The organism is Aquibium sp. A9E412, assembly GCF_030398335.1.
Classification (GTDB): domain Bacteria; phylum Pseudomonadota; class Alphaproteobacteria; order Rhizobiales; family Rhizobiaceae; genus A9E412.
Genome location: NZ_JAOAOP010000001.1, coordinates 224,330 through 272,706 on the forward strand (window position 1 = coordinate 224,330; position 48,377 = coordinate 272,706).

Annotated in this window: 43 protein-coding genes and 2 tRNA genes (1 of these 45 cut by a window edge); 12 read left to right on the forward strand and 33 right to left on the reverse strand. The window is 71.7% G+C overall.

Translation table 11 applies throughout. The features are described from left to right. The 6 genes from N1F89_RS01070 to yajC all read right to left on the reverse strand — a co-directional run. Positions 1-700: the 5' portion of a sterol desaturase family protein gene (locus tag N1F89_RS01070; protein WP_290080622.1), read on the reverse strand. Its footprint begins 272 nt before the window's first position; only the first 700 of its 972 coding nucleotides appear in the window; the start codon lies at positions 698-700; its stop codon lies off the left edge, out of view. Next, a complete protein-coding gene (locus tag N1F89_RS01075; RefSeq protein WP_290080624.1) occupies positions 700-1,131 on the reverse strand; it encodes a hypothetical protein in 432 nt (143 codons plus the stop codon). The genes N1F89_RS01070 and N1F89_RS01075 overlap by 1 nt, the downstream gene beginning before the upstream one ends. 145 nt (positions 1,132-1,276) lie before the next feature. Further along, a complete protein-coding gene (locus tag N1F89_RS01080) occupies positions 1,277-2,134 on the reverse strand; it encodes a phytoene/squalene synthase family protein (RefSeq protein WP_290080625.1) in 858 nt (285 codons plus the stop codon). A gap of 1 nt (position 2,135) precedes the next feature. Beyond that, positions 2,136-2,528: an Mth938-like domain-containing protein gene (locus N1F89_RS01085; RefSeq protein ID WP_290080627.1), complete on the reverse strand. Its 393-nt coding sequence runs from the start codon at positions 2,526-2,528 to the stop codon at positions 2,136-2,138. Further along, positions 2,525-5,089: a protein translocase subunit SecDF gene (gene secDF / locus N1F89_RS01090; RefSeq protein ID WP_290080629.1), complete on the reverse strand. Its 2,565-nt coding sequence runs from the start codon at positions 5,087-5,089 to the stop codon at positions 2,525-2,527. The genes N1F89_RS01085 and secDF overlap by 4 nt, the downstream gene beginning before the upstream one ends. 78 nt (positions 5,090-5,167) lie before the next feature. Then, on the reverse strand, positions 5,168-5,509 hold the full coding sequence (gene yajC, locus N1F89_RS01095; protein WP_290080630.1) for a preprotein translocase subunit YajC: 342 nt from the start codon (positions 5,507-5,509) through the stop codon (positions 5,168-5,170). Between the two features lie 185 nt (positions 5,510-5,694). Here yajC and N1F89_RS01100 point away from each other — a divergent pair, with 185 nt between their 5' ends. Then, positions 5,695-6,573 (forward strand): ATP-binding protein, encoded by an 879-nt coding sequence (locus N1F89_RS01100; protein ID WP_290080631.1) that lies wholly within the window; start codon positions 5,695-5,697, stop codon positions 6,571-6,573. A 155-nt stretch (positions 6,574-6,728) separates the two neighbouring features. On the opposite strand, the gene N1F89_RS01105 is transcribed toward N1F89_RS01100, so the two are convergent. From N1F89_RS01105 to N1F89_RS01170, 14 genes are all read right to left on the reverse strand, one after another. Continuing rightward, positions 6,729-8,342 (reverse strand): peptidoglycan DD-metalloendopeptidase family protein, encoded by a 1,614-nt coding sequence (locus N1F89_RS01105; protein ID WP_354670301.1) that lies wholly within the window; start codon positions 8,340-8,342, stop codon positions 6,729-6,731. Between the two features lie 109 nt (positions 8,343-8,451). Next, positions 8,452-9,111: a protein-L-isoaspartate(D-aspartate) O-methyltransferase gene (locus N1F89_RS01110; RefSeq protein ID WP_290080635.1), complete on the reverse strand. Its 660-nt coding sequence runs from the start codon at positions 9,109-9,111 to the stop codon at positions 8,452-8,454. Between the two features lie 13 nt (positions 9,112-9,124). Then, positions 9,125-9,883, reverse strand: a complete 759-nt coding sequence (gene surE / locus N1F89_RS01115) for a 5'/3'-nucleotidase SurE (RefSeq protein ID WP_290080636.1) — start codon at positions 9,881-9,883, stop codon at positions 9,125-9,127. Between the two features lie 4 nt (positions 9,884-9,887). Then, positions 9,888-11,171 carry a serine--tRNA ligase gene (gene serS, locus N1F89_RS01120; RefSeq protein WP_290080637.1) on the reverse strand — a complete coding sequence of 428 codons (1,284 nt, stop codon included), beginning with the start codon at positions 11,169-11,171 and terminating at the stop codon, positions 9,888-9,890. Between the two features lie 101 nt (positions 11,172-11,272). After that, entirely contained in the window at positions 11,273-12,109 is an 837-nt protein-coding gene (gene tatC, locus N1F89_RS01125) for a twin-arginine translocase subunit TatC (protein WP_290080640.1), read from the reverse strand. Then, positions 12,106-12,774: a Sec-independent protein translocase protein TatB gene (tatB, locus tag N1F89_RS01130; protein WP_290080642.1), complete on the reverse strand. Its 669-nt coding sequence runs from the start codon at positions 12,772-12,774 to the stop codon at positions 12,106-12,108. Before tatB ends, tatC begins: the two co-directional genes overlap by 4 nt. Before the next feature lie 65 nt (positions 12,775-12,839). After that, the gene (locus N1F89_RS01135; protein WP_290080644.1) at positions 12,840-13,064 is read right to left on the reverse strand and encodes a twin-arginine translocase TatA/TatE family subunit; all 225 of its coding nucleotides are present in this window, start codon (positions 13,062-13,064) and stop codon (positions 12,840-12,842) included. A gap of 37 nt (positions 13,065-13,101) precedes the next feature. Then, positions 13,102-14,193, reverse strand: a complete 1,092-nt coding sequence (locus N1F89_RS01140) for an ABC transporter ATP-binding protein (RefSeq protein WP_290080647.1) — start codon at positions 14,191-14,193, stop codon at positions 13,102-13,104. Positions 14,194-14,270: 77 nt separating this feature from the next. Further along, a complete protein-coding gene (scpB, locus tag N1F89_RS01145) occupies positions 14,271-15,011 on the reverse strand; it encodes an SMC-Scp complex subunit ScpB (protein WP_290080648.1) in 741 nt (246 codons plus the stop codon). Continuing rightward, on the reverse strand, positions 15,011-15,799 hold the full coding sequence (locus N1F89_RS01150; protein WP_290080710.1) for a ScpA family protein: 789 nt from the start codon (positions 15,797-15,799) through the stop codon (positions 15,011-15,013). The genes scpB and N1F89_RS01150 overlap by 1 nt, the downstream gene beginning before the upstream one ends. A gap of 74 nt (positions 15,800-15,873) precedes the next feature. Then, complete coding sequence (gene nagZ, locus N1F89_RS01155) at positions 15,874-16,893, reverse strand: beta-N-acetylhexosaminidase (protein ID WP_290080649.1); 1,020 nt, start codon at positions 16,891-16,893, stop codon at positions 15,874-15,876. Between the two features lie 67 nt (positions 16,894-16,960). Then, positions 16,961-19,429 (reverse strand): SPOR domain-containing protein, encoded by a 2,469-nt coding sequence (locus N1F89_RS01160; RefSeq protein ID WP_290080650.1) that lies wholly within the window; start codon positions 19,427-19,429, stop codon positions 16,961-16,963. A gap of 107 nt (positions 19,430-19,536) precedes the next feature. After that, entirely contained in the window at positions 19,537-21,294 is a 1,758-nt protein-coding gene (gene argS / locus N1F89_RS01165; protein ID WP_290080651.1) for an arginine--tRNA ligase, read from the reverse strand. Between the two features lie 60 nt (positions 21,295-21,354). Then, entirely contained in the window at positions 21,355-22,566 is a 1,212-nt protein-coding gene (locus N1F89_RS01170) for a deoxyguanosinetriphosphate triphosphohydrolase (RefSeq protein WP_290080653.1), read from the reverse strand. A gap of 88 nt (positions 22,567-22,654) precedes the next feature. Here N1F89_RS01170 and erpA point away from each other — a divergent pair, with 88 nt between their 5' ends. Together erpA and N1F89_RS01180 are read left to right on the forward strand one after the other, a co-directional pair. Then, positions 22,655-23,005, forward strand: coding sequence for an iron-sulfur cluster insertion protein ErpA (gene erpA / locus N1F89_RS01175; RefSeq protein ID WP_290080711.1), 351 nt, complete (start codon positions 22,655-22,657; stop codon positions 23,003-23,005). A gap of 118 nt (positions 23,006-23,123) precedes the next feature. Next, positions 23,124-23,738, forward strand: coding sequence for an SH3 domain-containing protein (locus N1F89_RS01180; protein ID WP_290080654.1), 615 nt, complete (start codon positions 23,124-23,126; stop codon positions 23,736-23,738). A 75-nt stretch (positions 23,739-23,813) separates the two neighbouring features. Here the strand turns inward: N1F89_RS01180 and N1F89_RS01185 are convergent, their stop codons facing one another. After that, positions 23,814-25,187 carry a nucleobase:cation symporter-2 family protein gene (locus N1F89_RS01185; protein WP_290080656.1) on the reverse strand — a complete coding sequence of 458 codons (1,374 nt, stop codon included), beginning with the start codon at positions 25,185-25,187 and terminating at the stop codon, positions 23,814-23,816. A gap of 172 nt (positions 25,188-25,359) precedes the next feature. On the opposite strand from N1F89_RS01185, the gene xth reads away from it, so the two are divergent. Together xth and N1F89_RS01195 are read left to right on the forward strand one after the other, a co-directional pair. After that, positions 25,360-26,169: an exodeoxyribonuclease III gene (xth, locus tag N1F89_RS01190; protein WP_290080658.1), complete on the forward strand. Its 810-nt coding sequence runs from the start codon at positions 25,360-25,362 to the stop codon at positions 26,167-26,169. A gap of 55 nt (positions 26,170-26,224) precedes the next feature. Then, entirely contained in the window at positions 26,225-26,497 is a 273-nt protein-coding gene (locus N1F89_RS01195; RefSeq protein ID WP_290080659.1) for a hypothetical protein, read from the forward strand. 92 nt (positions 26,498-26,589) lie between these two features. On the opposite strand, the gene N1F89_RS01200 is transcribed toward N1F89_RS01195, so the two are convergent. The 8 genes from N1F89_RS01200 to N1F89_RS01235 form a co-directional block, all read right to left on the reverse strand. Continuing rightward, positions 26,590-27,390, reverse strand: a complete 801-nt coding sequence (locus N1F89_RS01200) for a tetratricopeptide repeat protein (protein WP_290080661.1) — start codon at positions 27,388-27,390, stop codon at positions 26,590-26,592. Continuing rightward, positions 27,377-29,101, reverse strand: coding sequence for a dihydroxy-acid dehydratase (gene ilvD / locus N1F89_RS01205; RefSeq protein WP_290080663.1), 1,725 nt, complete (start codon positions 29,099-29,101; stop codon positions 27,377-27,379). The genes N1F89_RS01200 and ilvD overlap by 14 nt, the downstream gene beginning before the upstream one ends. 306 nt (positions 29,102-29,407) lie before the next feature. Then, positions 29,408-32,188, reverse strand: coding sequence for a valine--tRNA ligase (locus tag N1F89_RS01210; RefSeq protein ID WP_290080665.1), 2,781 nt, complete (start codon positions 32,186-32,188; stop codon positions 29,408-29,410). Positions 32,189-32,346: 158 nt separating this feature from the next. Next, positions 32,347-33,174, reverse strand: coding sequence for a DUF2497 domain-containing protein (locus N1F89_RS01215; protein ID WP_290080667.1), 828 nt, complete (start codon positions 33,172-33,174; stop codon positions 32,347-32,349). 201 nt (positions 33,175-33,375) lie between these two features. Beyond that, positions 33,376-34,734 (reverse strand): TolC family outer membrane protein, encoded by a 1,359-nt coding sequence (locus tag N1F89_RS01220; protein ID WP_290080714.1) that lies wholly within the window; start codon positions 34,732-34,734, stop codon positions 33,376-33,378. Positions 34,735-34,882: 148 nt separating this feature from the next. Beyond that, positions 34,883-35,557, reverse strand: a complete 675-nt coding sequence (locus N1F89_RS01225) for a protein-L-isoaspartate O-methyltransferase (protein ID WP_290080671.1) — start codon at positions 35,555-35,557, stop codon at positions 34,883-34,885. A 99-nt stretch (positions 35,558-35,656) separates the two neighbouring features. Beyond that, a tRNA-Cys gene (locus tag N1F89_RS01230) sits at positions 35,657-35,730 on the reverse strand. Positions 35,731-35,820: 90 nt separating this feature from the next. Then, positions 35,821-36,111 carry a hypothetical protein gene (locus N1F89_RS01235; protein WP_290080715.1) on the reverse strand — a complete coding sequence of 97 codons (291 nt, stop codon included), beginning with the start codon at positions 36,109-36,111 and terminating at the stop codon, positions 35,821-35,823. Between the two features lie 416 nt (positions 36,112-36,527). On the opposite strand from N1F89_RS01235, the gene N1F89_RS01240 reads away from it, so the two are divergent. Further along, positions 36,528-36,602: transfer RNA gene (locus tag N1F89_RS01240), tRNA-Asn, on the forward strand. Positions 36,603-36,675: 73 nt separating this feature from the next. On the opposite strand, the gene N1F89_RS01245 is transcribed toward N1F89_RS01240, so the two are convergent. Next, complete coding sequence (locus tag N1F89_RS01245) at positions 36,676-38,772, reverse strand: ATP-binding protein (RefSeq protein ID WP_290080674.1); 2,097 nt, start codon at positions 38,770-38,772, stop codon at positions 36,676-36,678. Between the two features lie 139 nt (positions 38,773-38,911). Continuing rightward, positions 38,912-39,190 (reverse strand): hypothetical protein, encoded by a 279-nt coding sequence (locus N1F89_RS01250; RefSeq protein ID WP_290080676.1) that lies wholly within the window; start codon positions 39,188-39,190, stop codon positions 38,912-38,914. Between the two features lie 328 nt (positions 39,191-39,518). On the opposite strand from N1F89_RS01250, the gene N1F89_RS01255 reads away from it, so the two are divergent. Continuing rightward, on the forward strand, positions 39,519-40,646 hold the full coding sequence (locus tag N1F89_RS01255) for an EAL domain-containing protein (RefSeq protein ID WP_290080677.1): 1,128 nt from the start codon (positions 39,519-39,521) through the stop codon (positions 40,644-40,646). Positions 40,647-40,818: 172 nt separating this feature from the next. Here N1F89_RS01255 and N1F89_RS01260 read toward each other — a convergent pair whose 3' ends face one another. Continuing rightward, positions 40,819-41,556, reverse strand: a complete 738-nt coding sequence (locus tag N1F89_RS01260) for a response regulator transcription factor (RefSeq protein ID WP_290080678.1) — start codon at positions 41,554-41,556, stop codon at positions 40,819-40,821. A 6-nt stretch (positions 41,557-41,562) separates the two neighbouring features. Next, entirely contained in the window at positions 41,563-42,042 is a 480-nt protein-coding gene (locus N1F89_RS01265; RefSeq protein WP_290080680.1) for a hypothetical protein, read from the reverse strand. Between the two features lie 254 nt (positions 42,043-42,296). Between N1F89_RS01265 and N1F89_RS01270 the strand changes: the two genes are divergently transcribed. The 5 genes from N1F89_RS01270 to N1F89_RS01290 are packed head-to-tail and all read left to right on the forward strand — an operon-like array spanning position 42,297 to position 48,377. Then, positions 42,297-42,953, forward strand: coding sequence for a cytochrome c3 family protein (locus N1F89_RS01270; RefSeq protein ID WP_290080683.1), 657 nt, complete (start codon positions 42,297-42,299; stop codon positions 42,951-42,953). After that, entirely contained in the window at positions 42,937-45,918 is a 2,982-nt protein-coding gene (locus N1F89_RS01275) for a Fe-S-cluster-containing hydrogenase (RefSeq protein ID WP_290080684.1), read from the forward strand. Before N1F89_RS01270 ends, N1F89_RS01275 begins: the two co-directional genes overlap by 17 nt. Next, complete coding sequence (nrfD, locus tag N1F89_RS01280; protein ID WP_290080686.1) at positions 45,911-47,302, forward strand: NrfD/PsrC family molybdoenzyme membrane anchor subunit; 1,392 nt, start codon at positions 45,911-45,913, stop codon at positions 47,300-47,302. Before N1F89_RS01275 ends, nrfD begins: the two co-directional genes overlap by 8 nt. After that, positions 47,299-47,826 (forward strand): DUF3341 domain-containing protein, encoded by a 528-nt coding sequence (locus N1F89_RS01285; protein ID WP_290080689.1) that lies wholly within the window; start codon positions 47,299-47,301, stop codon positions 47,824-47,826. The genes nrfD and N1F89_RS01285 overlap by 4 nt, the downstream gene beginning before the upstream one ends. Next, positions 47,823-48,377 carry a cytochrome c gene (locus N1F89_RS01290; protein ID WP_290080691.1) on the forward strand — a complete coding sequence of 185 codons (555 nt, stop codon included), beginning with the start codon at positions 47,823-47,825 and terminating at the stop codon, positions 48,375-48,377. The genes N1F89_RS01285 and N1F89_RS01290 overlap by 4 nt, the downstream gene beginning before the upstream one ends.

Genomic DNA, 48,377 nt, shown 5'->3' on the forward strand with positions numbered 1-48,377 from the left:
TGCCGTAGCGCGGCCGGTCCTCATCGAGCTCGGCGACGAAGGTGCCGAACATGCGGTCCCAGACGATCAGCGTGCCGGCGTAGTTGGCGTCGAGATAGCGCGGGTTGGTGGCGTGATGCACGCGGTGGTGCGAGGGCGTGTTGAAGACGAGCTCGATCGGCCACCACATCCGGCCGATCGTCTCGGTGTGGATCCAGAACTGCCAGACCAGGTTGAAGCCGAACACGAAGATGATGACGGCGGGATGGATGCCGAGCAGCACGAGCGGCGCCTGCAAGACGAACATGCCGGTGAACAGGCCCGTCCAGGACTGCCGCAGCGCCGTCGACAGATTGTAGTGCTGGCTCGAATGATGGTTGACGTGCTCGGCCCATACCCAGCGGCAGCGATGCGCGATGCGGTGGTACCAGTAGTAGCGCAGGTCGTCGGCCAGGAAGGCGGCGACGAACACCCACCAGGCGAGGCCGAGGTCGAACAGCCGGAACTGCCAGACCCACAGGAGCGCGCTATAGGAGACGACGCCGAGCAGGATGCCGGCCGTCACGTTGCCGGCGCCCATCAAAAGGCTGGTCAGCGTGTCGCGCGTCTCGAAGGCGCCGGCCGCCCGGCCGCTGCGCACCAGCCACAACTCGAGCAGGATCGCCAGGACGAAGAACGGAATCGCGAGCTGCGTGATCGAGGGAAAGTCGTGCGCGTCCATCATGCGGTCCTCATCTCGGCGCTGCGCAACCCGTCGAGCGCGGCGGAAACGGCATCGGCTTCGGCCGGATCGGCGAAGCGGAAGCGGCCGCCGGTCCACGTGAAATCACGCAATCGGACCGAAACCGTGACGGCGTCCGGCTTTTCCAGCCCGGCGATGTCGCGCGCGGCGAGCACGCGGGTGAGAAACCGGTCGCCGAAGGCCTGGACGATGCCGGTGCGGCCGTCGCCGAGCGCCAGGAAGGCGGTCTCGCCGTCGCCGGCAAGCCGCACCGCGCGCACCGCGTGGTCGGGAAAGTCCTCGGCGAAGCGGGCGCGCGCCTGCGCCGCGTCGGCCAGCCGCGCGGTGCGGCTGCCGCCCGTCAGATGCACGGCCAGCACGATGGCGGCGATGCCGCCGACGACGAGAATCACGAGCAGCGTGAGACCCATGCCCCTGCCCTTTCAGACCATCCGGCGCCCGGCACCGCCCGCCGGCACGGCGCGGCCGCCGGGCGCGATGCGCCGGCTTCGTCTGACGCCGGCCTCCTCCGCGCATCCGGCGGTTGCACGACAGTGCCGCCGCTTGACGTTTACGTCAACGGCGGGCGGACGGCCAGCCCCGCATGGCGGCGCGCAGCACCAGCCAGTGGCGCGCGAGCGGCGCGATGCCGGCCGGCCGGACCAGCGCGCCGGCCGGATCGGCCGCGATGCGCCGCAGATAGGCGCCGACCGGGGCGAGCGGCAGGAAGGCCGGGCGCAGGCTTTGCGGCAGGTCTGCCGCAGCGCGCTCGAAGGCGGTCAGATGCTCGCGCCCCAGCGCGGCCATGGCGGCGACCGCCCGCGCCGGCCCATCGGCCGTGCCCGCCACCAGCGCGTCGCGGTCGGTGCCGACGGCGGCCAGGATGTCGGCCGGCACGTAGCACTGGCCGCGCGCGCGGTGCAGCGGCAGAAGCCGCAGCAGCCCGGCGATCGCCTGGGCACAGCCGGCATGGCCGGCGAGCGCGCCGCTGTCGCGCGCCGCCTCGGCGTCGAGCACGAGCGCCGAGAGCTGGATCAGCGCCCCGGCGGTCTCGCCGCAATAGCCCTCGAGCGCGGTGCGGTCGGGCATCGGGTCGTCGTAGAGGTCGAAGATGCGCGCCTCGAGATGATCGAGCAGCGCCTTGCGCGGCAGCCGGCAGGCCTGCACCGTCTCGAGCAGCGCGCGTGCCGTCGGGTGCCCCTGCGCGGCCTCCGGACCGGATTCCGCCTCGATGACGTCGCGCCACCACTGCAGGCGCATCTCGCCGGGCAGCGGCTCGCTGACACGGTCGCGCACGGCCGCCACCTCGGCGTTGAAGGCGTAGAGCGCCAGCAGATGCGCGCGCGCCTCGCGCGGCGCGTAGAGGGCGGCGAGATAGCGGTCCGGATCGGCCTGGCGGACGAGCTCGGCCGTGGCGTCGCCGGCGGCGGCCATGTCAGTCGACCGCCAGCAGCGCGGCGGCGACCGCCCGGTCCTCGGCCAGAAGCACGTTGAAGGTGCGCACCGCCGCGCCCGTCGCCATCGGCTCGGCGGCGATGCCGGCGGCGCGCAGGGCCTGCTTCAGCGCGCCCGGCAGCGGATCGAGCCGCACCCCGGTGCCGACCAGCAGGATCTCGATCTCGCCGGCCTCGGCCATCAGCCGGGCGAAATCGTCCTCGCGCAGCGCCGCGCGGCTTTGCGGCTCCCAGCCATAGATGCCGGACGGCAGGCACAGCAGCGACCCGCGATGCGACATCTCGGCGAAGCGGAAGCCGCCATTGCCGTAGGCGTCGATCGGCGCCCGGCCCGGGAAGTGGGCCTGGCGGAACTGCAGGCCGTAGCCGCTCACTTGGCCGCCAGTCGCCCGGCCTCCTCCTCGCCGGCCGCCTCGTCCTCGCCCTCGCGGCTCATCTGGCTCGCCCGCATGCGGAACAGGATGAGCAGCGGCGCGGCGATGAAGACCGACGAGTAGGTGCCGATCACCACGCCGAAGATCATCGCCGCGGTGAAGGAGCGGATGACCTCGCCGCCGAAGACGAACAGCGCCAGCAGCGCCAGCAGCGTCGTCACCGACGTCATCATGGTGCGCGACAGCATCTGGTTCATCGACATGTCGAGAAGCTGCGGCAACGGCATCTTCTTGTAGCGCCGCAAGTTCTCGCGCACGCGGTCGTACACCACCACCGTGTCGTTCAGCGAGTAGCCGACGATGGTGAGGATGGCCGCGATGCTCGACAGGTTGAACTCGATGCCGGTGATGACGAAGAAGCCGATGGTCATGATGACGTCGTGCATCGTCGCCAGGATCGCGCCGATGGCGAACTGCCACTCGAAGCGCAGCCAGATGTAGACCAGGATGGCGAACAGCGACACGAGCACGGCGATGGTGCCGGCGCGCGCCAGCTCGCCCGAGACGGTCGGCCCGACCACCTCGACGCGGCGGAACTCGTAGTCCGCCTCCAGTTCGCCGCGCACCTTGGCGATCACCGACTGCTCGGCGTTCTCGCCGCCGCCCTGCGCCTGGACGCGGATCAGCACCTCGCTCGGATCGCCGAACTCCTGCACCTGCACGTCGCCGAGATTGAGCCCCGACAGCCGGCCGCGGATGTCGGCGAGATCGGCGTCGCCCTCGACCGCCTTGACCTCGATGAGCGAGCCGCCCTTGAAGTCGATGCCGTAGTTCATGTCGACGGTGACGAACAGCGCCAGCGTCGCGATCGAGGCGGCCGCCGACAGCGTGAAGGCGAAGCGGCGCAGCCACATGAAGCGGATCGCGGTGTCCTGCGGCACCAGCCGCAGCGGCGCGCGGGCGAGCTCCTTGGGCCGCTGGCGGCGCACCCACTCGGCGATCAGCCAGCGCGTCAGCGTGTAGGCGGTGAAGACCGTCGTCACGATGCCGATGGCCAGCGTCACCGCGAAGCCGCGGATCGGGCCGGAGCCGAGATAGAACAGGATGACGGCGGCGATCAGCGTCGTCACGTTGGCGTCGACGATGGTCGCCAGCGCCTTGGAAAAGCCGGTGTCGACGGCCTGCACGACGGAGCGGCCGTTGCGTCTTTCCTCGCGTATGCGCTCGAAGATCAGCACGCTGGAATCGACCGCCATGCCGACCGTCAGCACGATGCCGGCGATGCCCGGCAGCGTCAGCGTGGCGCCGAGCAGCGACAGGATGGCGATGATCATCGTGATGTTGGCCGCCAGCGCAATGACCGAGAAGACGCCGAGCAGGCCGTAGGCGGCGATCATGAAGACGACGACGAGTACCGAGCCGATCGCCGCGGCGACCTGGCCGGCGTCGATGGAATCCTGGCCGAGGCCGGGGCCGACCGTGCGCTCCTCGATGATGGTCAGCGTCGCCGGCAGCGCGCCGGCGCGCAGCAGCACCGCCAGGTCGTTCGCCGTCTGGGTGGTGAAGTTGCCGGAAATCTGGCCGCTGCCGCCGAGGATGGGCTCGCGGATCTGCGGTGCCGAGATCACCTGGTCGTCGAGGATGATGGCGAACAGCCGGCCGACATTCTGCTGCGTGGCCTGGCCGAAGCGGGTCGCGCCCTTGGTGTCGAAGCGGAAGGAGACGACCGGCTCGTTGGTGCGCTGGTCGAAGGTGGCCTGCGCGTCGACCAGGTTCTCGCCCGACACGATCACCCGGTTCTCGATCAGATAGGGCACCGGCGGATCGTCGGTCGAGTAGAGCACCTCGGTGCCGGCCGGCGGGCGGCCCTCGATCGCCTCTTCCACCGGCATCGACTGGTCGACCATGCGGAAGGTCAGCTTGGCGGTCTGGCCGAGGATGTCCTTCAGCCGCTCGGGGTCCTGCAGGCCGGGCACCTGGACGAGGATGCGGTCGTTGCCCTGGCGCTGGATCACCGGCTCGGTGGTGCCGAGCTCGTTGACGCGCCGGCTGACGACCTCGATCGACTGGCTGAGCGCGGAGGCGAGCCGGTAGTCGACGCCCTCGTCGGTGAGCGTGAAGCGCAGCAGGCCCGGCTCGGGCTCGCTCAGCGACAGCTCGACCAGCGTGCCGCCGCCGAACAGGCCGGAGGTGACCGGCTGGGTGAGCTCGTCGAGCGCCTGCCTGGCGGCGTCGATCTGCCCGGCGTCGCGGATGCGCACCTGCACCGTGCGGCCGGAGGCCGACAGGCCGGTGTAGCCGATGCGCTCGTCGCGCAGCAGGCGGCGGATGTCGTCGCGCGTCGTCTCGACCCGCTCCTCGACCAGCTCCTGCTGCTCGATCTGCAGCAGGATGTGCGAGCCGCCCTGCAGGTCGAGGCCCAGCGTCATCGGCTTGCTCGGCGCCCAGGCGGGCAGCGACTGGAACAGCGACGGCGGCAGGACGTTGGGCGCCGCGTAGGCGATGCCGAACACGACGGCGAGCCAGATCAGAACCGTCTGCCAGCGCGAGAAATAAAGCATGGTGCCTCGTCGGTTGCGCTCGCGCAGGCAATCGGGCGCGAATGCGGCTTTCTGTTGACGGCTTCGTCCTGTCGGCGGCTACTTCTTCGCGTTCTGGTTCGCCACGGGCTCGCTCTTCACGCGCACGTCGGCGACCATGCTGCGCACCGCCGTCACCTTGGTGCCGCCGCCGAGATCGACCTCGAGCTCCGTGTCGTTGATCACCTTGGTGACCTTGCCGACCAGGCCGCCGCCGGTGACCACGGTATCGCCGCGGCGGATCGCGGCCAGCATCTCGTTGCGCCGCTTGAGCTGCTGGCGCTGCGGCCGGATGATGAGAAAATACATGATCACGAAAATCAGCACAAACGGCAGAATGCTGATGAACAGATCCGGCGCCGAGCCTGTGCCCGCCTGTGCGAAAGCCGGTGTCACGAACATGGAGAACTCCCGAGGGGTGGGCGACGCGGGCCGTCCCTCGCCGGCCCCGTCAAGGGTGGCCGGAATATAGTCGCTCAAGCCGCCTTTGCAACTGCGCGGGGCGCCGCCCAGGCCGCTTTCCCCTGCCCTGCGGCCATGTTAGAGGCGTTCGCGCAAACGGCGCTCCAACGAAACGGGACACGGGCATGAACGATGCGACGCGGATCGGCCTCGGTGCCAGGATCGACCGGCTGATCGCCGCGCTGGAACGGCTGGCGCCGCCGCCGCCGGAGGCGCCCGATCTCGCCGCGGCCGACTGCTTCGTGTGGGAGGCCGAGACGGGCCGGCTGCAGCCCGTGCAGCGCGTCAACCGCATCGACATCGGCCTGATCCGCGGCGTCGACCGGGTGCGCGACATCCTGCTCGACAACACCGGCCGCTTCGCCGACGGCCTGCCGGCCAACAACGTGCTCCTGTGGGGCGCGCGCGGCATGGGCAAGTCGTCGCTGGTCAAGGCCGCGCATGCCAGCGTCAACGCCGCACGGGCGGACACCGGGACGCCGCTCAAGCTGATCGAGATCCACCGCGAGGACATCCACTCGCTGCCGGCGCTGATGACGCTGGTCAAGGCGGCGCCGTACCGCTTCCTGCTGTTCTGCGACGATCTGTCCTTCGACCAGAGCGACACCTCCTACAAGTCGCTGAAGGCCGCGCTCGAGGGCGGCGTCGAGGGGCGGCCGGACAACGTGCTGTTCTACGCCACCTCCAACCGGCGCCACCTGCTGCCGCGCGACATGATCGAGAACGAGCGCTCGACGGCGATCAACCCGTCCGAGGCGGTCGAGGAGAAGGTGTCGCTGTCCGACCGCTTCGGCCTGTGGCTCGGCTTCCACAAGTGCTCGCAGGACGAGTATCTCGCCATGATCGACGGCTATGTGCGCCACTATCGCCTGGAGGCCGATCCCGAGACGCTGCGCGCGGAGGCGCTGGAATGGGCGACGACGCGCGGCAGCCGGTCGGGCCGCGTCGCCTGGCAGTTCATCCAGGACCTCGCCGGCCGGCTCGGCCGGCGGCTCGACGGCTGAGCGCATTGGCCGCGCCCGGCGGGCGTGCCGCCCCGCCGGCTCTCCTCATGCAAGAAGGCCCGCCAATGGGCGGGCAGGAAGGCCGGTCCGGACTGGAGGTCATGCGGACCGGCCTGTCTTTTCTTGCTTGATCGGCCGGCGCGCGGCGCGCCGCATCACTCCAGGAAGCCGAGCGGATCGACCGGGGTGGAGTTCTCGCGCACCTCGAAATGCAGCTTGGGGCGGTCGGCGCTGCCGCTCATGCCCGACAGGGCGAGCTCCTGGCCGCGCTTGACCTCCTGGCCGCGCTTGACCTTGATCTGGCTGGTGTGGCCGTAGACCGTCACCAGCCCGTCCTCGTGGCGCACCAGCACGGTGTTGCCGAACTCCTTCAGGCCGTCGCCGGCATAGATCACGACGCCGTTCTCGGCCGCCTTGACCGGCGTGCCGGAGGGCACGGCGATGTCGATGCCGTCATTGCCGCCGCCGCCGCTGCGGCTGCCGAAGCCCTCGACCACACGGCCGCGCACGGGCCAGCGCATGCGGCCGATGCCGGTGGCGTCCGGCGCGGCTGCGGCGGTCTGCCGCTCGACCGTCTCGACGGTCTCGTCGGCCGCCGCCGCAGCGGGCGGCGTCTCGCTGGCCGGCGCGGGCTTGGCGGCCGCCGCGGAGGCGGACTGCGTGCGCTCGGTGCCGCCGGTCGCCATCGTGTCGACCGCGGGCTTGGCGGCGGCCACCGCGGTGCCGGCCTCGGGCAGGGTCAGCTTCTGGCCGATCTGCAGATAGCCGTCCGACAGGCCGTTGGCCGCCTTGAGGCGGGCGACCGGAATGCCGGTCTTCTTGGCAATGCCGTAGAGCGTGTCGCCGGAGGCCACGGTGTAGACGCCGCCGGCGGCGGCCGGCGCGCGGCCGGCGGCATCGCTGCGCGCCTGTGCCTCGGGCGCCGATTCGGCGCGGTTTTCCGGCGGCAGCACGGCGACCGGCTCGCGCGATGCGGGCCCGGGCGCCGGGGCCGGCGCGTCGGACCGCCCGCGGCCGGCGTCGGCCGCGGCCACGCGCGGATCGTTGTCGGGCGCGGAAACCGGCGCGCGCGTCGAATAGACATAGGTCGGAATGATGAGCTTCTGGCCGGCCTTGAGCTCGCCGGCGCTGGCCATGCCGTTGGCGCGCAGGATGGCGTCGGCCGGCACGCCGAAGCGGCGCGACAGGTTGTACAAGGTCTCGCCCTCGCGCACGGTGAGCGCGGTGCCGCCTGCGCGGTTCCAGCCCGGCTCCTCGGGCTCGGGCGCCGGGGCGCGCTGGGTGACCGGCTGCGCCGCCTGCTGCGCGGCCGGGCGCGGCGTCGTGCCGGTCGCCATGCCGTCGAGCTGGGCGGGGCGTGCGGCCGCCGTCTGCGTCGGGACGGGCGCGAGCGCCGGCGCGGTCTCGCCCGGCGCCTGGCTGCGGCCGAGCGGCGCGCGCTGCACGCCGCCGGCGGGCGCGGCAGCCTGCCGGACGGCCGGCGCGGTGCCCTGCCCGGCCGGCCCGCCGCCGACCAGCGCCTCGGGCCGCACGGCGCGGCGCCGGTTCACCGAGCCGGTATAGGTGGCGTCGAGACTGCCGGACTGCGCCTGGACGTCGCCGGGGAACGGCTGATCGACCGGCGCCTGCGCGACCTGCCGATTCGGATAGGCCGATCCGGTGAAGAGGCTTTCCTCGAAGCGCGAGACGTCGGAACTGCAGCCCGCCGCGACGCCGCCGACCAGCAGCACCGCCGCTGTGCGCGAAAGCTCGCGCCCGATCGTCCCCAACCTGCTCGCTCGCATGAGATTAACCCGCACATACCCGTTACTAACCGGCATGATTAAAGCGCGTTAATCTTACTGTGCGGTTAAGCGAAACGAAGAAAAATGCCTGATTCTACAAGGCTTCCGGCAGCCCTTGCGCGAGCGGCTGCAGGCGCACCGCTCCGATGTCCTCGCGCTCGAAGCGGCTGCCCGTCTTGACCAGCCGGGCGAGCGCCTGCGGGGCGTCGCCCGGGCCGATCGGCGCCACCATCACGCCGCCGCTGGACAGCTGGTCGGCGAAGCTGCGCGGCATCTCGGCGAAGGCCGCCCACACGACGATGCGGTCGAACGGGCCGGCGGCGGCGGCACCCGACAGCCCGTCCTCGCGCTCGACCAGCACGTTGGCAAGCCCCAGCGCCGCGAACCGCTGGCGCGCCTCGTCGGCCAGCGTGCGGAAGCGCTCGAGCGTCAGCACGCGCGCCGCCAGGCGGGCCATGACGGCCGCCGTGTAGCCGGATCCGGTGCCGATCTCCAGCACGCGGTGGCCGGGTTCGAGCGCCAGCGCGTCGATCACGCGCGCCTGCAGGTCGGCGCCCTCGACCGCCTCGCCGCAGCCGATCGGCACCATGCGCGGCGACCAGGCGGCCGCCTGCCACTCGACCGGCAGGAAGCTCGAGCGCGGCTGCGCCTCCATGGCGGAGAACAGCGGCTTGCCGCCGATGCCGGCGGCGCGCATGCGCAGCATGAAGGCGGCGAAGCCCTCGCGCTCGTCGAACGGGGCGGTGGCCGTCATCGGGCCGGGCGGCTCATTCCAGCACCTCGGCCAGGCGGTCGCGCACCTCGTGCGCGGTCAGGTCGAGATGCAGCGGCGTGACGGAGACGCAGTTGTCGCGCAGCGCCGCCTGGTCGGTGCCGCGGCGGATGTTCGGCTTCTGGCGGCCGAAGCGCAGCCAGTAGTACGGCATGCCGCGGCCGTCCTTGCGCTCCTCGATCCACAGGCCGTGCGAGAGCTTGCCCTGGCGGGTGACGACCGTGCCGGCGACGCCGCCGGGCTCGACGGCGGGAAAGTTGACGTTGAGAAACACGCCTTCGGGCAGCGGCGTGTCGATCAGCTTGCGCAGCAGGTCCGGCGCCAGCGCCTCGGCGGTCTCCCACGGCACCACGCGGCCCTCCTCGGACACCTGGTAGGCCTGGCTCAGCGCGACGGCACGGATGCCGAGCAGCGTCGCCTCCATGGCGCCGGCCACCGTGCCCGAATAGGTCACGTCGTCGGCGATGTTGGAGCCGGAATTGACGCCCGACAGGATGAGGTCCGGCGGCGTGTCGAGGATGCGGCGCACGCCCATGATGACGCAGTCGGTCGGCGTGCCGCGCACGGCGTAGCGGCGCGCCTCGATCTTGCGCATGCGCAGCGGCTCCGACAGCGACAGCGAATGGGCGAAGCCCGACTGGTCGGTCTCCGGCGCCACCACCCACACGTCGTCGCTGAGCCGGCCGGCGATGCGTTCGAGCACCGCCAGCCCCTCGGCGTTGATGCCGTCGTCGTTGGTCAGCAGGATCCGCACGGCCTCAGCGCTCCGTCGTCTCGATGCGCTCCAGACCGCCCATGTAGGGGCGCAGCACCTCCGGCACAACGATCGCGCCGTCCGGCTCCTGGTAGTTCTCCATCACCGCGATCAGCGCCCGGCCGACCGCCGTGCCCGAGCCGTTGAGCGTGTGCACGAAGCGCGGCTGCTTCTCGCCCTCGGGCCGGTAGCGCGCGTTCATGCGGCGCGCCTGGAAGTCGCCGCACACCGAGCAGGACGAGATCTCGCGATAGGCCTTCTGGCCGGGCAGCCACACCTCGATGTCGTAGGTCCGGCGCGCGCTGAAGCCCATGTCGCCGGTCGACAGGACGACGGTGCGGAACGGCAGGTCGAGCTTCCTAAGCACGGTCTCCGCGCAGTCGGTCATGCGCTCGTGCTCGTCGAGCGCGGAAGCGGCGTCGGTGATCGAGACGAGCTCGACCTTGTCGAACTGGTGCTGGCGCAGCATGCCGCGCGTGTCCTTGCCGGCCGCGCCGGCCTCGGAGCGGAAGCACGGCGTCAGCGCGGTGAAGCGCAGCGGCAGGTCGGCCGCCTCGACGATCTCCTCGCGCACCAGGTTGGTCAGCGGCACCTCGGCGGTGGGGATCAGCCAGAAGCCGTCGTCCGTGCGGAACTGGTCCTCGCCGAACTTGGGAAGCTGGCCGGTGCCGAACAGCGCCTCGTCGCGCACCAGCAGCGGCGGCTGCACCTCGGTGTAGCCGTGCTCGGTGGTGTGCAGGTCGAGCATGAACTGGCCGAGCGCACGCTCCAGCCGGGCGAGCCCGCCCTTGAGCACCGTGAAGCGCGCGCCCGACAGCTTCGCCGCGCGCTCGAAATCCATCAGGCCGAGCGCCTCGCCGAGCTCGTAGTGCTGGCGCGCGGCCGCGGGCTCGCGCCGCTTGCCGACACGGCGCAGCTCGACATTGGCGCTCTCGTCGGCGCCGACCGGCACGTCGTCGAGCGGCAGGTTGGGCAGCGCGGCGAGCGCGTCGGCGAGCGCCTTGTCGAGCGCGCGCTCGGTCGCCTCGCCCTGCTGCACGAAGGCCTTGATGTCGGCGACCTCCTGCTTGAGCGCCTCGGCCCTGGCCGCGTCGCCGGCGCGCATGGCGTTGCCGATCTCGCGCGAGGCGGCGTTGCGGCGCTCCTGCGCCTCCTGCAGGCGGGTGAGATGGGCGCGGCGCGCCTCGTCATGCGCCAGAACCGCCTCGGCGGCAGGCGCCGCGCCGCGCTTTGCGAGCGCCGCGTCGAGCGCTTCCGGGTTCTCGCGAATCCATTTGATGTCGAGCATGTGTCAGGCTTCCGCTTGCGGGACCGCAGAAAAGGGCCGCGCGCGGCAGGCGGAAGCAAACAGGGAGAATTGCGGCGCGGGGCGCACCGGCCCGGCCGGCGTCAGGCCTCCGTGCCGGCTTCGGCGGCGGCCTCGCCGCTCTCGGCCTCGGCCTTCGCTTGCTCGCGTTTGCGCTCCACCATCCGGGCGGCCCAGATGGCAATCTCGTAGAGAAGGATGGTGGGAAGCGCAAGGCCGATCTGGCTGACCGGATCGGGCGGCGTCAGCACCGCGGCGACGACGAAGGCGCCGACGATGGCGTATTTGCGCTTGTCGGCCAGCGACGCCGAGGTGAGCAGCCCGACGCGCGCCATCAGCGTGGTCACGACGGGAAGCTGGAAGACGAGCCCGAACGACAGGATCAGCGTCATGATGAGGCCGAGATACTCCGACACGCGCGGCAGCAGCGAGATCTGGATCTCGTTGTCGGGCCCGACCTGCTGCATCGACAGGAAGAACCACATCACCATCGGCGTGAAGAAGAAATAGACCAGCGCGCCACCGATCAAAAACAGGATCGGCGAGGCGACCAGGAACGGCAGGAAGGCGCGGCGCTCGTTGCGGTAGAGACCCGGCGCCACGAACTTGTAGACCTGCGTGGCGATCACCGGAAAGGCGATCACCAGCCCGCCGAACATGGCGAGCTTGATCTGGGTGAAGAAGAACTCCTGCGGCGCGGTGTAGATCAGGTCGACCTTGTCGCTGTCGAGACCGGCCCAGGCGGTCGCCCACTGGAAGGGAATGACCAACAGGTTGAAGATCTGCTTGGCGAAGAAGAAGCAGACCAGGAAGGCGACGAAGAAGCCGGCGATCGCCCAGATGAGCCGCGAGCGCAGCTCGATCAGATGGTCGAGCAGCGGTGCCGAGGACTTGTCGATCTCGTCGTCTTCGGCGCTCACGTCTTTGCCCCGGATGATGTCTTGCGCGCCGCCGGCGTCTTGCGCCCGGCCGGCGTCTTGCCGCCGCTCGTCGGGGCCTTGCCGGCCGGCGCCTTGCCCGACGCGCTCTTCGGAGCCGCCTTCGCCTTCGCCGGCGCGGACTTGGCGGCCGTGGCGGCCTTGCCGGTCGCGGCGCTCGCCGCCGAAGTCCGGGCCGGGGTCTTTGCCCTGGCCGCGGTCTTGCGTCCGCCCTTCGCCGGCGCGGCGGCGGCGCCCTTCGGCGCGGCCTTCTTCGCCTCGCCCGGCATCGCGTCGGGCCCGGCCTTGAGCGGCGCGGCCTCGTGCGGCTTGTCGTCGGCGGCCTCCGGCGCGTCGGGCTTCGGCTTCATCGCCCGGTCGAGCCCCTCGCGCACGTCCTTGCCGGCCTTTTCGAGCGGGCTCAGATGCTTCTTGATCTCGTTGCGCGGATCAAGCTTGCGCGCCTGGTCGGCCAGCCCCTTCACCTCGTCGAGCTCGGCTTCCTTGAGCGCGTCGTCGAACTGCCGGCGGAAATCGCCGGCCATGCTGCGCAGCTTGCTGGTGGTGCGGCCAAAGGTGCGCAGCATGCGCGGCAGGTCCTTCGGGCCGACCACGACGATCAGCACGATGGCGACGACCAGGAGTTCGGGCCAGCCGAGGTCTAGCATGGATCAACGATTCCGAAGGCGCGGCGGAAGGCTCCGCCACGCGCAGGGACGGCGGAAGGCCGGTGTCAGGACTTCGAAGCCTTTTCGCTGGCCGGCTTCACGGTCTCGTCGGAGCGGTGCTCGACGGTCCTGGACTTTTCGGCGTCCTCGTCTTCCTCGGACATGCCTTTCTTGAAGCTCTTGATGCCCTTGGCCATGTCGCCCATCAGCTCGGGGATCTTGCCCCGTCCGAACAGCAGAAGCACGACCACGAGCACGATGAGCCAGTGCCAAATCGAGAAGGAGCCCATGATGCGTCTCTCAAGAAGGTTTCAATCCAAGTCTGATTTATGCGCTTTCGCCGCGTCTTTCAAACACAAGCACATCAGACTTTCTGACCGAGAGCCAGATATCGCGCGCCTTCGTCGGCAGAGCGCCGAAACGCACGCGCGCCCGGATCGGCTCCTCGGCGCCGGGAATCGCCATTTCGACCAGTTCCACCACGCCGAGGAAGCGGCGTGATAGCACCCGCGCGGGCACTTCGCCAGTGCGTTCGGCGACCTCGATGTCGGACAGCCGCACGGCGACCGTGGCGGGCGCCCCCTCCTCCAGCGCCGGCGCGACGAAGCGGCCGACCGGCGTCTCCACCCAGCCGCCGGCGACGCGCGCCTCGAACACGTTGAGCTCGGAGAAGAAGCCGGCGACGAACAGGTCGCGCGGCGCCTGGTAGAGCTCCTGCGCGGGACCGGCCTGTACCAGCCGCCCGTCCTTGAGCAGCGCGATGCGGTCGGCCATGCGCATCGCCTCCTCCGCATCGTGGGTGACGATGATGGCGGTGGCGCGGCTCTGGCGCAGGATGGCCAGCGTCTCGGCGCGGACCGCGTCCTTGAGGCGCGAATCGAGGCCGGAGAACGGCTCGTCCATCAGCAGCACGGCCGGGCGCGGCGCCAACGCGCGGGCGAGCGCCACGCGCTGCTGCTCGCCGCCCGACAGGACGTGCGGATAGGCGCCGGCATAGCCCTCCAGACCGACGCGCGACAGCGCCACCATCGCCTCGCGGCGCGCCTCCTCGCGCGACAGCGCGGTCAGCCCGAAACGCACGTTGTCGAGGATCGTGAGATGCGGAAACAGCGCGAAATCCTGGAACACCAGGCCGATGGAGCGCTGCTCGGGCGGCAGGAACACCGAGGGGCCGGCGATCTCGCGGTTGTTGAGCAGGACGCGGCCGGCGCTCTGCACCTCGATGCCGGCGGCGATGCGCAGCAGCGTCGTCTTGCCCGAACCGGAGGGGCCGAGCAGGCACAGTACCTCGCCCGGCTCGGCGGCCAGGCTGACGCGGTCGAGTGCTGCCGTCTCGCCGGTGAAGCGGTGGCTGACATCCTCGAAGGCAAGCCGTGCGGCGAAGCTGACGCCGGTTCTCGCCCGAGCCGGGCTTCGCACTGGGCTGGGCGCTGATGGGCTGCTCATGCGCGGCGGTCCGGATCCCTCACACGCGCGGCAGGCCGCGCCGGCAAGGGTCAATCATCGTCGACCCGCGGTGTCAACAGACCGAGATCCTCCAGGTCGAGGTCGGTCAGCGGGTCCTCGTCCTCGGCCAGCGCGTCGGGATTGGCCGGCGGCTGCGGCACGGCGAAGTTGGCCGGCATGCGCGCCGACAGGAGCCCGGCCCCCTTGAGCTCGTCGAGGCCCGGCAGGTCGCGCAGCTCCTCGAGGCCGAAATGGTCGAGGAAGGCGTCGGTGGTGCCGTAGGTGACCGGCCGGCCCGGCGAGCGGCGGCGGCCGCGCATGCGCACCCAGCCGGTCTCCATCAGCGTGTCGAGCGTGCCCTTGGAGGTCTCGACGCCGCGGATCTCCTCGATCTCGGCGCGCGTGACCGGCTGGTGGTAGGCGATGACGGCGAGCATCTCCAGCGCGGCGCGCGACAGCTTCTTCTGCTCGACCGCCTGGCGCGTCATCAGGAAGGCGAGATCGCCGGCCGTGCGGAAGGCCCAGGCGCCGTTGACGCACACCAGGTTGACGCCGCGGCGCTCGTAGTCGGCCCTGAGCGCGGCCATCACCGCCGGCATGTCGACGCCTTCGGGCAGGCGGCCGGCCAGCGCCTTCTCCGACACCGGCTCGGCGCTGGCGAAGACGATCGCCTCGGCCATGCGCTTGGTCTCGGCCAGGTGCAGCCGCTCGGCCGGGTTGTCCCCGTGCCGGTCGTCGCCCGCCTCAGCCTCGTCGGGCCGGAACGGCACCACGTTGCCGCTTTCGCTCATCAGTCGACCTCCGCGGGGTTCTGTCGTCCGCGCATGTAGAGCGGCGCAAAGGGCTGGTCCTGACGGATCTCGATGGCGCCCTCGCGCACCAGCTCCAGGCTGGCGGCGAACGAGCTCGCCAGCACCGTCGAGCGCCGCCCCTCCTCGGCCAGGTAGCGCAGCAGGAAGCGGTCGAGCGCCGTCCAGTCGTCGAGCGCGCCGACCAGCCGCACCAGAATGTCGCGCGCCTCCTTGAGCGACCACACGCCGCGCTTCTCGATGCGCACATTGGTCACCGCGCGGCGCTGGCGCTGCGCGGCATAGGCGGTCAGGAGGTCGTACAGGCTGGCGGTATAGTCCTGGCGCCGGTCGACCGCCACCGTCTCCGGCATGCCACGGGCGAAGACGTCGCGGCCGAGCCGGTTGCGGTTGACCAGCCTGGCGGCCGCGTCGCGCATCGCCTCGAGCCGCTTGAGGCGGAACTGCAGCACCGCCGCCATCTCCTCGCCGGACTGGCCGTCGTCCTGCGGCTGCTTGGGAATGAGCAGCTTGGACTTGAGATAGGCGAGCCAGGCGGCCATCACCAGATAGTCCGCGGCCAGCTCGAGACGCATGGCGCGCAGCCGCTCGATGAAGCCGAGATACTGCTCGGCCAGCGCCAGCACCGAGATGCGCGCCAGATCGACCTTCTGGGTGCGCGCCAGGTGCAGCAGCAGGTCGAGCGGTCCCTCGAAGCCGTCGACGTCGACCGTCAGCGCCGGGTCGGACGCCGTGCGCGTCTCGGCCTCGGCGGACCAGAGCTGGTCCATCGGGATCGGCTTGCCGCTGCGCTGTTCGCCCGTCTGTGCCACCGTGCCGTTCCGTTTCGCTGTCCGCCCCCCGCTCAGGCCGCCGCCGCGACGCAGCGGGCGAACTCCGCTCGCGCCGCGTCCTCCGCGGTCGCGTCGCAGGCGCGGCGGAAGGCGAGCGCCCGCTCGGCCCGCGCCAGCGCGGCACCGGCCAGCGGCGCCACCGCCTCGGCCACCGCGCGCATCTCCTGCATGACGCCGTTGCAGTGAAGGACCACATCGCAGCCGGCCGCAAGCACCGCGGCCGCCCGCTCGCCGAAATCCCCAGAAAGTGCGTGCATCGACAGGTCGTCGCTCATCAGCAGACCGTCGAAGCCGATCTCGCCGCGCACGATGTCGGCGATGACGCGCGGCGACACGGTGGCAGGCCGCGCCGCATCGACCGCCTCGTAGACGAGATGCGCGGTCATCGCCATCGGCAGGTCGGCGAGCGCGCGGAAGGGCACGAAGTCGCACGCGCGCAGCGCCGCGAGCGCGGCGGCGACGCGCGGCAGCTCGCGATGGCTGTCGGCCGTCGCGCGGCCGTGGCCCGGCACGTGCTTCATCACCGGCAGGATGCCGCCGGCGACGAGGCCGTCGGCCGCGGCGCGGCCGAGCGCGGCGACCGCCGCGGCATCCTCGCCATAGGACCGGTTGCCGATCACGTCGTGCGTGCCGGGCTGGCGCACGTCGAGCACCGGCAGGCAGTCGGCGGAAATCCCGAGGCGGGCGAGATCGAAGGCGTGCAGCCGCGACATCAGCCAGGCGGCGCGCAGGCCGAGTTCGGCATCGGCGCGGTAGAGCGCGCCGAGCGCGGCGGCCGGCGGATAGTCTGCGGCGAGCGGCGGGCGCAGGCGCTGCACGCGGCCGCCCTCCTGGTCGACGAGGACCGGCGCGTCGGGCCGGCCGACGCTGTCGCGCATCGCCGCGACGAGGTCGCGCACCTGGCCCGCCTCGGCGATGTTGCGGGCAAACAGGATGAAGCCCCACGGGCGATGCTCGCGATAGAACGCGATCTCGTCGGCGCCGAGCCGCAGGCCGGCGGCGCCCAGAATCATGGCCTTTGATTCGCTCATGCCCGGCAGCATAGCGCGCCGGCGCGCCGCTGGCACGCCGGCGGTCGGGGGCGTGGCGGCAGCCGGCCTATTTGGAGACGAAGCAGCTTCCGCCGGCCGCCTTGAGCCGTTCGCACAGCGCCACCGCGTCGCTCTTCGAGGCGGACGGGATGCGCACCCGGTAGTAGGTGCCCTTGCCGGTGATGTCGGCGCGCACGATGTTGACGCCGCGGCCCGACAGGAGATCGCCATAGCGCCGCGCGAGATCCTGGTAGGACTGCTGCGCGGCAGCCGAGGTCGGCTGCGAGGCGATCTGCACCGACCACTCGCTGCCGCCGCCGCCCGATGCCGGCGCGGCCGGGGCGGCGGGTGCGGCGGTGCGGGCGGGCTCGGCCGCACGCGGCGTCGCGGCGGCGACCTGCTGGCGCGGCTCTGCCGCGCGGGCCGGCGGCTGGAAGGCCGGCCGGGCCGAGGGCACCGGCACGGTCTCGTCGATGGCGGCGGTGGTCTCGGCCGGCGCGCCCTCGCTCGCGGTCTCGACGTCCGCGGTTGCGGCGGCGGGCGTCGCCGCATCCGGCGTCGCGGCGGCCGGGCCTGCCGTGTCGGCTGTCTCGCCGGCCGGCGCGTCGACGATGCGCACCGGCGTGTCGGCCGGAGCGGCAGCGACAACCGTGCCGGCGGCGGCGCCGTCGGCCTGCGGCGCGGCGGCCGGCGCCGCGGCCACCTGCTCGGGCTCGGGCGCGACCGGCTCGCGCGGCACCAGCGTGCCGTCCGGCCGCACGATCAGCGTGCGCACGCGGCGCGGCGCGACGGCGGCCATCTCGTCGGCGGCGCCGGCGGCGGCCTCGTCCTCGACCGGTGCCAGCCGATCCTCGGCCTTGAGCGGCGGCGCGCTGGCGGCCGGCTCGGTGGCCACGGCGCGCGGCTCGGCGCGCGCGGCCACGTCGATCGGCTCCTCGGTGGTGGTCACCAGGCTCTGCTGCGCCGGCGCGGCGTCGGCGCCCTCGCCGGCGACGCGCTGATAGACCGGGTTCTCCTGGTTGGGCACCTGGGTGCCGCCGGGGTTTTCCGGCTTGACCTTGACCGGACCGTCGTCGGCCTTGACCATCACCGGCGCGCCCGGCTCGTCACCGCCGAAGGACAGCGCGAAGGCGCCGATGCCGCCGATCACGGCGACGCCGGCCACGACGGCGGCGATCATCAGGCCGCGGCTGCGGCCGGCCGGCCGGTCGGCGCGCTCGGCGGCCGGCGCATCGACGTCGGCGTCGGCATCGGTGTCGCGGGCCGCGCCGAAGGCCATCGGTGCGGCCGCCAGCTCGTCGGCGTCGTCGCGGCGCGCGTCGAAGGGGCTCGGCATGTCGCGGTGCTCGTCGCCGCGCTCCGGCTCGAGGGAAAAGTCGCTCTCGGCCCAGAAATCGTCGGCGCCGGCGGCGGCCGACGGCATCGCCGCCTCCGCGGCGGCCGGCGGCGCGGCGGCCGGCTCGTCCGGCTGGCCGAGATCGCCGAACGCCTCGGCGAGCTCGCTTTCCAGATCGTCGAAGGCGGCCGCCTGCAGCGCCTCGTCCTCGAAGCGGATCTCCGGGATGTCGAGATCGTCGGGCTGCGCCTGCGGGAACTCCTCGATCTCGAGCGTCTCGATCTGCGGCGCCCCGGCGTGCGGCGATGCCGCGGCGGCCTCGGACGGATCGGCCGCGACCGGCTCCTCGTCGGCCAGCGCCGCGTGGCGCGCACCCGCCGCGCGGGCATAGTCGAAGGGCACGGCCTCGGCCGGCCCGGCGTCGCCGTGGTCCTCGACGGCGACCGGCATCGCGCCGTGCGGCGCGGCGCGAACCGGATCGGCGGGCGCGGCGCTCTCGGCAAGCTCCTGATGGCCGAAGATCGCCTCGAGCTCGCTTTCCAGGCTGAGCTCCGGCGCTTCCGGCTCTATCTCTTCCGGCTCCATCTCTTCCGGCTGCGGCGCTTGCGGCTGCGGCGCCGGAGCGGCGACGGCGCGCAGCGTGTGCGGCAGGATGACGAGCGGCGCGGCCGCCGCATGCTCCGGCTCCGGGGCGCTTTCGGCCGGCGCGGCCTCCTCGAAGCGCGCGGTGAAGGCGGCGTCGAGCTCGCTTTCCAGGTCGATCGCGTCATCCAGCGGCAAGTCGGCGGTCGCGCCGCGGTCGTCCCAAGCCGTGGCGGGGGCGGCCGGCGCGGCCTCGGCCGGCGTCGCGCGCGACGCCGGCGCCATGTCCGGGCGGTTGTCCTGCGCCGGCCGGGCTTCGCCCGCCGGCTCATCGTCCCACGCCGGTCGGGCGTCGCCCGCCGGCTCATCATCCCACGCCGGTCGGGCTTCGCCCGCCGGCTCGTCGTCCCACGCCGGTCGGGCGTCGCCCGCCGGCTCGAGGGCGATATCGAGGTCGCCCATCAGCTCGCTCTCGAGATCGAGCGCCAGCTCGTCTTCGGCCGCCGACGGTTCGCTGCCCGCGGCCGAGCGCGGGTCGTGGCCCATGATCCGGGTCAGCTCGGCGAACGGATCGTCGTCCGCCAGCTCGACATACCGGTCCTGTTTCGCCTGATTCATGTCTGCCATGCTTTTCCCCGCATCACGCCCGGACGCCGGCGACGTCATATTTTGGCTCGGGCCGTATCAGCGCATTGTGGGCAAAAGGTGACAGGAAACGCCCGCTCCTAGCGCATCTCGACCGGCGCCTCGGCACCGATCAGCCCCAGCCCCGACGTCAGGACGTCGGAAACGGCCTGCACCAGACCGAGTCTGGCATGGGTCAACTCTGCGTCGTTAACTTTAACAAACCGTAAGCCCGATGTCTCGCTGCCGCGATTCCAGTGTGCGTGGAACTGGCTGGCGAGATCGTGCAGGTAGAAGGCGAGCCGGTGCGGCTCGAGCGCCTGGGCGGCGCTTTCGACGATGCGCGGATACTCGGCCAGCTTGCGCACCAGGGCGATCTCGCCCTCGTCCTCGAGGCGGGCGAGCGCGGCGCGCATCGCCTGCGGCTCGAAGCGGGCGACGCCGAGCTGCTCGCTGGCCTGGCGGAAGACGGAGTGGCAGCGCGCCGAGGCATACTGCACGTAGAACACCGGGTTGTCCTTCGACTGCTCGGTCACCTTGGCGAAGTCGAAGTCGAGCGGCGCGTCGCTCTTGCGGTAGAGCATCATGAAGCGGATCGGGTCGCGGCCGACCTCTTCGACCACCTCGCGCAGCGTGACGAAGTCGCCGGAGCGCTTGGACATGCGCACCGGCTCGCCGCCGCGGTAGAGCTTGACGAGCTGGCACAGCACGACGCTGAGCGCCAGATCGCCGCCCGAGATCGCCTTGGCGAGCGCCTCCAGCCGCTTGACGTAGCCGCCGTGGTCGGCGCCGAGCACGAAGATCAGATGCTCGAAGCCGCGCGCATACTTGTCCTTCATGTAGCCGACGTCGGCGGCGAAATAGGTGAAGCTGCCGTCCGACTTCATCAGCGGCCGGTCGATGTCGTCGCCCACGCCGGTGGAGCGGAACAGCGTCTGCTCGCGGTCCTCCCAGTCCTCCGGCTTCTGGCCCTTGGGCGGCGGCAGCTTGCCCTTGTAGACGTAGCCCTTCATCGTCAGGTCGTTGATCGCCGAGCGGATGGCGCGCGCGTTGTCGGCGTGCAGCGAGCGCTCGGAGAAGAAGACGTCGTGATGCACGTTGAGCGCGGCGAGGTCCTCGCGGATCATCGCCATCATCGCCGTGATGGCGCGCTCGCGGGCGATCGCCAGCGCCTCGTCGCCGGGCATCTCGAGCAGCCGGTGGCCGAACTCCTCGGCCAGCGCCGCGCCGACCGGCACCAGGTAGTCGCCGGGATAGAGCCCTTCGGGAATCGTGCCGACCGCCTCGCCGAGCGCCTCGCGGTAGCGCAGAAGCACCGAGCGGGCGAGCACGTCGACCTGCGCGCCGGCGTCGTTGATGTAGTACTCCTTGGTCACCGCGTAGCCGGCGAAGGCGAGCAGGTTGGCGAGCGCGTCGCCGACCACCGCGCCGCGGCAGTGGCCGACATGCATCGGGCCGGTCGGGTTGGCCGAGACGTACTCGACGTTGACCGGCCGGCCGGCGCCGAGCGTCGAGCGGCCGTAGTCGGTGCCGGCCGCCAGCATCTCGCCGAGCCTGGCCTGCCAGAAGCCGTTGCCGAGGCGCAGATTGACGAAGCCCGGGCCGGCGATGGTCGCCTCGGCGACGTCGGGGTCGGCGGCGAGCCGCTCGGCGATGCGCTCGGCCAGCGCGCGCGGCTTCTCGCCGGCCGCCTTGGCCAGCACCATCGCGGCGTTGGTCGCCAGGTCGCCGTGCGAGGCGTCGCGCGGCGGCTCGACCGAAACGCGCGTGAGCGCCAGAGGCCGGCCTTCGGCATCGGTCAGGCCCAGCGCGTCAACGGCCCTGACGACCCGATCGGTGAAATCGGCGAAGATGTTCATGGAAAGGGTGTCCCAGGTGGAAGGCCCTTCGGCGGCTCTCGGCGCGCCGAAAGCCGGCCCCTAACCCAATTGCGGCGTACGGTCAAACAGCCGCCGGTGCTCCTTGACGGCGTAGGTGTCGGTCATGCCGGCGAGAAAATCGGCGACGTGCCGCGCCCGGACCGCCTCGGGCGCGCGATCGAGCCCGTCGCGCCAGCCCTCGGGCATCTGCCTGAGGTCGGCCCGATAGGCGTCGAACAGCTCGCGCACGATGCGCTCGGCCTCCGCCCGCACCGCCATCACCTGCGGATGGCGGTACAGATTGGCATAGAGAAAGCGCTTCAGCTCCTTCTCCAGTTCGGCCATGCGCGGCGAGAAGGCGACCACCGGCCGGCCGGCCGCGCGGACGGCGTCGGCGTCGGCGGGCGCCAGCGCGGCAAGGTTCTCCTGGGCGGTGGCGATGACGTCCTCGACCATGACGGTGATCTGCCGGCGCATCAGCTCGTGGCCGGTGCGCACGGGATCGAGCCGCGGGTAGAGCCCCCTCACCTCGGCCAGGATCGCCGCCGGCAGCTCGGCCGCCTCCAGCATGTCGAGCGTCAGCAGGCCCGAGCGCAGCCCGTCGTCGATGTCGTGCGCGTTGTAGGCGATGTCGTCGGCGATCGCCGCGCACTGCGCCTCGAGACCGGCGTGGCGGTCGAGCTCGAGGTCGTGCAGCGCGCTGTAGTCGAGGATGGCGCGCGGCACCGGCGCAGCGCAGGGCGTGCCGTCGGGCCGGGTCAGCGGGCCGTTGTGCTTGACAAGGCCCTCGAGCGTCTCCCAGGTCAGGTTGAGGCCGTCGAACTCCGCGTAGCGCCGCTCCAGCCGGGTGACGACGCGCAGCGACTGGGCGTTGTGGTCGAAGCCGCCCCAGGCGGCCATCCGCTCGGCCAGCGCGTCCTCGCCGGTGTGGCCGAACGGGGTGTGGCCGAAATCGTGCACCAGGGCGACCGCCTCGGCCAGGTCCTCGTCGCCGCGCAGCGCGCGGGCGAGCGCGCGGGCGATCTGCGCCACCTCGATCGAGTGCGTCAAGCGGGTGCGGTAGTGGTCGCCCTCGTGCGCGATGAAGACCTGCGTCTTGTGCTTGAGCCGGCGGAAGGCGGTGGAATGGATGATGCGGTCGCGGTCGCGCTGGAAAGGCGTGCGGGTGCGGCTTTCGCCCTCGGCATAGAAGCGTCCGCGCGAGGCGGCCGGGTCGCAGGCGTAGCGGGCGCGCGGCCGATAGCCGAAACCGAGGTCTGCGAGCTCGCCCACCGGGCCGTCCTCCGCACCGGTCCGGCTTGTTGACTCGCCGGACGGCGCTTCATACCTATGGAAAGAGCCGTAACGCAAGGTGAGCGCGATGGGCGTCGATGCCAAGAGCGACATGAAGGGCGTTGAGATGACCGAGGCGGCAGCCCGCCGCATCGCCACCATCCTCGCTGCCGAACCGGACAAGATCGCCCTTCGGGTGGCGGTCGAGGGCGGCGGCTGCTCGGGCTTCTCCTACACGTTCGACCTGGTCGACACGCGCGGCGACGACGATACCGCGATCGAGCGCGACGGCGCCACCGTGCTGATCGACGACCTGTCGCTCGTCTACATGGGCGGCTCGGTGATCGACTTCGTCGACGACCTGATCGGCCAGTCCTTCCAGATCCGCAATCCCAACGCGGTCGCCTCCTGCGGCTGCGGCACCAGCTTCTCCATCTGAGGCGCGGCGGCAGCGCGCCGCCGCAAAATCAGCACATTCGAATCCGCCGCGCGCTGGAACCGGCGGCGGCGGTCTCCTGTTTGGCCAGCGAGGGACCAAACAGGAGATGCGAACCATGATGGGCAAGCTTCGAACGGCCGCCGTGGCGGCCGGCCTGCTCGTTCCCGGCGTGGCAACGGCGGCGACGAGCGCGATCGTGACGACCGATCTCAACATCCGCAGCGGGCCGAGCACGAGCTATGCGCGCTTCGGCACGATTCCCGACGGCGACCGCGTCACCGTCTATGGCTGCGTGCGCGACTACAACTGGTGCGAGGTGCGCTGGGCCGGCCGGCAGGGCTGGGTGTCCGGCAACTACCTCGCCTATCTCGGCGAGCGCTACAACCGCCGCCCGCTGCCGCAGATCGGCTTCAGCATCGGCCTGCCGATCATCAGCTTCGAGGGCGAGCGGGTGTATCGCGAGCGCCCGCGCCGCGGCTATCGCGACGGGCCGCGCGGCGGCTATCGCGAGGCGCCGCGCGAGGTGCGCCGCGAGCTGCGGCGGGACCGGCGCGACGTGCGCGACGCGCGCGAGGACCTGCGCGAGGCGCGCCGCGACCTGCGCCGGGCGCAGCGTCGGGGCGAGGACGTGCGCGGCGAGCGCCGCGACCTGCGCCAGGCGCGCCGCGAGCTGCGCCGCGAACGCCGCGACCTGCGCCGCACGCGCGAGGAATTCCGCGACTGGCGCGGCTGAGGCCCCGCTGCTGCGAGGCGATGGCGGCCGCCGGAACGCTCCGGCGGCCGCCTTTCTTTTTGCCGTGCGGAGCGCTCAGTCGAGCTCCTCGGGCAGCACGAGGTTGAGCACGATCGCCAGGAACGCGGCCGGCAGAAGCCCCGAGGTCAGCAGGATCTGCGCCGTCTGCGGCAGGTGCTGCAGGGCGCCCGGCTCGAGCTGCAGGCCGAGGCCGACCGACAGCGAGACGGCGAAGATGACCATGTTGCGGCGGTTCCAGGCGACGGCCGACAGCATGTTGATGCCGGCCGCCGCGACCATGCCGAACATCACGATGACGCCGCCGCCGAGCACGGTGATCGGGATGGTCGAGATCAGCGCGCCGACCTTCGGCACCAGGCCGCACAGGATGAGGAACAGCGCGCCGTAGGTCACCACGTGGCGGCTCATCACGCCGGTCATCGAGATCAGCCCGACGTTCTGGCTGAACGAGGTGTTGGGCAGGCCGCCGAACACGCCGGCGATCGCCGTGCCGAGGCCGTCGGCATAGGTCGCGCCGGCGATCTCGCGGTCGGTCGCCTCGCGGCCGGCGCCGCCCTTGGTGATGCCCGACACGTCGCCGACCGTCTCGATGGCCGAGACCACCGCCATGAAGCACATGCCGACGATCGCCGCCGTCGACAGCTCGAAACCCCACTTGAAGGGCACCGGCAGCGCCACCCAGCCGGCGCGCGCCACGTTGTCGAAGCTGACCATGCCCATGGCGAGCGCCACGACATAGCCGGCCACCAGGCCGAGCAGCACGGCGGCGATCGACCACATGCCGCGGGTGAAGAACTTCAGCACCAGCGTGACGACGATCACCACCAGGGCGATGCTCCAGTTGGCCAGGCTGCCATAGGCGGGCGTGCCGATCTGCGGCACGCCGCCGGCGGCGTACTGGATACCGACGCGGATCAGCGCCAGCCCGATCATCAGCACGATCAGACCGGTGACGAGCGGCGGCAGCGCGAAGCGCAGCCGGCCGATCACCGTGCCGAGCAGGAAGTGGAAGACGCCGCCGATGGCGATGCCGCCCATCAGCGCGCCGAGCGCGGCCACCCCCTGGTCCGCGACGAGCGGAATCATCACCGGCAGGAAGGCGAAGCTGGTCCCCTGAACGATGGGCAGCCGGCCGCCGACGGGTCCCATGCCGATGGTCTGGAACAGCGTGGCGATGCCGGCGAACAGCATCGCCATCTGGATCATGTAGATCAGGCTCGGAAAGTCCGGCGAGTTGGAGCCGAAGCCGAAGCCCGCCGCCCCGGCGACGATGATAGCCGGCGTGACGTTGGACACGAACATCGCCAGCACGTGCTGGATGCCGAGCGGTATGGCCTGCAGCGGCGGCGGCGTGTAATCGGGATCGCGCAGGCGCCGGTGCAGCGCCTCGGCGCTGGCGTCGCGGTCACCCATGGCAATGTCGGTCATGGCGGGTCCCCCTCTGTCTGGCCCGATGCGGTTGCGGCGCCCGAGGCCGCGCCGCAAACGAAAGCGGCTTCGCGCACGGCGCCGGGTGCGCTACCTTGGCGGCCCGGCGGAGTGTCGGTCAGCGCGGCGGGCGCGACCATCAAGTTAATTTTGAAAGAGAACGCAGTCCTCGATGAAAATCGCCACCTGGAACATCAACGGAATCAAGGCGCGGATCGACAATCTGCTGCACTGGCTGAAGGAAAGCGACGTCGACATCGTCTGCCTGCAGGAGATCAAGTCGGTCAACGAGCAGTTCCCGCGCGCCGAGATCGAGGCGCTCGGCTACAACGTCGCCACGCACGGCCAGAAGGGCTTCAACGGTGTGGCGATCCTGTCGAAGCTGCCGTTCGACGAGGTCAATCGCGGGCTTGCCGGCGACGACGACGACGTGCAGGCGCGCTTCGTCGAGGGCGTGTTCTCCGTCGCGTCCGGCGCGCTGCGGGTGGTCTCGCTCTACCTGCCGAACGGCAACCCGCTCGGCACCGAGAAGTTCGCCTACAAGCTCGCCTGGATGGCGCGGCTGGAGGCCTGGGCGGCGGCGCGCCTGGCGAGTGAGGAGCCGCTGGTGCTGGCCGGCGACTACAACGTCATCCCCGAGCCGCACGACGCGCGCAACCCCGAGGCCTGGCGCGACGACGCGCTGTTCCAGCCGGAAAGCCGCGCCGCCCTTCGCCGGCTCGCCCATCTCGGCTTCACCGACGCGCTGCGCGCCGTCACCCATGCCGGCGACACCTACACCTTCTGGGACTACCAGGGCGGCGCCTGGCAGAAGAACAACGGCATCCGCATCGACCATCTGATGCTGTCGCCGGAGGCGGCCGACCGGCTGACCGCCGCCCATGTCGAGCGCCACACGCGCGCCTGGGAAAAGCCGTCCGACCACGTGCCGGTGGTCGCCGCCTTCGCCTTCGACACACCGCAGGCGACCGCGGCCGCCTGAGACCCCGGTGCGGCGACGCGTGGCGCCGCGGCGTGCTGCGTGCTAGGATAACCGGATGATCCAGCGGTTCGCCGGCCTCGTCGCAATCGGCCTCTCGCTCGGCGCCGGCGCAGTTCCGGCGGCGGCCGAGTGTCGTTGCGTGGCGAATGGCGAGCGGGTGCCCGAGGGCGGCTTCGCCTGCCTGCGGCTGCCCGACGGGCCGCAGCTCGCGCGCTGCGACAAGGTGCTCAACAACCCGTCCTGGACGGTGATCGAACGGGGTTGCGCGCAGTTTTCCCGGGTCGGACCGGCGGCCGCGCCCTCGAGCACGGCGCTGCTCGCGCCATAGGGCGCGTTTTCGCAGCTCGTGTGGGATGCCGTGAGAGGCGGACCGGCGCGCAACGCCGCGAGCGCCGGGACCCGGCGTCTCGGCGCGGCGCGCTACTTGAGGCCGTTCGCCAGCATGTCCTCGGACAGCGCGATGGCGGTGCGCCGGTCGGACTCGCCGGCCAGCGCGAAGGCCTCCTCCTGCAGCGAGCGGATCCACGCCGTGTCGGTCGGCGCCGCGCGCTCCAGCGCGGCGGTCATCATCGCCAGGCCGCGCACCACCCTGCCGCTCTGGAACAGCAGGTTGCCGAGTGTCGCCTGCGCCCCGGTGTGGCCCTTCTCGGCGGCGAGCTGCAGCCAGCGGCCGGCCTGGCGCACGCTGCGGGTGACGCCCTCGCCGTGCAGGAACATGCGGCCGATCTCGTACTGCGCCTGCGGGTTGCGGTAGTTGGCGGCCGCGCGCATGTAGTATTCCTGGGCGGCGGCCGGGTTGGCCTGCACCGGCGAGCCGGCGATGCCGCGGCGCAGATAGCCGGCCAGCGCCACCAGCGCGTCGGAGACGTAGCTCTCCTCGGGGCTGCCGGGCTCGACCTCCTGCTGCACGATCTCGGAGAAGAACTTGAAGGCCTCGTAGTCGTCGCGCGGCACGCCGTCGCCCTCGGCATACATGCGCGCCAGCTTCCAGCGGGCGCCCATCTGCCCCTTCTCGGCCGCATAGCGGTAGGCCTCGACCGCCTCCTGCTTGTCGCCCTTCTTGTAGGCGGAGAAGCCGAAACGGAAGACGGCCCACGGGCTGCGGTCGGGCTTGACCACGGTCTTCTCGTCGAGTGCCGCGGCAGGCCCCGCCAGCGCGAGGCCCGCCACGCTCAGCCCCAGGGCGAGCGTGCCGGCACGGATTGCGTCAGATGTCCGCATAGCAGTGCGTTTCTTTTGTTGCGCCGGGATGCGTCACGGCTCCGTTGCGGGCCGGCCCGACCGTTTGTGCGTATTTCCAGATGGCGCCGGAGCCGTAATCCGTCTCGCGCGGCGTCCAGGCCTCGCGGCGCCGGGCGAGCTCGTCCTCCGACAGCTCGACGTCGATGGTGCCGGCCACCGCGTCGATGGTGATGACGTCGCCGTCGCGCAGCAGGCCGATCGGCCCGCCGACGGCCGCCTCCGGCCCGACATGGCCGATGCAGAAGCCGCGCGTGGCGCCGGAAAAGCGCCCGTCGGTGATCAGCGCCACCTTGTCGCCCATGCCCTGGCCGTAGAGCGCGGCAGTGGTGGCCAGCATCTCGCGCATGCCGGGGCCGCCCTTGGGTCCCTCGTAGCGGATGACCAGCACCTCGCCCTCCTCGTAGCGCCGCTTGACCACCGCCTCGAAGCACGCCTCCTCGGAATCGAAGCAGCGCGCGGGGCCCGAGAAGCGCTGGTTGGCGAGGCCGGCGACCTTGACGATGGCGCCCTCCGGCGCCAGCGAGCCCTTGAGCCCGACGACGCCGCCGGTCCGCGTGATCGGCTGGTCGGCCGGGCGCACCACGTCCTGCTGGTCGTTCCAGCGCACGTGCTGCATGTTCTCGGCCAGGGTGCGGCCGGTCACCGTCATGCAGTCGCCGTGCAGGTAGCCGTGCTCGAGCAGCGTCTTCATGAGCAGCGGGATGCCGCCGGCCTCGAACATGTCCTTGGCGATATAGCGGCCGCCCGGCTTCAGATCGGCGATGTAGGGGGTCTTGCGGAAGATCTCGGCGACGTCGAACAGGTCGAAGGCGATGCCCGCCTCGTGCGCGATCGCCGGCAGGTGCAGCGCGGCGTTGGTCGAGCCGCCGGAGGCGGCGACCACGGCGGCGGCGTTCTCCAGCGCCTTGCGGGTGACGATGTCGCGCGGCCGCACCTGGCGGGCGACCAGCTCCATGACCTTCTCGCCGGAGGCGTAGCAGAAGCGGTCGCGCATCTCGTAGGGCGCGGGCGCGCCGCAGGAATAGGGCAGCGCCAGGCCGATCGCCTCGGCGACGGTGGCCATGGTGTTGGCCGTGAACTGGGCGCCGCACGAGCCGGCCGACGGACAGGCGACCTGCTCGATCTCCTTGAGCTCGGCGTCGGAAATCGTGCCGACCGAATGCTGGCCGACCGCCTCGAAGACGTCCTGCACGGTGATCTCGCGGCCGCGATAGGTGCCGGGCAGGATCGAGCCGCCATAGATGAAGATCGACGGCACGTTGAGCCGCACCATGGCCATCATCATGCCGGGCAGCGACTTGTCGCAGCCGGCCAGGCCGACGATCGCGTCGTAGCAGTGGCCGCGCATGGTCAGCTCGACCGAATCGGCGATGACGTCGCGGCTGACCAGCGAGGCCTTCATGCCCTGGTGGCCCATGGCGATGCCGTCGGTCACGGTGATCGTGCAGAACTCGCGCGGCGTGCCGCGGGCGGCCGCGACGCCCTTCTTGACGACCTGCGCCTGGCGCATCAGCGCGATGTTGCACGGCGCGGCCTCGTTCCAGCAGCTCGCCACGCCGACGAGCGGTTGGCCGATCTCCTGTTCCGACAGCCCCATGGCGTAGAGATAGGACCGGTGCGGCGCACGCTGCGGCCCCACCGTCACGTGCCGGCTGGGAAGCGAAGCCTTCTGATCGGATTTGGCGTCCATGTTCGCCCTTGTCACGCGCGCTCAAACACTGGTCCGGCTGCACGCCGCGAAGGCGCGGGTCCGGAGAGCCTTTCGGGTGCGCCGGGTTTATGGCGGGAAGTGGGCAATCGCGACCCCCGCGGGGGTGCGGACGACGGCTTGTTCAGCAACTGTTGCCGTTCGGCCACAAGCGGCCGCGGCGCAGCCGCGCCACGGCGAGGCGCGGGATCGCGGCCGCCACGACCTCGCAAATCGAGTCGGAGACGGCCGCCAACCGGCTGATACAGCGCGCTTTTTCTGCCTCGGTCCGGGCCGACCGGGAGGCGGTCAGCCGGCCTCGCGCAGCCGGGCGAGCGCGGCGGCCAGCCGGTCGCGCGCCTCGCCATACTCGGCCAGCTTGTCGCGCTCGGCCGCAACGACCTCGTCCGGCGCGTTGGCCACGAAGCGCTCGTTGGCGAGCTTCTTTTCCAGCCGGGCGATCTCGGCCTCCTGCCTGGCCACCTCCTTGTCGAGCCGCGCCGCCTCGGCGGCCAGGTCGATGACGTCGCCGAGCGGCATGCAGAAGGTCGCCTCGCCGACCACCATCTGGGCCGAGCCCCTGGGCACGTGATCGGAGAACGCGACGTCGCCGACGCGCGCCAGGCGGCGGATCGCCGGCTCGTGCCGACCGAGCCGCTCGCGGCTGACGCTGTCGGCGCCGACGGCGACGAGCGGCGCGACCGCGGAGGGCGGCACGTTCATCTCCGCGCGCACCGAGCGGATCTCCGAAACGAGCGCGATCAGCCAGTTGACGTCGGCGGCCGCCGTGTCGTCGGCGAAGTCGGGCTCCGGCCAGCGCGCGTGGCACAGCAGCGTGTCGCGGCCTTCGGGGCCGGCCGTGTGCGCCCACAGCTCCTCCGTCATGAACGGCATCATCGGGTGCAGCAGCTTGTAGATGGCGTCGAGCACATAGGCGGCACAGGCCTGCGCCTCGCGCTTGGCCGCCTCGTCCTCGCCGGCGAAGACCGGCTTGAGCAGCTCCAGATACCAGTCGCAGAACAGGTTCCACACGAAGCGGTAGGCCGCCGCGGCCGCCTCGTTGAAGCGGTAGGAGACGATGCCCTCGCGCACCGCGTCGGAGGCCGCCGTCAGCTCGGTCAGGATCCAGCGGTTGACGGCGAGCGTGGCGTCCTCCGGCATGAAGTCGCGATCGCGCGCCACGCCGTTCATCTCGGCGAAGCGCGTCGCGTTCCACAGCTTGGTGCCGAAATTGCGGTAGCCGGCGACGCGCTGCGGATCGAGCTTCACGTCGCGCCCCTGGGCGGCCATGATGGCGAGCGTGAAGCGCAGCGCGTCGGCGCCATACGCGTCGATCAGCTCGAGCGGATCGATGACGTTGCCCTTCGACTTCGACATCTTGGCGCCGTGCTTGTCGCGCACCAGGGCGTGCACGTAGACGGTGTGGAACGGCTCCTCGTCCATGAAGTGGAGCCCCATCATCATCATCCGCGCGACCCAGAAGAAGATGATGTCGAAGCCGGTGACCAGGACCGAGGTCGGGTAGTAGGCGGCGAGCTCCGGCGTCTCGTCGGGCCAGCCGAGCGTCGAGAACGGCCACAGCGCGGAGGAGAACCAGGTGTCGAGCACGTCCTCGTCGCGGGTCAGGATCTCGCCCGGCCGGTAGGTCTCCAGCAGCTCCTCGACATAGGCCTTCATCGGCCCTTCATGGGCGATGTAGTGCTGGATGGCGGCGTGCAGCGCCTCCTCCTCGGTGCGCTCGACGAAGACCTGGCCGTCCGGCCCGTACCAGGCGGGAATGCGGTGGCCCCACCAAAGCTGGCGCGACACGCACCAGGGCTGGATGTTCTCCATCCACTCGAAATAGGTCTTCTCCCAGCTCTTCGGCACGAAGGCGGTGCGCCCGGCGCGCACGCTGTCGATCGCCGGGCGGGCGAGCGTCTTGGCGTCGACGTACCACTGGTCGGTGAGATAGGGCTCGATCGGCACGCCGCCGCGGTCGCCGTGCGGCACCATGTGGCGGTGCGGCTCGGTCTTCGCCAGATAGCCGCCCTCCTCCATCATCGCCACGACGCGCGCCCGCGCCTCCAGGCGGTCGAGACCGTGCAGCGCCTCGACGGTGCGCGCGAGCTCCGGCGTGCGCTCGAGCCCGTCGAGGAAGTCCTCGTTGTCGCGGAGCGCCATCGCCGCCTCGACGGTCAGCACGTTGACCATCGCCAGGTCGTGCCGCTTGCCGACCTCGAAGTCGTTGAAGTCGTGCGCCGGCGTCATCTTGACCGCGCCGGTGCCCTTCTCCGGATCGGAATAGCTGTCGGCGACGATCGGCAGGCGGCGGCCGACCAGCGGCAGGATCGCATGCCAGCCGACGAGATCGGTGTAGCGCTCGTCATCGGGGTGCACCGCCACGCCGGTGTCGCCGAGCATCGTCTCGGGACGCGTCGTCGCCACGGTGATGAAGGTCTCGGGATCGTCGGGATCGAAGGTGCGGCCTTCGATCGGATAGCGGAAGTGCCACAGATGGCCGTCCACCTCGATCTGCTCGACCTCGAGGTCGGAGATCGCGGTGAGCAGCTTGGGGTCCCAGTTGACCAGCCGCTTGTCCTTGTAGACCAGCCCTTGCTTGTAGAGCGTGACGAACACCTCGGCGACGGCGCGCGACAGCCCCTCGTCCATGGTGAAGCGCTCGCGCGACCAGTCGCAGGAGGCGCCGAGCCGCTTGAGCTGGTTGAGGATGGCGCCGCCCGATTCGGCCTTCCATTCCCACACCTTCTCGATGAAGCGCTCGCGGCCGAGGCTGCGGCGGTGCTGCTGGCGCTCCTGAAGCTGGCGCTCGACGACCATCTGCGTGGCGATGCCGGCGTGGTCCATGCCGGGCTGCCACAGCACGTTCTTGCCGCGCATGCGCTCGAACCGCACCAGGATGTCCTGCAGCGTGTTGTTGAGCGCGTGGCCCATGTGCAGCGAGCCGGTGACGTTGGGCGGCGGGATGACGATGGTGAAGGGATCGGCGTCGGGCGCCGCGCCGGCGCCGGCACGGAAGGCGTCCGCCTCCTCCCAGCGCGCTGCGATGCGAGGCTCGATGCGCGCGGAATCGTAGGTCTTTTCGAGCATGGGTGAAAATCCGCAGGTGGCCGGGAGCGACAGTCGCTCGTGTAAAGCGAATGGCCTGCGCGGTGTCAACACGACGGCCGCGGCGCGGGGGTCGCGCGGCCCGGCGGTCCCGGCGCCGCACCGCCGGCTGCGGTCTTTCCGGACGCTCGGCCTGTCGGCTACTGCGCGCCGCGCGCGACGCGCTCGATCTCCTCGCGCACCAGACGCTCGACCAGCGTCGGCAGGTTGTCGTCGAGCCACTCCTGCAGCATCGGCCGCAGCATCGCCTCGGCCATCTCGTCGAAGCTCTTGCGCCGGCTCGCCTCGAAGGCGCCGTTCAACTCCTCGAAGGCGGCGGCGACCTTGCGGCCGGCGGCGTCGGAGATCAGCGCCGGACGGCCGGACGGTTCGCGCACGGCCGCCGGCGCCGGCTCGGCCGGTTCCCAATGCGCCGGCTCGTCGTCGCCGGACGCGGCATGCGACACCGGCGCGACGTCCTCGTCCTCGGTCTCGGCGGACGGGCGGGCCAGTTCGTCGACGGCGGCGTCGGGCGTCGGGCTCGGCGGCTCGGCCCGCACGATGCGCGGCGGCTCGGCCGGGCGTGCGGCGGCCGCCTCGGCCGGGGCGGAGCGGATCGACCAGGTGTCGGCCAGGCGCGGGGCGGAGGGCGCCGCCGCCTCGCCGAAAGCAGGCGCCGGATCGCCGGCCGGCGCGGCGCTGTCGGCCGCGGCCGCCGGCGCGTCGCCGTCGCCGTCCTCGTGCGCAGCCGCGCTGTCGCGCGGCGCCTCGGCCTCGCGCGGTGCGGCCTGGTGCAGGGCGCGAAACTCGGCGCGGAAGCTCTCCACCTCCGCCATGGCCGGGCTGTCGCCCGCGCCGCCGCTGTCGGCCGGCACGCCGGACGCCGCATCGTCCTTGCGGGCGGTATCGCTGTCCTCGATGATCCGCCGGATGGAGGCGAGAATCTCCTCCATCGACGGTTCGCGCTGCGCGCTGCCTGGCTGTCCCATCGGGTTGTCTGCCGCTTTCTTTCGTGCCTTCCCGCCCGCCGAAAAGGCGAGCGGCCCTCGAATCAACAAACCGAGGGTAGCTGACCGGCGGGCCGGTGAAAAACCCCTAACGCAGCCGTGCCGCGTCGCGTGCACAGAAATGACCGGTCTTTTGCGCCGCGGCGTGGCAAAGGCGCCGCGCGGTCGGCCGCCGCGGCGGCCTCAGCGGCCGTCGGGCGTGCGCAGGCCGTACCACTTGTCCTTGACGGCGTCGTAGTGCTCCTGCGGGTCGTAGACGGCCACCTTGAGGCCGAGCCGGCTCGCCGACAGGCGGCCGACGGCCGACAGGATGGCATAGCTCGCCACCACGACGTCGCGCTCGGCGCTCGCCAGGTTGATCTGCGCGGCGATGACGTCGGCCTGCGCGTTGAGCACGTCGAGCGTCGTGCGCTGGCCGACCTTGCGCTCCTCCATGACGCCGTTGAGCGCCAGCCGGGCGGCGTCGACCACCTCGCGGTTGGCCGCCACCGCCTCGCGCGCCGTCTGGTACTGCGTCCAGGCCGAGGTGACGGCCGCGCGCACCTGGTCGCGGCTGACGTCGACGTCGATGCGCGCCTGGCCGAGCGATTCCTTCGACTGGCGCACCTGGGCCGACGCCCGGCCGCCCTGGTAGATCGGCACGCTCAGCGTCAGGCCGATGCGCGCCGAGTTGGTCGTGCCGTCGGACGGCAGGCCGGGGCTCGAATCGCGGAAGCTGCGCGACACCCGCGCCTCGGCCGAAAGCTGCGGCAGCAGCGAGCCCTCCGCCGCCTTGACGGAGAACGCGGCGGCGTCGACGCCGTGCAGCGTGGCGAGAATCGCGGGATGCTCGCCGGCGGCGATGGCGGCAGCCCCGCCGAGGCTGTGCGGCAGCAGCCGCACCAGCGGATCGGCCGGGCGCAGCTCGCCCGGCGTGTCGCCGACGATCTGCTGGTAGACGGCCGCGCTCGAGGTCGCCTGGGCGCGCGCGGCGGCGAGCTGGGCGAGCGCGGCCGAGCGGCTCGCCTCGGCCTGCGCGACGTCGGTGCGGGTGCCCTCGCCGACCTCGAAGCGCGACTGCGCGGCGCGCACCTGCTCGCTGAGGAAGTCGAGGTTCTGCGCCCGCAGCGCGGCGATGCGGCGGTCGCGGATGACGTCCATGTAGGCGCTGGCGGCGTTGAACAGGATGTTCTGCTCGGTGTTGCGCAGGCTCTCGCGCTGGGCGCGCACCTGCGCCTCGGCCGCCCGCACGTTGTTGCGCGTCTGGAAGCCGTCGAACAGCGACTGCTGGATGGCGACGCCGAACGAGCCGGTGCGGATATCGCTGCCGGTCTGGCTGGTGTAGTCGATCGTGCCGGTGCCGACCACGCTCGGCCGGTAGCCCGACTTGGCGATCGCCACGCCCTCGTCGGTGACACGCACGCCGGCGCGCGCCGAGTTCAGGCTGGAATTGTTCGAGTAGGCCTTGGAGAGCGCGCCGAAGATCGTCTCGGCGCTGGCGGGGCTGAGGGCGACCAGCGAGACCGCCAGCGCGACCCAAACACTCTTGCGAACCTGCGACACCGGAACACCCTCGATCTCAGCACTGAGGCCGATCGCCGGCCCCTCCACGCTCAACCCGGCCCCGCCCTGCGGCGACGCCGGAAACCCGCCGCGGACCATACATCAATCCGCCGATCAATTCCGTTGCCCGTCGGCAACAACCGGAGGTTCAAAACACGAAGGCGGGCGGGCGCTCGAATCCGGGCAGCGGCTGCACGGCCGCGTTGAAGGCGCGGCGCTGCGACACGATGCCGTCCTCCTTGACGTAGAGCCGGGCGACCGCGGCGTTGCCACGGCCGACCACGGCGACCAGGCGGCCGCCGTCCTTGAGCTGATCGAGCAGCGCCTCGGGCACCAGGTCGACGGCGCCGCCGATGAAGATGACGTCGTAGGGCGCCTCCGCGGCAAGCCCCTCCTGCAGCGGCCCCTCGACCACGGCGACGTTGTCGCAGCCGAGCGACGACAGCGTCGCGGCGGCCGATTCGGCGAGCGCGGGATCGCATTCGAGCGCGATGACCGAGCTGGCCAGGCGCGACAGCACGGCGGCCGAATAGCCGGTGGCGCAGCCGATATCGAGCACGAAATCGTCCGCCGTGACCGCGGCGAGCTGCACCAGCCGGCCGAACGAGGCGGGCTCCATGAGATAGCGCGCCGGCGTCGTCTCGCCGGCCGCGGCGACCTCCAGATCCTCGTCGATATAGGCCAGGCTGCGGCGCTTGGCCGGCACGAAGACCTCGCGCGGGATCTCGCGCATGGCGGAGAGCAGCGGCACGTTCGTCACGTCGTTGGTGCGAAGCTGGCCCTCGACCATCTTGTCGCGCTGCACGGAAAAATCGGCCGTCATGTCGCCTCGTCCGCCCTCCTTGGCCCGTCGCGCCCCGGGCCGCGCGCCCGCCGGCCGGGGCGAGGCGGATGACCGGAGGCCGTCGACGACCGCGAGGAATGGAGGCCTCGCCCGGAATCGAACCGGGGTGCAAGGATTTGCAGTCCTCTGCGTAACCACTCCGCCACGAGGCCATGCTCGCGGGCGTCGACGCCGTTTCCATATGGTGCCGGGCATGGAGCGTCAAGGAGGGAAACCGCCGCGCCCCGGGCGCGCATCCGCCGTCAGCCGGAGCGCGGACCCTCCGGCGGGCGGCGCTCCGGGCCGGGCGCGGCCCGCGCATCGCCGTTGCCGGCGCGCTTGCTGCCGCCATTGCCGCGCCGGCCCCACCAGATCGCCAGCCGGCGGCGCAGCCGGCGGAACAGCGCGAACTCGTAGGACAGCACCAGAAGGCCGAGCGGCATCATCCAGAAGCCGAGCACGGGCAGGAAGCCGAGCAGCCCGAACAGCACCAGAAGCACGCCGAGCGCGACGCGCGCCCAGCGCGCCCGCGGCATCGTCACGTCGCGCCCCATCAGGCTGACGCGCGGCCCGCCGGGCCGCGGCGGCGCGGCCTCCGGCGCGTCCCGGTCTGTCTCGCGGTTGCGGGCATCCATTGCCTCGCCACTCCTTGCTCGTTGCGCGCGGCGCCCGGCCTCGCATCCCGTGCGGCACGTCCTTCGACGGGCCGCGACCGTCTCCGACAGCCGCAGCCGGCCTGCGGCGCCACGACCCGGACGACGACGCGGCAAGGCACCCGGCGGTTGCGCGGCGCCATCGCGCCCTCGCGACCGATCCCGCCCCCTGCCCGCGACGTCACCCGGCGGCACCACGCCCTAGATCGGAACCCGGCAGCGCGATTGCGAGCCACCGGCGTCGATTTTTCGGCAAAGCTTCTTTGCAAAACGGATCGGCCTTTGCTATAGGCAGCCGCGTTCACGCGAGCAGGCATTCCCCGGTAGCTCAGCGGTAGAGCAACCGGCTGTTAACCGGTTGGTCGCTGGTTCGAATCCGGCCCGGGGAGCCACTTTTTCCATCAGATCCGAACTGCGAAACCGGCCGTCGGGGGCGCGGAGCGCGTGCACCGCACGCGGCGCGGGCTATTCCTCGAGCAGGGCATGGACCAGGCGGGCGAGGTCGATCCGCCGGTAGGGCTTGCGCAGCACCTGCACCTCGCCGTCGCCGAGGCCCCTGGCGATCTCCGAGGCGTCGGCGTAGCCGGTCGTGAAGAGCACCGGCAGGTCGGGCCGGAGCCGCTTTGCCCGTGCCGCCAGCTCGATGCCGCCGACATCGCCCGGCAGCACCATGTCGGTGAACAACAGGTCGACCGGCCGCCCGCCCTCGATCGCGGCGAGTGCCTCGTGCGCGGTGCGCGCCGTCAGCGTGGCATAGCCGAGCGACGACAGGATGTGCTCGGCCTGCTGGCGGACGAGGTCGTCGTCCTCGACCACCATCACGGTGCGGTTGCCGTCGCGCGTGGCCAGCACCTCGCGGTCGCTCGGCAGCGCCGGGCGCGGCGCGTCGCAGGCGCGCGGCAACAGCATCTCGACGGTGGTGCCGGCGCCGAGCTGCGAGCGGATGCGGGCCCGCCCGCCCGACTGCTGGGCGAAGCCGAACACCATGCTGAGCCCGAGCCCGGTGCCCTTGCCCGGCTCCTTGGTGGTGAAGAACGGCTCGAAGGCCCGCGAGGCCACCTCCGGCGACATGCCCGTGCCGGTGTCGCGCACGCGCACCACCACATAGTCGCCCGGCGCGACCAGGCCGTCTTCACCCGCCGCAACGGGCTCGACCACCGTGCTGTCGGTCTCGATGGTGATCCGGCCGCCGCGCGGCATGGCGTCGCGCGCGTTGATGCACAGGTTGAGGACGGCGATCTCGAGCTGCGAGGCGTCGACGAACGCCGGCCAGCGCGCCGTCGCGCCGCCGATCTCGATCTCGACGAGCTCGCCGAGGCTGCGGCGAAGCAGCGGTTCCATGGTCGTGACGTGCTCGGCCACGTCGATGGCGCTCGGCTGCAACTGCTGGCGGCCGCCGAACGTCAGCAAGCGGCGCGTCAGATCTGCGCCGCGCTCGGCCGCGGCGCCGACCATGCGCGCCAGCTCGAGCAGCTCGCCGTCGTCGGCCAGCTCGCCGGTCAGCACGTCGGCGCTGCCCAGGATGACCGTCAGCAGGTTGTTGAAATCGTGGGCGATGCCGCCGGTGAGCTGGCCGAGCGCCTGCAGACGCTGCGACTGGCGGGTGCGCTCCTCGCTCTCCAGCCGCTCGGTGACGTCGGTGACCATGGCGCAGATCGCCAGGCGGTCGCCCCAGGGGATCGTGAAGGCGCGGTTCTCGATCATGATCGCACGCCCGTCGCGACGCCGCGCGCGCGCCGTGTAGACCTCAGGCGCGTCGCCGCCGAGGACGCGATCGCGCGCAAAGCGTTCGAGGCGCGGCACGTCCTTGGGGTCGAACAGCAGGCGCACGTCGCGCAGGGCCATGAGATCGGCTTCCGAGCGATAGCCGAAGATCGAGACGAGCTCGGCGTTGACGAGCAGCGGCTCGAAGCCGGCATGCACGAGAATGCCGATGCTGGCCTTCTCGACGAGCCGCAGCAGACGCTCCTGCAGGTCGCGCGCCCGGCGGTTGGCCAGGTGGCTTTCGGTCACGTTGCGGTGCGACACCACCGCTCCGCCGATTCCGTCGATGCGAAGCGGGGCGACCGTCATCTCGAACCAGCGTTCCTCCGAGGGCGAGAAGCACGCGTAATGCATCGCGAAATGGTCGGCGCGTCCGCCGAGCACGCGGTCGATGCCGTCGAGCGCGCGCTCCGCATCGCGGCTGCCACGGGCGACCGCGCGGCGGCAGACGTCCTTGTAGTTCTCGCCGACGAAATGGTCATAGTGGCGCCCGCCATTGGCTTCGAAGAACGCGCGCCAGGCGCTGTTGACCTCGACGATGTCGCCCTCGGCGTCGAGCAGCGCGATGTTGGTGGGCAGGGAATCGGCGATCGCGTCGCGCTGGGCGGCGAAGGTGCGCGTCAGTTGCTCCGCACGGCCGATGCCGGCGCGGCTCTCGCGCAGCAGGCGCGCGGTCTCGCCGCCGCCCGACGCGGCTTCCTCACGCAGCCGCGCCGCGAGGCGCTCGTCGATCTGCCGCAGCGCGGCAAACAGCGCCTTGAGCTCCGCCTCCGTCCTGCCCAGCGCTTTGGAACTCATGGCACACCGCTCGCGATGAACGGCCTGCCAAACCGCGGGTGAACCCTCGCGGCTGGCATTCCGGCCGCTACCCGCCGCGTGGTATCATGATCGCTACCGCATCGAAAGGCCGCGCGCGCCGGCGCGGCCGTGGCGGCCGTCAGCGCCCCGGGCAGCGCGCGGCGCCGGCGCCGGAGGCGGCATTGCGGGCGTCGTGCGCGGCAGCGCCCGGCCCTGCGCAGGCCGCAGAGGACGCCGCCTGCAGGGCGCCGGTTGCCGCCACGAAGTCCTGCCGCAGATCCGCATAGGCCGCCTCGATGCGGGCGGCCAGCGGTCCGAAGGCACCGAGCAGCAGCAGCGCCAGGAGAGCTGCGAGCAGCGAGTAGTCGACGCCCGCCTGTGCCCGCCGGTCGCGCAGGAAGCGCCGCGCCCCGCTCATCGCGCACCCTTGCGTCGGGCGGCGGCCGCGCCGGCGCCGAAGCCGCGAGCCGTGCCCGCGACCCGCTTCGACCGGCCGACACCACCGCCGTCTCCCAAGCCCCCTTGCGCCATCGTGCCTCCTCCCCGGCAGCCATCGTGCCGGCACGGCTTCGCAGCCTCGTTCGCAGGATGGTTATGTTGGAAGGCGGGGTCGCGGTCAAAGAATAAGTCGCGCCTTTTACTCTTTTTCACCTTCCATACGCGCCACGTTTACCGTGATTCCCGAACCATCATCCGCCCTCTCCAGAACGATATCTGCGGCTCCGGGGTCCCTTCGGAGAAGAACATTGACCGAGACGCGAACCATCCATGTCATAGACGACATCGCCGAGGAGCTGCTGTTCGTGCGGCTCGCCGTGCGCAGGCGCAGGCTGCGCACGGTCTTCTATGACACCGTCGAGGAATTCGTCGCCTCGCAGGCACTGGCGCCGGGCGATGCGGTGCTGGTCGACGTGCATATCGGCGCGCGCGACGCGATCGACGTGCTCGACAGCATCGCCGCGCGCGCCGTGCCATGCCGGCTCTTGCTGATGAGCGGAGACCTGCACGGCCTGCAGGCGGCGCGCAACTACGGCGCCACGCTCGGCCTGCGCATCGACGGCATGCTGAAAAAGCCGTTCGACGGGGCGACGCTGCTCAAGGCGCTGGGGCCCGACGGCGCCGGCGACGCGCCGCTCGCCGCCGACACCGTCGACGTCGACGAGGCGGTCGCGCGCGGATCGCTGGTCGCCGTCATGCAGCCGCAGCTGACGCTCGCCTCGGGCGAGGTGCGTTCCGTCGAGATCCTGTCGCGGATGCGCGCGAACGCGGGCGGCCCCGGCATCCAGCAGTTCATCGACGCGCTCAGCGGCGCCCAGAAGCAGCGCCTGCTTGCCTGGAACGTCGACACGGCACTCGACCTGGTGGCGCGAACGCCCCTCGACGCCTCGATCAACGCCGACATCGGCACGCTGACGGAGACCTTCGCGGCGGTGTGCGCGCGGTTGCGCGCCGCGCCGGCGAACCGGCTCACGATCGAGATCACCGAGCAGCAGGCCGACAGCCTGTCGGCCGCCTCGGTCCACGCGCTGCACAAGCTCGCGCTCGCCGGCGCCCGCTTCTCGATCGACGATTTCGGCACCGGACAGTCGAACTTCCAGCGGCTGTCGCGGTTTCCCTTCCAGGAGATCAAGATCGACCGGTCCCTCGTGCAGGGCTGCGCGGGTTCGCGGCAGCGCCGGGTGATCCTCTCGTCGATCGTCGCCATGGCGCATCAGCTCGACGCCTCGGTGACGGCCGAGGGCGTGGAGAACCCGCCCGATCTCACCGTGCTGCAGGAGATCGGATGCGACGCGGTGCAGGGCTATCTGGTCTCGCAACCGCTCGACGGCGACGGCCTGCGGGCGTTCCTCGCGCATTGGCGCGGCGACGCCTGACACTCCGGCGGCGGCGCGCGCCCGCCGTCGGCGCGCCCGATGCTGCGGTGGGGTGGCCGCGCGCGGCGTCGCGCGCATGCGCCACGACCAGCCCGTCTGCAGCTTGGCTCCGAGTTCTTGTCTTGACGCGCTTGCGAACGGCGCACCGGTTTCCACATTGCCTGGAAACGCTTTACGGATCGATCGCGCGGTAGCCGGTGCCCCTGGCCGTCTGGATCAGGTCCTCGGCATCGAGGCCGAGAGCGCGGATCTTCTTGCGCAACCGGCTGATATAGACATCGAGCGTCTTGTCACCGGGATTGTAGGGGCGGAAGAAGACGGTCTTGTAGAGAAAGGTCTTGGCGCAGGCATAGGGCCGCTTCTCGCACAGCACGCGCAACAGGCGGGTCTCGGCGTCGGTGAGGTCGATGCGCTCGCCGGCGTGCTCCATGTAGCGGTGCGTCACGTGGCAGACGAGGTCGCCGATGCGGTAGACGTCCGGGTCGACGGTCCGCTGCGCGCCGCGGCGGACGCTGACCAGGCGCGAGACCCTGGCCTGCAACTCGCGCACCGAGAACGGTTTCATCACGTAGTCGTCGGCGCCGATGTCGAAGGCTTCGGCGCGGCTGTCGGCCGTGCCGCTGCCGGAGATCAGCACGATCGGCACGTCCGTCGTCTTGCGGATCGTGCGCAGGATGCTCAGGCCGTCGCCGTCGGGCAGGTGGAGGTCGATGACGACGCAGTCGAAGGTCGCCAGCTCCGGGCCGTGCACCAGGTGGATCGACTGGCCGTAGCTCGAGGCGAAGCGCAGCGCGTCGCCCGGCACGGGCCAGCCGCGCCGGATCACCTTGCAGATGTCGGCGTCGTCCTCGATGACGAGAACGTCGAGCGCGGCCTCGGCGTCCGGTCCGCCGTTGTCGGTGAATGCCACTGAATCCTACTTCCCGAGATCGAACACGCGCCGCACCGCCGCCCAGCAACTCCACATCAGCGCGGCCGACGGCTCGCTGCCGTCGCGACGCTCGGCCTCGCCGGTCTCGCCGTCCGTCACGTCCTGGTCCTGGCGGCGCCACAGCGCGTCCAGCACCGAACGGATCTGGCTCTGCGTCACGAGCGCCTCGACCTCCTGGCGCGTGAGCGTCCTGCGGAACTCGCAGAACAGCGTGTCGCCGTCGCGCGACTTGACGAAACAGGCCAGCAGGCCGTCCTCGTCATGCGGGAACTGGATATAGAAATCGTCCGGCAGCGTCGACAGGCAGCCGGCGTGGATGAGCGCGGTGTTGGCGGAGATGCCCTTCAACAGGCAACGCGCCTTTCCTATGGCAGAGGTGAGCACGCCGGGAAAGACCAGGTCGACATAAATCTCGACCGGAACGATGTACTCGAACCTCTCACTGATGTTGAACCGTGCATTCATCGCCCCATTCTCCTGCACACCGAGGATGCGGACCGGGCCCGTCGGTCGCGGGCTCCCGCACGTGTCATGCCTACGACGCGGCCGTTTAACGGGGCATCGCTGCGGGGTTAAACAGGTTAAACCGCCAGCGGCGGACGCAGCGGCTGGCGCGGCCCGCGCGCACCCTCTGCAACTTCTTCGTGAATGCGGGAACCGGCCGGCGGCGAGGCCGTTAGGCTCGAGCAGCATCCACCCGAACCGACGTTGGAAGGAGAATGCCGCAGCTCTTTCGTGCCAGGGCGAACGGGATCGCGCGGCTCTTGGTGTGGGGGGCGCCGGTTCTCGTCCTCGCCGTGCTCGCCGTGTCGGTCATGCTGCCGCGCTCCGACTTCGCCACGGGCAGCGGGCGGGCGCTCGCCCAGCCGGTGCCCTTCAGCCACCAGCACCATGTCGACGGCCTCGGCCTCGACTGCCGCTACTGCCACGATGCGGTCGAGACCTCCGCCTTCGCCGGGCTGCCGGCCACCGAGGTGTGCATGACCTGCCATTCGCAGCTGTGGACCGAGGCCGAGGCGCTCGCCCCGGTGCGCGCCAGCCTGGCGAGCGGCGAGCCGCTGCGCTGGCAGCGCGTCAACAGCCTGCCCGACTTCACCTATTTCAACCACGCCATCCACGTCGACAAGGGCGTCGGCTGCGTCACCTGCCACGGCCCGGTCGAGGAGATGCCGCTGACCTGGCAGGCCAAGCCGCTGACCATGGGCTGGTGCCTCGAATGCCACCGCGACCCGGCGCCCAACCTGCGGCCGCCCGACGCGGTGTTCCGCACCGACTGGACGCCGCCCGACGACATCCACGCCGTGCGCGCGGCGCTGATGCAAGAGCTCGACATCGATCCGGAGACCATGACCGACTGCTATGTCTGCCACCGCTGACCGCTCCGCCCGCCGCGCCGCGCTCGCCGCCCTCGGCCAAGCCGGCCGCGACGGCCGGCCCTGGCGCAGCCTCGACGAGCTCGACGCCGACACGGCGGCGCGGGCCGTCGAGACGGCCTTTCCCGCACTCGCCGACCGGGCCGGCGCGACGCTCGACCGGCGCACGCTGCTCAAGCTGATGGGCGCCTCGCTCGCCATGGCCGGGCTGACGGCGTGCGGCGAGGCCGAGCAGATCGTGCCCTATGTCCGGCAGCCGGAGAACGTGGTGCCCGGCCGGCCGCGCTTCTTCGCCACCACACTGCCGAGCGACGGCTACGGCATCGGCGCGCTGGTCGAAAGCCACGAGGGCCGGCCGACCAAGGTGGAGGGCAACCCCGACCACCCCGCCTCGCGCGGCGCCACCGACGCGGTGATGCAGGCGGCGGTGCTGGCGCTGTTCGACCCCGAGCGCTCGCGCACGCCGCTTCACCAGGGCCGGCCCGCCGGCTACGCCGCCTTCCTCGCCGCCGTGGCCGATCTCCGGCGACAGCGTGCGGCCGGCACGCGCCGCGGGCTGGCGCTCATCGTCGAGCCGACCACCTCGCCGACCGCCAAGGCGCAGATCGCCGGTCTGCGGCAGGCCCTGCCCGGCCTGCGCGTCTTCGTGCACGACCCGCTCGGCACGTCGGCGCCGGGCGCCGCGCTCGAAGCGGCGAGCGGCCGCGCGCTGGTGCCGGTCCCCCGGCTCGAGCGGGCGAGCACGCTGCTCAGCCTCGACGACGACGTGCTCGGCGAGGGGCCGGGCCGCCTCGCCCATGCCCGCGCCTTCGCCGCCGGCCGCCGGGTGCGCCGGCCCGGCGACGCCATGAACCGGCTCTACGCGGTGGAATCGACGCCGACGATCACCGGCGCGGCGGCCGACCATCGCAAGGCGGTGCCGCCGGACGGCGTGGCGGCGGTCGCCCGCGGCCTGCTCGCGCTGGTCGACGGCGGCGCGGCACCCGACGGGCTGCCGGTCGCGCCGGACTGGCTCGCGGTGCTGGCCGACGACCTGCGTCAGGCCGGCGACCGGGCGCTGGCGATGGCCGGCCCGCACCAGACGCCGGCCGTGCACGCGGCGGCGCTGGCGCTCAACGCCAGGCTCGGCGCGACCGGCCGCACCGTCGCCTACATCGCACCGCCCGATGCGCTCGAGGCCGACGGCGAGCTGGCCGATTTCTGCGCCGCGGCCGAGGCCGGCGCGTTCGACGCGGCATTCGTGCTCGACACCAATCCCGTCCACACCGCGCCGGCCGACCTCGACGTGCCGGCCGCGCTCGCGGCCGTCGACCTCGTCGTGCACAGCGGCCTGCATGTCGACGAGACGGCGCGGCACGCCGACTGGCACGTGCCGGCCGCCCATCCGCTGGAAAGCTGGAGCGACCTGCGCGCCTATGACGGCACCGCCTCGCCGGTGCAGCCGCTGATCCGGCCGCTGTTTGACGGCCGCACGCAGCACGAGATCCTCGCCGCGCTGGCCGGCGACTTCGAGAGCGGGCCGCGCGCGCTGGTCCGCGCGACATGGGCCGACCGCGACGAGCCGGCCTGGCAGGCCGCACTCAAGGCCGGCGTGCTGCCCGACACCGCGGCCGCGGCCGTCGCGCCGCCGGCCGCGCGCCTGCCCGACGTCGGCGGCAGGCCGGCCCCCGCGGCCGGCGGCGGCCTGACGCTGCGCTTTCGCGCCGACCCGTTCCTGCGCGACGGGCGCAACGCCAACTCGGCCTGGCTGCAGGAGCTGCCGCAGCCGCTGACCAAGCTGGTGTGGGGCAACGCGGCGCTGCTGTCGCCGGCGACCGCAGCACGGCTCGGCGTCGACAACGGCCAGATGATCGCCATCGCCGAGGGCGGCCGGCGGATCGAGGCGCCGGTCTGGACGACGCCCGGCCAGCCGGACGAGACGGTGACGCTGACGCTCGGCCACGGCCGCTCGCACGCCGGTGCGGTGGCGGCGCTGGCCGCCGGCTACGACGCCTTCCGGCTGCGCCGGACGGCCGCGCCCTGGATGGCGCGCGGCGCCGAGGTGACGCCGCTCGGGCAGACCGGCCGCCTCATCACCACGCAGCACCACCAGGCGATGGAGGACCGCGACGTGGTGCGCCACGCCACGCTCGCCGCCTTCCGCGACGACCCCGAGGTGATGCACGCCGGCGAGCCGCCGCCGCCCGACGAATCGCTCTATCCGGAATGGGAGTACCCGCACCAGGCCTGGGGCATGGCGATCGACCAGACGGCCTGCATCGGCTGCATGGCCTGCGTCGCCGCCTGCCAGTCGGAGAACACCATCGCCACCGTCGGCCCGCAGGAAAGCGCCCGCGGCCACGAGATGCACTGGCTGCGCATCGACCGCTACTACGCCGGCGAGCCGGACGACCCGCTGACCCTGTTCCAGCCGGTGCCGTGCATGCATTGCGAGAAGGCGCCGTGCGAGCCGGTCTGCCCGGTCAACGCCACCGTGCACACCCATGACGGGCTCAACGCGCAGGTCTACAACCGCTGCATCGGCACGCGCTACTGCTCGCAGAACTGCCCGTACAAGGTGCGGCGCTTCAACTTTCTCGACTACCAGCCCTTCGACCCCGGCGAGGCGGGGCCGCAGCAGGCGATGCGCAACCCCGACGTCAGCGTGCGCTCGCGCGGCGTGATGGAGAAATGCACCTACTGCGTGCAGCGCATCAGCGCCGCGCGCATCGACGCCAAGATCGACGAGCGCGAGATCGCCGACGGCGCGGTGGTGACCGCCTGCCAGCAGGCCTGTCCGACGCAGGCGATCACCTTCGGCGACCTCAACGACCCGCAGGCCGCGGTGGTGGCGGAGAAGGACTCGCCGCTCGACTACGCGCTGCTGGCGCATCTCAACACGCGGCCGCGCACCACCTATCTCGGCCGGCTGCGCAACCCCAACCCGCGCCTTGCCGAGACCGGAGAAGGCGACGGCGGCCATGGCTGAGACCGCCCGGCCGGACGGGGAACGCGAGCCGGCGCGCCCGCCGGTCATGGTCGGCCGGCACGACCTGCCGGAGATCAGCGAGCGGATCGGCGCCATCGTGCTCCGGGGCGCGCTGCCGCGCGGCTTCTGGCTCGCCTTCTTCGGCCTGTTCGTGCTGGTGCTCGTGTTCCTGTATTCGATCACCTATCTGGTCTCGGTCGGCGTCGGCGCCTACGGCATCAACATCCCGGTCGCCTGGGGCACGATGATCTCCAGCTTCGTGTGGTGGATCGGCATCGGCCACGCCGGCACGCTGATCTCGGCCGTGCTGCTTCTGCTGCGCCAGCCCTGGCGCGCCTCGATCAACCGCTTCGCCGAGGCGATGACGCTGTTCGCCGTCGCCATGGCCGGCCTCTACCCGATCCTGCATCTCGGCCGGCCGTGGTACTTCTACTGGCTGCTGCCGCTGCCCAACACGCACATGCACTGGCCGCAGTGGCGCAGCCCGCTGGTCTGGGACTTCGCCGCGATCGCCACCTACGGCGTCGTCTCGCTGCTGTTCTGGTACATGGGGCTGCTGCCCGACCTGGCGGTGCTGCGCGACCGCGCGCGCAGCCGCGGCCGGCAGCTCCTCTACGGCATCCTGGCGCTCGGCTGGCGCGGCTCGGCGTTCCACTGGGCACGCTTCGAATCGAGCTACTACATGCTCGCCGCGCTCGCCGCGCCGCTCGTCGTCTCGGTGCACTCGATCGTGTCGATCGACTTCGCCTACGCCATGGTGCCGGGCTACCACTCGACCATCTTCCCGCCCTACTTCGTCGCCGGTGCGCTCTATTCCGGCTTCGCCATGGTGGTGACCATCGCCATCCCGCTGCGCCGCGCCTTCTCGGTCGAGGACCTGATCACGGTGCGCCACATGGACAACGCCGCCAAGATCATGATCGCGGCCGGCATGATCGTCACCTACGGCTACGTCTCGGAGGCCTTCTTCGCCTGGTATTCGGGCGAGAGCTACGAGCGGCGCATGATGTGGAGCCGCGTCGTCGGCCCGTATGCCTGGATGTTCTGGGCGATGATCGTCTGCAACGCGGTGGTGCTGCAGGCGCTGTGGTGGCGCCGCGTGCGCCGCTCGATGCCGGCGCTGTTCGTCATCGCGCTCGCCATCAATGTCGGCATGTGGCTCGAGCGCTACGTCATCGTGGTCAGCGGGCCGAGCCGCGGCTACCTGCCGGCGGCGTGGAACGACCAGTCGCTGACCTGGCTCGACTTCGGCATCTTCTTCGGCTCGCTCGGCACCTTCCTGGCGCTCGTCTTCCTGTTCGTGCGCGTGCTGCCGGCGATCACCATCTTCGAGGTCGGCGAGCTGGCGCACGAGAGGCGGCAGGCGCAGGAGGGGACGCGATGAGCCGCTACGGCCTGCTCGCCCGCTTCTCCGGGCCCGAGGCGCTGAGCGAGGCGGCGCGGCGGCTGCGCGAGCGCGGCTATCGCCGGATCGACGCCTTCTCCCCCTTCCCCGTGCCCGGCCTGGCGGCCGCGCTCGGCATGCGCGGCACGCGGCTGCAATGGGCGGCGCTCGCCGGCGGCCTCCTCGGCGCGGCGGCCACCTACGCGCTGATCCTCTATTCGGTGGTGATCGACTATCCGATCAATGTCGGCGGCCGCGCGCTCAACGCCTGGCCGGCCTATCTGGTGCTCGCCTTCGAGGGCGGCATCCTGGGCGCCGCGCTCGCCACCTTCTTCGGCATGCTCGTCGGCAACCGGCTGCCGGAATACCACCATCCCGTGTTCAACGCGCGCACCTTCTCGCACGCCGCCGGCGGCGGCTTCTTCCTGCTCGTCGAGGCCGCCGACCCGCGCTTCCGCGCCGAGGAGACGCAGGCGCTGCTCGCCGCGCTCGGCGCCGAGCATGTCGAGGAGGTCGCGCCGTGAGATACCGCGCGCTGCTGGCGCTCGCCGTCGCGCCGCTGCTTTCCGCCTGCGGCGAGCAGGAGATGGCCGACATGCCGCGCTACGAGCCGCTCGAGCCGGCCGAGACCTTCGCCGACGGCATGTCGGCGCGGCGGCCGGTGGCCGGCACCGTGGCGCGCGACGCCGACCTCGCGCCGGTGCCCGACAGCGTGCCGCAGCCGGTGACGCGGGCGCTGCTCGAGCGCGGCCGCCAGCGCTTCGAGATCTACTGCGCCCCATGCCACAGCCGCACCGGCGACGGCGACGGCATGATCGTCCGGCGCGGCTTCCCCGCGCCGCCGAGCTTCCACAGCGAGACGCTGCGCCGGGTCTCCGACCGCCACATCTACGACGTCATCACCGACGGCTACGGCGTCATGTATTCCTACGCCGCGCGCGTCATGCCGGCCGACCGCTGGGCGATCGTCGCCTATGTGCGGGCGCTGCAGCTCTCGCGCCACGCGCCGGCCGCGGCGCTGCCGGACGACCTCAAGGCCGGGCTCGAGGCGGCCGGCACGGAGGACCGGCCATGA

Coding starts and splice junctions, on each gene's coding strand:
- N1F89_RS01075 (WP_290080624.1), bottom strand. CDS start 1,131: ATGGGTCTCACGCTGCTCGTGATTCTCGTCGTCGGCGGCATCGCCGCC.
- N1F89_RS01080 (WP_290080625.1), bottom strand. CDS start 2,134: ATGGCCGCCGCCGGCGACGCCACGGCCGAGCTCGTCCGCCAGGCCGAT.
- secDF (WP_290080629.1), bottom strand. CDS start 5,089: ATGCTTTATTTCTCGCGCTGGCAGACGGTTCTGATCTGGCTCGCCGTC.
- yajC (WP_290080630.1), bottom strand. CDS start 5,509: ATGTTCGTGACACCGGCTTTCGCACAGGCGGGCACAGGCTCGGCGCCG.
- N1F89_RS01100 (WP_290080631.1), top strand. CDS start 5,695: ATGAACGATGCGACGCGGATCGGCCTCGGTGCCAGGATCGACCGGCTG.
- N1F89_RS01110 (WP_290080635.1), bottom strand. CDS start 9,111: ATGACGGCCACCGCCCCGTTCGACGAGCGCGAGGGCTTCGCCGCCTTC.
- serS (WP_290080637.1), bottom strand. CDS start 11,171: ATGCTCGACATCAAATGGATTCGCGAGAACCCGGAAGCGCTCGACGCG.
- tatB (WP_290080642.1), bottom strand. CDS start 12,774: ATGCTAGACCTCGGCTGGCCCGAACTCCTGGTCGTCGCCATCGTGCTG.
- N1F89_RS01135 (WP_290080644.1), bottom strand. CDS start 13,064: ATGGGCTCCTTCTCGATTTGGCACTGGCTCATCGTGCTCGTGGTCGTG.
- scpB (WP_290080648.1), bottom strand. CDS start 15,011: ATGAGCGAAAGCGGCAACGTGGTGCCGTTCCGGCCCGACGAGGCTGAG.
- N1F89_RS01150 (WP_290080710.1), bottom strand. CDS start 15,799: ATGGACCAGCTCTGGTCCGCCGAGGCCGAGACGCGCACGGCGTCCGAC.
- nagZ (WP_290080649.1), bottom strand. CDS start 16,893: ATGAGCGAATCAAAGGCCATGATTCTGGGCGCCGCCGGCCTGCGGCTC.
- N1F89_RS01160 (WP_290080650.1), bottom strand. CDS start 19,429: ATGAATCAGGCGAAACAGGACCGGTATGTCGAGCTGGCGGACGACGAT.
- argS (WP_290080651.1), bottom strand. CDS start 21,294: ATGAACATCTTCGCCGATTTCACCGATCGGGTCGTCAGGGCCGTTGAC.
- erpA (WP_290080711.1), top strand. CDS start 22,655: ATGGGCGTCGATGCCAAGAGCGACATGAAGGGCGTTGAGATGACCGAG.
- N1F89_RS01180 (WP_290080654.1), top strand. CDS start 23,124: ATGGGCAAGCTTCGAACGGCCGCCGTGGCGGCCGGCCTGCTCGTTCCC.
- N1F89_RS01185 (WP_290080656.1), bottom strand. CDS start 25,187: ATGACCGACATTGCCATGGGTGACCGCGACGCCAGCGCCGAGGCGCTG.
- xth (WP_290080658.1), top strand. CDS start 25,360: ATGAAAATCGCCACCTGGAACATCAACGGAATCAAGGCGCGGATCGAC.
- N1F89_RS01195 (WP_290080659.1), top strand. CDS start 26,225: ATGATCCAGCGGTTCGCCGGCCTCGTCGCAATCGGCCTCTCGCTCGGC.
- N1F89_RS01200 (WP_290080661.1), bottom strand. CDS start 27,390: ATGCGGACATCTGACGCAATCCGTGCCGGCACGCTCGCCCTGGGGCTG.
- ilvD (WP_290080663.1), bottom strand. CDS start 29,101: ATGGACGCCAAATCCGATCAGAAGGCTTCGCTTCCCAGCCGGCACGTG.
- N1F89_RS01210 (WP_290080665.1), bottom strand. CDS start 32,188: ATGCTCGAAAAGACCTACGATTCCGCGCGCATCGAGCCTCGCATCGCA.
- N1F89_RS01215 (WP_290080667.1), bottom strand. CDS start 33,174: ATGGGACAGCCAGGCAGCGCGCAGCGCGAACCGTCGATGGAGGAGATT.
- N1F89_RS01225 (WP_290080671.1), bottom strand. CDS start 35,557: ATGACGGCCGATTTTTCCGTGCAGCGCGACAAGATGGTCGAGGGCCAG.
- N1F89_RS01235 (WP_290080715.1), bottom strand. CDS start 36,111: ATGGGGCGCGACGTGACGATGCCGCGGGCGCGCTGGGCGCGCGTCGCG.
- N1F89_RS01245 (WP_290080674.1), bottom strand. CDS start 38,772: ATGAGTTCCAAAGCGCTGGGCAGGACGGAGGCGGAGCTCAAGGCGCTG.
- N1F89_RS01250 (WP_290080676.1), bottom strand. CDS start 39,190: ATGAGCGGGGCGCGGCGCTTCCTGCGCGACCGGCGGGCACAGGCGGGC.
- N1F89_RS01265 (WP_290080680.1), bottom strand. CDS start 42,042: ATGAATGCACGGTTCAACATCAGTGAGAGGTTCGAGTACATCGTTCCG.
- N1F89_RS01270 (WP_290080683.1), top strand. CDS start 42,297: ATGCCGCAGCTCTTTCGTGCCAGGGCGAACGGGATCGCGCGGCTCTTG.
- N1F89_RS01275 (WP_290080684.1), top strand. CDS start 42,937: ATGTCTGCCACCGCTGACCGCTCCGCCCGCCGCGCCGCGCTCGCCGCC.
- nrfD (WP_290080686.1), top strand. CDS start 45,911: ATGGCTGAGACCGCCCGGCCGGACGGGGAACGCGAGCCGGCGCGCCCG.
- N1F89_RS01285 (WP_290080689.1), top strand. CDS start 47,299: ATGAGCCGCTACGGCCTGCTCGCCCGCTTCTCCGGGCCCGAGGCGCTG.